Genomic DNA, 55294 nt, shown 5'->3' on the forward strand with positions numbered 1-55294 from the left:
GACGACCTGGGCCACGCACACCACCCGGATCACGTCTCCCACGGGGATTACGCGAAAGGGCGCCACGCATGAGGACCGCAGCCCCTCTCCCCATGACGGCGTGTGCCGCGCCGCGCATCCTCGACCCCGCGCGCACCGTGTCCGCCGCGCGCCGCGTGAAGGGGTGCCGCTCATGACTGTCGTACACCTCCTGCTTACGACCGCCTGCGCCGCGTCGCGCAACTTCCCCTCCCCGCGCGCCACTTGCGTCGAGGGCTACGTGAAGGGGCGCCACGCATGACCCCAGTAGGCCCTGTCTCTACGACCGCCTGTGTCGAGCCGCGCCCTCCCGGCGCCGCGCGCACCGTGCCCCTCGCGGGCCGCACGAAGGGCCGCCCCCAATGACAGCCCCGCGCCTCCTCCGCACGACCGCCCGCGTCGCGCTCCCCGCACTCCCGATCCTCGCTGCCGCGTACGCCGCCCCCGTCCTCTCCACCTACGGCCCGCTACGCAACCGCGTCATGCCCCGCCTCTCCGGCCGCGGCCGGCCGGACCACGTGGCGCTCACCTTCGACGACGGGCCGGACCCGCTGTCAACTCCGTTGTTCCTACGGCTGCTTGACGACCGTCGAGTCCACGCCACGTTCTTCCTCCTCGGCAACCAAGCCGTACGCGCCCCCGCGCTGGTCCGCGAGATCGCCGCCGCCGGACACGAGATCGGCGTTCACGGCTGGCTGCACCGGCCGCTGCTGCTGCGCGGTCCGCGCGCCACCCACGAGGACCTGGCCCGCGCCCGCGACACCGTCGGCGACCTCACCGGGTTCGCGCCACGGCTCTTTCGCCCGCCCTACGGCGTGATGTCGACCGCCGCCCACCTCGCGGCCCGCCGCCTGGACCTCACACCGGTGCTGTGGACGGCCTGGGGCGAGGACTGGAGGGCGCGCGCCACACCCGAGTCGGTCCACCGGACGGTCACGGAGGACCTGCGCGGCGGCGGCACCGTCCTGCTGCACGACTCCGACTGCACCTCGGCACCCGGCAGTTGGCGCGTCACCCTCGGTGCCGTGCCCCGCATCCTCGACACCTGTGCGCTGCGGGGCCTGTCCGTGGGGCCGTTGCGGGAGCATGCCGTGGATCCGCTCTGAACCGTCGCATGTTCCTCAACGGGGCGCTCCGCATCGACACCGGCCGCGTGTCCGGAGTGGCCTCCCGCGTCTCCGACGTCACCGTTCCGCCCGGTCCTCGACGGCTGGGTCAAGCCGTGGACGCACGAACAGGCCCTGGCGGGCGGCCACTTGAACGACGTGCCCGTTCTGGCCGGCGGCAACAAGGACGAGAACGGCGCCTCCCCGAGCCCGACCGTGAAGCTCGCGGACTACGAGAGCACCGCGGAGAAGGAGTACGGCACTCTCGCCGACGAGTTCCTGAAGCCCTACCCCGCCGCCACCGACACGGAGGCCGGCCAGGCCCGCAACGCCTCCGCTCGCGAAGGCTCGCGCGTCTCCGCGAACCTGTGGGCGGCCCAGTGGGCTAAGAGGGCGAAGAGCCCGGTCTTCACGTACTACTGGGAGCACGTCCCGCCGACCGCTACCGGTGCCAACTCCCGTATGGCGTACCACGGTTCGGAGATCAAGTACGTCTTCGACAACCTCTACGCTGCCGGCCTGCCCTGGACCGACGCGGACCGCGCGGTCGCCGACACCCTGTCCGACTGCGTGGTGAACTTCGTGACCCACGGCGACCCGAACGGTCCCGGCCTCACCCGCTGGCCCGCGGCGAACCACCGCTTCGCGACCACGATGGAACTCGGCGACCGGTTCGGCCCGCTCGCCCTCGCGGACGCGGCCAAGGTGGACTTCTTCGAGCGGTCCTTCGCGAGCCAGGAGCCCTGGTGAGGCTTCGCTGAGGTGGGCGCGGAGGCGGGAACCGGGCGGGGAGCGGGGGTGGCGGAGCGGCGGAACACCCGGCAAGTACTCTCTCCGCAGTACGCGCGCCAAACGAATGCGGTAACTTACTTGAGTTACGCAACAATATGGTAAAGTGGGTCCCATGTCCACACCACCTGTCCCCGAAGCCCCCGCCTCCCCGGAGGTGACCGAGATCGAGCGAGCCCTCACTCGGATCACCTACCTGAGCACGCGCGCCCGCCAGCACGACCGGCTGATGGCCCTCGCCGGTGTGCCACTGGACCGCGCGGCGGTGGCGTTGCTGCGGCAGGTCGCCGACTCCGACCCGCTGCGCCCGGGGGAGCTGGCCCACCGGCTCGGGGTCGAGGCCTCGCATGTGACGCGGACGGTGCAGCAGCTCCAGAAGTCCGGCTACGTCACCCGCGTGCCCGACCCCGACGACCGCCGCGCCCAGCGGATCGAGCTGACCGAGGCCGGCCGGAAGGCCGTGAGCAGTGTCCGGGACGCAGGTGCGCGCGGCATGCAAATGGCACTCTCGGAGTGGTCGACGGACGAACTGCAGCAACTGGCAACGCTGTTCCACCGCATGGTCGACGACTTCCTGAAGTACTCGATCGACGAGGACGGCGAGACCGAGATCGCGGCACCGGCCGGCACGGTCTGAGTTCGGGACTCGGATCGCGCCGACGTCACCCGAGGTCGGCGACGATCTGCGGAAGGTCGGCCGTGGTGCGGATGCCGGGAGCCGCCGCACAGACGAACGGCACGGCGTTCACCGCACGGTTCGCGGTGTAGGACGGGGACATCGCGGCCATCCGGTCGAGCGGCACCGGGAACCGCAGGTCGACGTCGAGCGGTGCGTCCCCCTCGACCGAGACATGCCAGCCGGTCGCGCGGAGATCCCAGTCGGGGTCGAGGTCGGTGGTGCAGTACCAGTTGGCACGGAACCGCAGCAGGGGCTGGCCCTTCCGCAGACCGGACACGGTGATGCGCTGCGCGGCCACCGTACCTACGGGCAGCGTGCCCGCGGCAATTCGGGTGCTGCGCCGGGCAGTTGCGACCTCGCCGATCGCCTCCACCGAGTCGAGCGGTACCGAGAGCGCCTCCGCGAGCAGTCGCAAGGACGGGCCGAAACTGTCGCGCAGTCCGGCCAGACGCTGTTCGCCGAACTCGGCAGGGGGCCGGCCGAAGCCCATCACCTCGAACAGCAGCCCGGGGGAGTCCCGTTGGGAGAGGTCCGCGAACTCGTCGATCGCCAGCGCGTCGAGCCGCCGCTGGATCGAGGTGAGCGCGAGCGGCAGCGCCTCCGTGATGAATCCGGGACTGCTGCCCGTGCTGTGCACCGAGGTCCCGCCCCGCTCGCACGCGTCCTCGATCCGCTTCCGCGTGACCGGGTCCAGGCTGGGTGGGTGATGGAACTCGCCGCGCGTCGACACGACGTTCACGCCCGACGAGAGCAGTGCGCACACGTCGTCGAAGTCGCAGGTGCGCGGGGTGTAGAGGACGCAGTCGGCGCCGAGCGCCAGGATCTCGTCGATGTCGTGCGTCGCGAGGATCCCCGTGGCGCCGAGCCCGTCCCCGATCAACTCACCCGCGTCCAGGCCTGCCTTGGCCGGAGTGTGGACATACACCCCGGCCAAGGTCAGGTTCGCGTGCTCCAGTACGGCACGCATCGTGCGGGCGCCGATGTTCCCGGTGGCCCACTGCACGACCCGGTAGCGCTGTACTCCATGCCGTAGCGGCTCGGTCATCGCCCACCCCTTGTTCCGGTGGGCGAGAACCGTACTCTCCACTATCGAGAGCGTCAATTACGCCGTCGGCTACCCGTCGGCTACCCGTCAGTCGTCCGTCAGCCGTCCGTCAGTTGTGCACCGGGACGCCCGAGAGGCCGCCGAGACAGAACTGCCAGACCTCCTCGGCCGTGACCGGGGCCGCATGGCTGCCGGCCGGAACTCCGTTGCCCTGCGCGACGAACATGACCGTCTGCATCAGGATCGAGGCCTGACGGCGGGGCTTCCCGGCGGGGATGACACCGGCGTCCTCGGCCTGCTCGACCAACTCCGTGAACACCTGGTGCAGGGGGAGGTGAGCGGTCGCCACCTGCGCGGGATGCTTCACGAGGAGTTGCAGTGCGAAGTCGCTGAACAGGGGGCGCTCCACACCGGGGTTGGACAGCGACTGCTCGAACAGCATCGTCACCCCGAGTCGCAGAGCCTGGAGCGGATCCGACAAAGAGCCTGCCGATTCGCGGATCTCCGCCGCCGACTTGGACAACGCGTCCTCGAACAGGGCGAGCAACAGCTCGTGTTTGCCGTCGAAGTGCTGGTAGAAGCTGCGCAGTGACTGTTTGGAGCGGTCCACGACCTCCTGGACGGTGAAGTCCGTCGTCCGCTTCTCCGCGATGAGTTCCTGCGCCGCGTCCAGGAAGCGCTGCACACGCTGTTCGGCGCGGAGCTTGGCGGCACGGGTGGAACGCTCAACGGCGCGCTGGCGCCAGGCTGGTTGTTCTTCGGGGACAGCTGTCACATGAAGAACGATACTCCACTTCAGCGGTAACACCCCGGCTTCCCCTACCGAAGGGCGCACTGCAAGTTTCGAGACTCTTACTTGCGTGAGATGAGAATGATATTCTCACCACCATCCGTCCGGGTTGGCAGGAGGTTCGTCTGACATGGCATGGGACTTTTCCACCGAGCCGGAGTTCGAGGAGAAACTGGAGTGGATCCGGCGATTCCGCTCCGAGCGCGTGGAGCCGCTGGACCTGCTCCATCCGGACCGGGCGTATCACCCGCTCGACGACGAACTCGGCCCCATAGTCCGGGCGTTGAAGCAACAGGTCCGTGACGAGGGCCTGTGGGCACCGCACCTTGGCCCCGAACTCGGCGGGCGCGGCTTCGGCCAGGTCAAGCTCGCGCTCATCAACGAGATCCTGGGCCAGTCGAGTTGGGCCCCGGTCATCTTCGGCACGGCCGCACCCGACACGGGCAACGCCGAGATCATCGCCCGCTACGGCACCGACGAGCAGAAGGAGCGCTACCTCAAGCCACTGCTGGAGGGCGAGTGCTTCTCCTGCTTCTCCATGACCGAGCCGCAGGCCGGCGCCGACCCGACGATGTTCACCACCCGCGCCGAACGCGACGGCGACGACTGGGTCATCACCGGCCGCAAGTTCTTCTCCTCCAACGCACGCACCTCGAAGTTCGTCATCGTGATGGCCGTGACGAACCCCGACGTCAGCCCCTACAAGGGCATGTCGATGTTCCTCGTGCCCAGCGACACCCCCGGCGTCCGCATCGAGCGCCACCTCGGCATCATGGGCGAGGCCACCGACGAGGGCATGCACGCACTCATCGCCTACGACGGCGTCCGCGTCCCCGCCGACGCCCTGCTCGGCGGCGAGGGCCAGGCCTTCGCGATCGCCCAGACCCGGCTCGGCGGTGGCCGCGTCCACCACGCGATGCGGGTCGTCGGCCAGAGCCAGAAGGCGCTCGACATGATGGCCGAGCGGGCCCTGTCCCGCGAGACCCAGGGCGAACGGCTCGCGGACAAGCAACTCGTCCGCGCCGACCTCGCCGACTCCTACGCCCAACTCGCCCAGTTCCGGCTGTTCGTGCTCTATACGGCTTGGCAGATCGACAAGTACCAGGACTACAAACGGGTCCGCAAGGACATCGCCGCGATCAAGTTCCTCACCCCGAAGGTGCTGCACGACGTCGTGTACCGCTCGATGCATCTGCACGGCGCGCTCGGTGTGTCGAACGAAATGCCGTTCGCGGACATGTGGAACGGCGCTGCGGTCATGGCGGTCGTCGACGGCCCCACCGAGGTTCACAAGATCACGGTCGCCCGTGACGTCCTGCGCGGCTACGAAGCGGCCCCCGGCCTGTGGCCCACCCAGCACCTGCCCACCCGCCGCGAATGGGCCCGGAAGCAGTTGGAGGACCTGCTGTGACGCTCGCGAACACGGAACCGCTCGCCCGCTGGCTCGACGACCAGGGCATCGCCCCCGGTGAACCCGTCGAGACGTCGTACATCTCCGGTGGCACCTCCAACGACATCTACGGCATCCGGCGCGGTGAGGTGAGCATGGTGCTGCGCAAACCGCCGGAGAAGGTTCCGCCGGGGCGCAACGAGACCATGCTCCGTGAATACCGCGTTCTCAACGCGCTCAACGGCACGGACGTCCCGCACCCCGAGGCGATCGCCGTGTGTGACGACACGAGCGTGCTCGGCTCCTGCTTCTACCTCATGGCGCACGTCGACGGCTGGTCGCCGATGAACTCCGACGGCTGGCCCGAGCCGTTTCTCAGCGACCTGTCCACGCGCCCCGGACTCGCCCACCAACTCGTCGAGGGCATCGCCAAGTTGGGCAACGTCGACTGGCGGGCCCAGGGCCTTGAAGGCTTCGGCCGCCCCGACGGCTTCCACGACCGGCAGGTCGACCGCTGGCTCGCTCACCTCGCCAAGTTCGAGTTCCGCGAGATACCTGGCCTGGAGAACGCCGCTGCCTGGCTGCGGGAACACCGTCCCGCCCACTGGGAACCCGGCATCATCCACGGCGACTACCAGTTCGCCAACGTCATGTTCCAGCACGGCGCGCCCGCCAAGCTCGCGGCCCTGGTCGACTTCGAAATGGCCACGGTCGGCGACCCGTTGCTCGACCTCGGCTGGGTCATCATGGGCTGGCCGGACGCCGACGAGGACCGGACCCAGAAGGGGTACGTCGACTACACCGGCATGCCCGACCGCGCCGATCTGCTGGAGCACTACGCCAAGGTCAGCGGCCGGGACGTCAGCGAGATCGACTACTACGTGATCCTCGCCCGGTTCAAGATGGCCGTCGTCCTCGAAGGCGGCTACGCCCGTCACGTCAGGGGCGAGGGCGGCAACCCGAAGATGGCCCACTACGGCGACGTCGTCCTGCAGATGGCCACCCAGGCGGCCGACCTCGCCGCGACGACCCGGCTATGAGAGCCGCCCGCTGCAACGCCGTCGGTGGCCCGGTGGTCGTCGAGGACGTGCCCGAACCGCCTTTTCCAGGGCCGGAGTTCACCCAGAACGAGAGCGGCATCCCGGTCGACGTGCACTACGCCGCCGTCAACTTCGCCGACGTCCTCGTCATCGACGGCGCCTATCAGGTGAAGGCGGAACCTCCCTTCACCCCCGGCAGCGAGTTCGCCGGCGTGGTCGCCGCGTCAGCGAACGGATTCGAGAAGGGCGAGCGGGTCTTCGGGTCGATGTTCGTCGGCGCCTTCGCCGAACGCGTCACCGCCCGTCCCGCCGGCCTGAGCCGTATCCCCGAGGGAATCCCCACCGAGCGCGCGGCGGCCTTCGGGGTCAGCCACGCCACCGCCTTCGACGCCCTCCGCCTGGTCGCCGACGTACAGCCGGGGGAGCGGGTCGCCGTTCTCGGCGCGGCCGGCGGGGTCGGCCTCGCGACCGTCGAACTCGCCGCGCTGCTCGGCGCGGAGGTCGTCGCCGTCGCCTCGACGGAGGAGAAACGGGCGGTGTGCGCCGAGCAGGGGGCACGGCTGACCCTGCCGTACGACGATCTGAAGCGGGCGCTGCGGGACGCGGGCGGCGCCGATGTCGTGATCGACCCGGTCGGCGGGCCGTACGCGGAAGAGGCGTTGCGGGCCATGCGCTGGGGCGGGCGGTTCGTGAGCGTGGGATTCGCGAGCGGGGAGATCCCGCGCATCCCGCTCAACCTCCCGATGCTCAAAGGTGTCAGCCTGCACGGCTTCGACCTCGGCGGCTGGGCACGGCACCGGCGGGACGACCTGGTCGCCGCCCGCACCGAACTCCACGGACTGTTCGCCGCCGGGAAGATCCGGCCCCGCGTCCACGCCGTGTATCCGCTCGCCGACGTCGCCGAGGCCCTCGCTCTGGGGCGCCGAGCCATCGGCAAGGTCCTTCTGGAGGTCGCGCATGGAGTTTGAGTTCGACGACGAACAGCGGCTGCTCCAGCGAGTGGTCCGCGAGACGGTCACCAAGTCACGGTCTCTGCCCGAGAAGCAACTGTGGGACACCTACCTGGAGTTGGGCTGGCTGGAGGCCCCACCGGTGGAACTGGCCATCGTCCTGGAGGAGTTGGGGTACGTCGCCGATCCGACGCCCTTCCTCGCCACGGCCACCTGGTTCGCGCCGCTGGCAGGGCGGCTGCCCAACGGCTCGGGCACCGGTGTCTTCGACGGGGAGGGGAAGTTCGTCCTCGACGCCGACCGCGCGGACGAGATCGCGATTCTCACCGCCGAGGGCGTGGTCGTACGGGACGGAAAGGAGCTGGCGGCCGAGCGGCTGTCCGTGTTCGACCCGACCCTGCACATCGCCAGGGTGGACGCGCCGGACCTGGCCTCCGGAGTGCCGGACCTGGCCCTGATGGGCCTGGCGGTCAGCACGGTCGGCAGCTGTCGGCGCATCCTCGACCTGGTCGTCGCCCATGTGAAACAACGGCACCAGTTCGGCGTGCCCATCGGCTCGTTCCAGGCCGTCAAGCACAAGGCCGCCGACATGTACGTCGCCATCGAACGCGCCAAGGTGCTCGCCTACTTCTCCGCGCTCACCATCGCCGAGGACGACCCGCGCCGGGGCCGGGCCGCCGCGATGGCCAAGGCCGCCGCCGGTGACTGCCAACGGGTGTGCTTCCAGAACGGGTTCCAGCTGTTCGGAGCCATGGGCTACACGTGGGAGAACGAGCTGCAGATCCATCTCAAGCGGGCCAAGGCCGGGGACCTGCTCCTCGGTACGGCGTCCGAGCACAGGAAGGCGCTGCTGGTATGAGGCTGGCCCCCGACCCCGAGGTCGAGAAGTTCCGCGCCGATTTCAACGACTTCCTCGACGCCCACCTGCCCCCGCCCGAAGAGGCCACGGTCCGCTCCAAGTCCAGTGCGGACATACCGGATTGGGCCCGGCGCTGGCAGCGCAAGCTCTTCGACGCGGGCTGGCTGCTGCCCGCCCAGCCGTCCGAGTACGGCGGCCGGAACGCCACGCTGCCCCAAGTGGTCGCCCACCTGGAGGAGTTGTCCCGGCGGCGGATCTACCACAGCTTCAACCCGCAGGGCCTCAACATCATCGCGGCCTCGCTGCTGACCTTCGGTACCGAGGAACAGAAACGCGACTGGGCCGTGCCCCTGCTGCGCGCCGAGATCACCGCGTCGCTCGGGATGAGTGAGCCCGGTGCCGGCTCCGACCTGGCCGGGCTGCGCACCCGCGCGGCTCTGGAGGGCGACCACTTCGTGGTCAACGGGCAGAAGGTGTGGACCTCGGGCGCGCACGACGCCGACGTCCTGCTCACCTTCGTCCGCACCGACCCCGAGGCCCCCAAGCACAAGGGCATCAGCGTCCTGCTCATCCCCACCGACTCCGAGGGCCTGGTCCGGCGGCCGTTCGGCTCGATCGCCGCGCCGGACGACTTCGACTTCAACGAGGTGTTCTTCACCGACGTCCACGTCCCCAAGGAGAACCTCGTCGGCCCCCTCAACGAGGGCTGGCGCGTGGCCAACGGCTCGCTCGGCCACGAACGGACCCTGCTGTGGGTGCACTACGCCGAGCGGATGGACGCCCTGATCAATGACGCGGCCTGCGACGAGGAGTGGTACGCGACCCTCCAAATGGACGTCCAGGCACTGCGGTTGCTCGGCTACCGGCTGCTCGGGCCCGACCGGAACCCGGTCGAGATCTCGGTGCTCAAGCTGCTCGGTTCCGAGGCCGCGCAGAGCGCCGAGCTGAACGCTCTCGAACAGCACGGGACCGAGTCGCTGCTGCATCCGGTGCAGACGGGGCCGTACACCCATATGAACTTGGAGACGTTCAACGCCAGTTGGTTCGAGCGGTACGCGCGCAGCTTCGGCGGCACCATCGCCGGCGGCACCTCCGAGATCCAGCGCAACATCATCGCGGAGCGCATCCTCGGCCTGCCCCGCTAGAGCCGTCAGCCCAGAGAGCCGACACCCCAGAGCCGACAGAGGACAAGACGCATGGACGAGATCCTGTACGAGGTCGACGGCCGGGTGGGGATCATCACCCTCAACCGGCCCGAGGTCGCCAACGCCCAGAACAGTGAGCTCCTCGACGCCCTGGACGCGGCCTGGAGCCGGGCCGCGGCCGACGAGGACGTGAAGGTCGTTCTCCTGAAGGCCAACGGCAAGCACTTCTCGTCGGGCCACGACCTGAAGGACCGCTGGCCGGCGCCGAAGGAGATCACCCTGGAGTGGATCTACAGCGCCGAGACCCGCCGATACCTGGAGTACACCCTGCGCTGGCGCAACGTGCCCAAGCCGACGATCGCCGCAGTGCAGGGCAAGTGCATCGCGGGCGGACTGATGCTCTGCTGGCCCTGTGACCTGATCGTGGCCGCCGAGAACGCCGAGTTCTCCGACCCCGTCGTGCACATGGGCATCGGGGGAGTCGAATACCACGGTCACACCTGGGAGTTGGGCCCGCGCAAGGCGAAGGAGATCCTCTTCACCGGACGAGCCGTCACCGCCGAGGAAGCGGAGAAGGTCGGCATGGTGAACAAGGTCGTCCCGCTCGACCAACTGGGCAGCGAGGCCTTGGAGTTGGCCCACCAAATCGCCCGGATGCCGTCCTTCGGCCTGCGCCAGGCGAAGCGGGCCGTCAACCAGAGCCTCGACGTCCAGGGCTTCTACGCCGCCATCCAGTCCGTGTTCGACATCCACGAGACGGGACACGGGAACGCGCTGAGCGTGAGCGGATATCCCATTCTCACGCAGCTCGACGCCATGAAGGAACGCATCAAGGGCCAGTAGGCCGGGCCGCCCGGGTCGATGGGCCGGACCGCGACCGTCACCGCCCCTTGTGCGCGGTCGCGCCCCGGCTCATGGCCAGCACCGCGTCACGGCGGCTCAACGCCCCGAACGGTGAACCGCCGGTCGGGGTGGGGCTGCCGCAGATCCAGGTCGGACCGTCGGAGAGATGGTCGAGCGCCTCGGCGGCCACATCGTCCGGATCGGCCAAGTCGCCACCGTAGGACCCCCCTTGGACGCCCTCGGTCCGGCGCAGGGACGGGGTGTCGGTCCTGCCGAGGACCAGCCCCAGGACGTCCACCCCGCTGCCCTGCCACTCCGCCCACAGGCTCTCCGCGAGGATGAGGTCGAACGCCTTCGACGCGCCGTAGGCGGCGAGCGTGGCGCCACCCGCCCACGCGGCGCCCGAGGTCACCAGGACCACGGCTCCCCGCTTGCGCGCCACCATCGGGCCACCGAAACGGTAGGCCGCTTCGAGTACGGCGGTGCAGTTGCGCCGCACCAGCCCGAGATGGATGTCGAGGTCCTTGTCGAGGAACGGCACGCTGCGGTCGTCGCTGCCCGCGTTGTACACGAACAGACCGACCTCCAGACCGGCGGTCGCCGCCTCCAACTCCGCCAGGGCACTCGGGGAGCTGAGGTCGAGCGCGACGGTGCGGACCGCGACGCCGTACCGGGCGCGGATCTCGTCGGCGAACGCCTCCAGCACGGGCAGGCGCCGGGCCACGAGTACGACGTTCATCCCCTGGGCCGCCAGCCGGTGGGCGAACGCGGCACCCACCCCGTCCGACCCGCCGGCGATGACACTCCACGGCCCGTACTTGGTAGTGAGGGTTTCGGTCACTTCGTACTCCTCAATCAAGATCAGTCAGATCGTCCGGGCGAACGGAGAACCTTCTTCTTGACCGCGTCCGACGACAGCACCGTGCCGATGATCCCGAGGTCGGCACCGGTGCTGCGCGCGACCTCGCGCACCACGGCGACGTCCTTGCTCATCAGGTCCGCGAGCCGCACCGCGACCGAGTCGACCGACCCGCCACTGGCGACGACACCGAGCGCCCGACTGGCACCGCTGCCGTGTTGCAGGGCCGCGAGAATCACCTTCTCGTCGATGCCCAGCGACCCCGCCACCCGCACCGCGTCGACCGCGAGACCGACCTGGGCCACGAACAGGGCGTTGTTGACGAGCTTGACCCGCTGACCGTTCCCGGCCGGTCCCACGTACATGACCGGCGAGGCGTACGTCTCCAACAGCGGTCGCATCGGCTCCAGTTGCGCCTCGTCCCCGCCTACCCACAGGGTGAGTCGGCCCGCGGCGATGTCGTGCGGGCCGCCCGAGAGAGCGGCGTCCAGCACCCGGACACCGCGCTCCGCGCCCGCTTCGGCGAGCAGACGGGCGGTCCCGGGGGTGGAGGTGGTGTGCTGGACGAGCGTCGCCCCCGCCGCCATGGCCGCGACAACACCGTGAGGGCCCAGGCACACCGATCGCACCTGCTCGTCCGTCAGTACGACGACGAACACCGCGTCCGCGTCGCGCACGGTCTCCTCGACCGTCTCGGCCCGACTCGGCCCGTCTGCCTCTGTGTCGGTGCGCGTCTCCGGGTGGCGCGAGTGGACGGTGACGTCATGCCCCGCGGCCACGAGGCGCTCGACGATCGGCTGCCCCATACGGCCCGACCCGATGATCCCGATCTTCAACTCTCCTCCAGAAGGAGCGAGTTGGAGGACGGCGCCAGCATCGCGCGCGGCCCCTCGGTGCCGTCGAGGTTGGCGTTGACCCGCTCGGCGATCCGCCAGCCCTCCGAAGTGCGAACCCAGCGCCAGGTGTTCGCGGAGACCTGGTACACCCAGAACCGGCCGGCGTCCACGTCCCAGCGCAGGTGCAGCGCATGGCTGCGCCCCGTGGCGTGGTCGCCGTCGACGACCACGTGCGGCGCGGTCAGGATGTGTCCGCAGCCGGTGTGGATCACGGTCTGGTGGCCGGGGCCGTGGACCATGCCGACGATGCCGTCCCGGCCCTCCATCCGCAGATGGGGGATCGCGTCGAAGACGCCGTCCTCGGTCCAGAGCGCCGCCGCGGCGTCTCCCGAGCCGCTGTCGACAGCCGGTCCGTACTGCGCGACGAGCTGCGTGATCTCGACCTGGTCCTCCAAGACGCGCACCTTCGCCGCCAACGCTGCGACGCTGGCGCGTAGTTGGGCAAGTTCGTCGGTCTCGCTCATGAGTGTTCAGCTCCCTGGTACGACGATGATGCGGGCCGGCCCGTCGGCGTCCCGTGCGGCGTCGAGCGCGGCCGGCACCCCGTCGAGCCCGACGGTGTGGCCGAGCATCGGCCCGACATCGAGGCTGCCGGAGCAGACCGCCCGGAACGCCTCGTCCCAGTGGTCCATCGACGGGCCGCCCCCGAACTGGATGTTGATGCCCTTCCGCTTCGCGGTCAGGGTGTGCAGATGGTCGCCCTCCGGCGGACCGCCGACGGAGAAGATCCGCGTACCGCGCTCGCAGCCCTTGATGATCGAGTCGAGAACGCCGGGGACGCCGACGCACTCGAACACGACACAACTCGACCGGCTCCCGGCCGCGTTGCGCCACGCCTCGTACGGCGAGACCACGGCCGGGTCGACGACCACGTCGGCCCCCATGGCCAGCGCGGTCGCGCGGCGCGACGCCACGAGATCGGCCGCGACGATCGGGCCGACGCCGAGGTTCTTGAGCCGGCCGATCACCGAGAGGGCGATGGCGCCGCAGCCGATGACCAACGGCGCCTCGCTCGCGGTGAGTCGGGCGCGGGAGGCGGTCGACCAGCCGACCGAGATCGCGTCGGCGACACACACGATCTCGCTGGGCAGGTCCGACACCACGACCCGGGTGATGGCCTCGGTCAGCAGGAACAACTCCCCGAATCCGCCGGGGGAATCGGGGTTCTGGCCGATGATCCTGCGGCCGGCCGGAGTGGCCAGCACGGGCAGCGAACTCACCCGCGTCCCGACCGGGATCCGGCGCTCGGTACCGGGGCCGTGGTCCACGACCTCGGCGCAGTACTCGTGACCCATCACGATGTCGACGTCCTGGTCGTACGTCGACATCCCGCTGTCGTCGTCGGCGCCCGCCTCCGGATGGTCCATGAAGTGCAGGTCCGACGCGCAGATCCCGCACGCCAGCGAGCGGACGAGGAGTTGACCCGGTCCGGGCACTGGATCGTCGACGGTCCGCGCCTCGACGCTCCCGCCCCGCAGCACAGCAGCACGCATCAGACTCTCCTCCGCACTCCGAAGCCCGTCCCCTTCGGACTGTAGCCACACAAAGGTAATTACAGAAGACCGTCTCCTATAATTAAGAGAACGTGGAACACCGCCCGATCACTACAATCACGGCATGGCAGAACCGCGCCGCGCCCCTGGCCGTCCACGGGACACGAGCATCAGCGAACGAGCCCTCGCGGCGACGCGCGAACTCCTCGTCCGGCGCGGCTTCGACGCGACGACGATCCAGGCGGTGGCGGAGCACTCCGGCGTGCACGCCTCCGCCATCTACCGCCGCTGGCCGTCCCGGATCGAGCTGATCGAGGAGGCCACGTTCCCCGGACTCAGCCCATTGAGCGTCCAACCGACAGGGGACCTCCGCCGTGATCTACGCCGGTTCGTCCGCGCCTACTTGGCGGCCTTCGGCGCGCCCGCGGCCCGTGCCGCCGCGGCCGGTCTCTTCGCGCACTCCCAGACGTCGAACACGCCCCGGCCGCCGGAGATGCTGCTGCGCGTGTCGGCGCGGCCGCAGTTCCAGGACATCCTGCGCGCCGCGCCGACCGGGTCCGTCGACCCGGCCGTGGACCCGGACGACGTCTTCGACATGCTCCTCGGCGCCGTCCTGACCCGCACCCTCTTGTCCACGGTCGCGGCCCGCAACCGCCCCGTCGAGCGCACGGTCGACATGATCCTGCGGATGCTACGACCCCTCGACGGGCCGGTGTGATCAACTCCCGCCGCTGGCCTGGGCGTTGATGTCAGCGGCGTTCGTCGCGGAACACCTTCCCGCCCTTCATCACGAACCGGACGTCCGCCATCACGGAGACGTCCTCCAGCGGATCGCCCGGCACCGCGATCAGATCGGCGAGCAGCCCTTCCGCGATACGGCCCCGGTCGTCGGCGTCGATCAGCTCCGCCGCGTTGACGGTCGCCGCCCGGAGCGCCTCCAGGGGAGTCATCCCCCGGTCGACCAGGGCGATCAGCTCCTGGGCGCCCCGGCCGTGCGGGATCGCAGGCGCGTCCGTACCCAGCGCCATCCGGACACCCGCCTTGCCGGCCCTGGCCACCACCGTCTTCGCCCGGGGGAAGATCTCGGCGGCCTTCTCCTTCAGCTCGGGCGCGGCGTGGGACATGTCCATCCCGTCGATGAGAGCGGTGGTCGGCACCAGGAAAGTGCCCCTCTCCGCCATCAGCGCGATGGTGTCGTCGTCGAGCAGGAAGCCGTGCTCGATGCAGTCGATGCCCGCCTCCACCGCGGACCGGACGGCGTCGGCCCCATGGGTGTGGGCCGCCACCTTGAGTCCGCGGCGATGGGCCTCGTCGACGATGGCGCGCAGTTCCTCGTCGGAGTAGTGCTGCGCGCCGGGGGTGCCGGTGTGGGACATGACGCCCCCGGACGCGCAGACCTTGATGAGCCGTGCCCCGTGCTTGATCTGGTAGCGGACGGCCTTGCGCACCTCGTCGACACCGTTGGCAATGCCCTCTTCCAGGGAGAGGGGCATAATTCCAGGGGCGTACGCGGCGAACATCGTGGGGTCGAGATGGCCGCCGGTGGGTGTGATGGCGTGTCCGGCGGGCACGATGCGCGGGCCGTCGATCCAGCCGGCGTCGATGGCCTTGGCCAGCGCGACGTCCAGCAGATAGCCGCCCGTCTTCACGAACAGGCCGAGGTTGCGGACCGTGGTGAACCCCGCGCGCAGGGTCCGCCGGGCGTTGCCCACCGCGCGGAGCATCCGCAGCGGGGGATCGTCCTGGACGGGGGAGAACGCGAGCGTCTCTCCCCGGCCACCCATCAGGAGGTTGACCTCCATGTCCATGAGACCGGGCAGGAGAGTCACGTCGCCGAGGTCGAGAATCTCGTTCTCACCGGCGCCCTCGCCGATGCCGACGCCGGTGTGCGTGATGCGATCGCCCTCGACCGTGATCAGGCCCGGTGACTCGAACTCGCCCGTCTCCACGTGCAGTACACGCGCCGCTCTGAGCGTGAGCACGACCGGTCAGACCTTCGGCTCGACGACGAGGTCCATATAGGCCGCCCCGCTGTCCGGCACCCGGGCCTGCTTCCAGACCTCGACCGGGAACGACACGTTGACCAGGGAGAACATCAGGAGCAGCAAGTTGCGCTCCTGCTCCGGGAGTTCGGAGAGCGGGAACTTGTCGAGGTGGTCGGAGGCCTGTTCCAGCAGCGGGAACGCGGCGTCGTAGAAGGCCTGCATCTCTTCCATGGAACTGGCCAGGCGCTTGCCGTAGCGGTCGCGCTCGGTCTCCAGGACCCACGCGTTGAACGGCTCTAGTGCCGCGAAGTCACTGGGCAGCATCGGTGTGCTCCTTGACGTAGTCGGCGACCGTCTTGTGCAGATGGCGGAGCAGCAACTCCTGGTCGCAGAGCGGGAATTCGGTGACGACCCGGCTCTTGAGCATCGTCTGGGTGGCCTCCAGCGTGTTGCCGTCCTGGAGCGCGTACTCCTTGAACGTCACCGCCGCCAGCTCCTGCTTCAGCCGCTCGCGCGCCGTCTTGGCGGGCACGAAGTACAGGTTGGCCTCGAAGAGGTGCTTGTCCACCGCCGTCGGCCAGTAGTGGTAGGTGAGATACCAGCCGGGCTTCCAGATCAGCAGGGTCATGTTCGGGAAGAACTCGAAGGAGTCGTTGCCCCACGCACGGTGCCGGCCCGGGTTGAGGCCCGTCGGCAGATTGTCCAGGCCCTCGATGTCGGGCGCCTCCCACGGACCGAACAGGCCGCTGCGCAGGACGCGTTCGATCGGCTTGACGATGGTCAGGTCCTTGGGCGGCGACATGCCTCCCCAGGACGAGATCATCGAGTGCGGGGGGTGGATCTCGTAGTGCAGCGCCTCGTACCCGACGTTGAAGAGCTTGTCGGCCTCGTCCTTGACGGCCTGCTTCATGTGCAGGACGGGTGCGTGGTAGAACTCCGCGAACGCGTCGATGAACAGCTTCCAGTTGCTGCCGATCTCGGCCCTGTAGGTGAAGACCTCGGTCATCTCGTGGAAGGGGTAGCCCTCCAGGCCCTTCGCGAACTCGCCCAGGTACTCCTTGAGCGGCTGTGCGTCGGGGTCGAGGTTGACGAAGACGAACCCCTCCCAGACCTCGCAGCGGACCAGTTTGAGGCCGTAGTCCGCCTTGTCCAGGTCGAAGAACTCCTTCTCCTGCTGGACGAAGGTCAGATCGCCGTCGAGGCTGTAGCGCCAGGCGTGGTACTTGCAGGTGAACTGGCGGCAGGTGCCCTTGACCTCCTCGCCCGGGAAGTCGTTCCACACGAGCTTGTTGCCGCGGTGGCGGCAGACGTTGTGGAAGGCGCGGATCTCCTTGTCCTTGCCCCGCACGATCACCAGTGAGGTGTCGGCGACCGCCAGCTCCTTCGTGAAGTAGCTGCCGACCTTGGGCACTTGCTCGACCCGGCCGACGTTCAGCCAGGTCCTCTTGAAGATCGCTTCCCTCTCGGCCTCGTAGTACGCGGGGTCGATGGAGTCCTCGTAGTTCACCGGGCTGGTGCCCAGCTCGGGGTAGTTCTCGGTCCAGCTCCCGGCCTCGGGCTTGGTGAAGTGCGGCATGGGATCACCCCTCTCGCTTGTGAGAATACCATTCTCTTTTTGGGAAACTGAAGTTCTCTTCCGAGATCACGGGGTCGAGTTCCACGCCGAAGGTGTTGAGGGCCATCGTGAGCATCGTGTAGGCGCCGATCGTGAACACCAGGTCCATCAGCTGGTGTTCGTCCAGGTCGGCGGCGAGGGCGGTGTACGTCGCGTCCGACAGGCCCGAGTCGGTGTCCAGTTCGTCCACCGCCCGGTTGAGCAACGTGTCGGCGCCCGTGCGGACTTCGTCGATCTCGGCCTCGGTCACCCCGGCCTTCCGGGCGATCAGGACATGACTCGCCCACTCGTACCTGCTGCCCCGCCGCCAGGCCACGCGCAGGACGGCCAGCTCGCGGACGCGCACCGGCAGGGTCGTGGTGTTGAGGTGCATGTTGAACGTCAGGAACGCCCGGGCCAGCGCCGGATGACGCTGGAAGATCCCCAGGACGTTGGCCTGCGGCAGCTTCCGGGGATGGCTGATGACCGAGAACAGCTCGTGGTCCCAGTCGTCGTACGGCACCGGGGGGATGCGAACGGTGTTCTCGGCGGCGGCGTCGTGGTGCGAGCCGCGCTCGCCGTGTCCGCTGTGCTCGGTGGCTGTCTCGCCGGGTCCGTGGTGTTCGCTCCGCCCGCTCACGTGTTCCGCCCGCCGTTGACGCCCAGGATCTGGCCGGTGATGTAGCCGGCCTCCTCGGAGGCGAGGAAGGCGCAGGCCGCGGCGATGTCCTCCGGGCGCCCGACCCGCCGTACCGGAGTGCGCTGGATGTGTTCCTCGACCGTCCCGCCGAGGAGTTGGCGCTCCTCCGAGCGGCGCAGCATCGGCGTGTCGATGAAGCCGGGCGGCACCGCGTTGACGGTGATGCCCTGCGGGCCCAGCTCCAGGGCCAGCGCCTTGGTCAGCCCGTTGACCGCCGATTTCGCGGCCACGTAGTGCGTCATGAAGGGCTGGCCGGACTGTGCGCTGGACGAGGAGATGTTGACGATCCGGCCCCAGCCGGCCTCCACCATGTCCGGCAGAACCGCCTGGACGCAGTGGAAGACGCCGTGGAGGTTGACGTCGATGACCCGCTGCCAGGCCTCGAAGGTGAGGTTGGCGAAGCGCTTGTAGCCCTCCGTCCCGGCCGCGTTGACCAGGACCGTGACCGGGCCGAGCTGCTCCCGGATCTCGGCCAGTGCCTCGTCCACCTGGGCCCGGTCGGAGACGTCGGCCTTCCGGGAGAAGCCCCTGTCGGACGGGTTGAGGTCGAGGGTGGCGACCTGGAGACCGTCGGCCTCCAGGCGCTGTGCGATGGCTTGTCCGATGCCGGAGCCGCCGCCTGTGACGAGCGCTGTCCTCATACCGGAACCCCCTTCGTCTCGATCATGAAAATCTCCCTTCCGGATCTGAGAAGCGTATTCTCGTGTCCGGTGCTTCCGGAAGTCCCGCGCAGGCGGGGGCTGTTCGCCGAGCTCCGCGGGTCTGTCAGCAAGTCGTCAGGATGACATTCTCGCTGCCGGATGGTTGATTCGCGTATAAGGAGAATGTAGTTTCCGCTTCATTGGAGCAAGCCGTCCATCCATGCGAGGAGAACAGGATGCGGTTCCAGGACAAGGTGGCGATCGTCACCGGAGCGGGACAGGGAATCGGCGAGGACTACGCCCGGGCGCTGGCCGCCGAGGGAGCACGGGTCGTGGTCGCCGACATCAACGAGGAGCAGGGACAGCGGGTCGCCAAGGAACTGGACTCCGCGCTCTTCGTCAAGGTCGACGTCGGAGACCCCGCCTCGGCCGACGCGCTGGCCGCGGCCACCGTCGCCGAGTTCGGCCGCATCGACTACCTGATCAACAACGCCGCGATCTACCACAGCATGCGGCGCGAGGGACTGACCACCGTCGACCTCGACTACCTCAACCGCTTCATCCAGGTGAACCTGATGGGCGCCCTCTACGTCACGCGGGCCGTCGTCCCGCACCTGACCGAGGGCGCCGCGATCGTCAACCAGTCCTCCGCCGCCGCCTACATGGCGAGCGGCTACTACGGCCTGGCCAAGATCGGCATCAACCACCTCACCGCCTCGCTCGCCGCCGAACTCGGCGGCCGGGGCATCCGCGTCAACGGCATCGCCCCCGGCCCCACCGACACCGAGGCCACGGCCACCGTCGTACCGGTCGAGTTCCAGGAGCGGATGACCCAGGCCTTGGCCATCAAACGGATGGGCACCCCCGGCGACTTGACCCCCACCGTGCTGTTCCTGCTCTCCGACGACGCGGGCTGGCTCACCGGCCAGACCATCAGCGTGGACGGCGGACAGGTGGTGCGGCTGTGACCCGCCTGCTCATCGACGGCCAACTTGTCGACGGGGAGCGGACGTTCCCCTCCCTCAATCCCGCGACCGGCGAGGTCTACGGCCACGCCCCCGACGCCACCACCGCCCAGGCCGAGACAGCCGTGGCGGCGGCCCGCACCGCCTTCGACACCACGGCCTGGTCCACCGACGTACAGCTGCGCATCCGCTGTCTCGACCAGCTGCACCGGGCGCTCACCGACCACGTCGAGGAGCTGCGCGAGCTGACCATCGCCGAGGTCGGCGCACCCCGCATGCTCACCTACGGCCCCCAACTCGACGACCCCGTCAAGCTGGTGCGCTACTACGCGGACCTGCTGCGCAAGTACCCGCTGACCGAGGAACTCGGCGAGTCCGAGAGCCGCGGCCAGCGTCACCGGCGCTGGGTGGAGAAGGAGGCCGCCGGGGTCGTCGCGGCGATCATCGCCTACAACTACCCGAACCAACTCGCCCTGGCCAAGCTCGCCCCCGCACTCGCGGCCGGCTGCACGGTCGTCCTCAAGGGCGCCCCCGACACCCCGCTGACCACCCTGTTCCTCGGCCAACTCATCGCCGAGCACACGGACATACCGCCCGGCGTGGTAAACGTCCTCACGTCCTCCGGTGCCGACGTCGGCGAGACGCTCACCACGCATCCCGACGTCGACATGATCACGTTCACCGGTTCCACCGCGACCGGCCGCCGCATCATGGAGGCCGCGAGCCGCACGGTGAAGAAGGTCTTCCTGGAACTCGGCGGCAAGTCCGCCATGATCGTCCTGGACGACGCCGACTTCGCCACCGCCGCCATGTTCGCGGCCGGCACCATCTGCTCCCACTCCGGGCAGGGTTGCGCGCTCACCTCACGACTGCTCGTGCCCCGGGAGCACCACGACGAGATCGTCGCCATGGTGGCGGCAGGCCTCGGCCGCATCCCGCTCGGCGACCCGGCCGACCCCAAGACCTTCGCGGGTCCGCTCATCAGCGAGCGCCAGCGCGAGAAGGTCGACGGCATGGTCGAGAGGGCCGTAGCCGCCGGTGCGAACCTCGTTGTCGGAGGCGAGAAGATCGATCCCGGCTTCTTCTACAGGCCGACTCTCCTCAGCAACGTCGACCCGGACAGCGAGATCGCCCAGGACGAGGTCTTCGGCCCGGTGCTCGTGGTGATTGCGTACGACGACGATGACGACGCCGTCCGCATCGCGAACAACTCCATCTTCGGCCTCTCCGGCGGCATCCAGAGCGCCGACGACGAGCGGGCCATCGCGCTCGCCCGCCGGATCCGCACCGGCACCTTCAGCATCAACGGCGGCAACTACTTCGCCGCCGACGTGCCGTTCGGCGGCTACAAGCAGTCGGGCATCGGCCGCGAGAGCGGAGTGGCCGGTCTGGAGGAGTTCCTGGAGTACAAGGCGTTCGCGGTCGTGGTCCGGTCATGATGCCGCTCGAAGGCATCCGCGTCCTCGAAGTCGCCATGTACGGCTTCGTGCCCTCGGCGGGAGCCGTCCTCTCCGACTGGGGAGCGGACGTCATCAAAGTCGAGCACGCCGTTACCGGCGATCCGCAACGCGGTCTCCGCCAGACCGGCACGATGCGCGTCGAGGGCGACCCCAACCCCAACGTCGAGCACGCCAACCGCGGCAAGCGCAGCCTCGGCCTCGACATCTCCCGCCCCGAGGGAAAGGACGTTCTCTACGACCTCGCCCGGCGCTCGGACGTGTTCCTGACCAGTTTCCTTCCCGGTCACCGGGAGCGGTTCGGCATCGACGTCGACGACATCCGTAGCGTCAATCCCCGCATCATCTACGCCCGGGGCAGCGCCTTCGGCCCACGCGGAGCGGAAGCGAGGAAGGGCGGCTACGACATGACGGCGTTCTGGGCCCGCGCCGGCACCGCCGCGAGCATCACCCCCGAGGGCACCGACGGCATCATCAACCCGCCCGCACCGGCCTACGGCGACACCATCTCCGGCACCAACCTCGCCGGCGGCATCGCCGCCGCGCTCCTGAAACGCGAACGCACCGGCGAACCGTCGGTCGTGGACGTCTCGTTGCTCGGCAGCGGACTGTGGGCGATGGGCCACGCCACCGCGCTCTCCCTGCACCTCGGCAAACCCTGGATCCCGCCGCGCGTCGGCACCCACGGCTCCGTCACCAACCCCCTGTCCGGGCTGTACGAGACCTCCGACGGCCACCATCTGGCGTTCGTCATGATGCAGCCCGGCAAGTTCTGGGCCGATGTGTGCCGGCACATCGACCGGCCCGAACTCGCCGACGACCCCCGCTTCGACACGGCCGAGAACATCGCGGCCAACACGGCGGAGGCCGTCAAGATCCTGCGCGAGGTCATCGCCACCCGCACCCTCGCGGAGTGGAGCGGGCGATTCACCACCCTGGCCGGGCCGTGGGCCCCGGTGCAGGACTCCCTGCAAGTGGGCGACGACCCGCAGATCAGAGCGAACGAGTACCTCCTGCGAGCAGGAGAGCTCGAACTGGTCGCCAGCCCCGTGCAGTTCGACGTGCAGGCCCCACAACTCGGGCCCGCACCCGAGTTCGCCGCCCAGACCGAGGAGATCCTCCTCGAACTGGGCCTGGACTGGGACCGCATCATCGCGCTCAAGGCGGCGGGCGCCGTCACCTGATCACCCGACAGCGAGACTCACATTCTCAACGAGGAGAACCGATGAGACGCTTGCTCATCCCCGCGCTCGTCCTGGCCCTCGCGGCCGCGGCCGGATGCTCCGGCCGCACCAAGTCCGCGGACACCAGCAGTCCTTCCACCACCGGAGCCGCCGACACCGCCACCGCGGACTTCGGCACGCTGAAGTCCGTGTGCGGGAAGGGGACGGCCAAGTCCGTCACCAGCCAGGGCGTCACCAGCTCCGACATCAAGGTCGGCGTCTTCAGCGACGTCGGGTTCACCAAGAACCCGGAGTTCGAGAACGCGGCCAAGGTCTTCACCTCCTGGTGCAACGCCGCCGGCGGCATCAACGGACGCAAGATCACACCCGTGACGCACGACTCAGCGCTCATGCAGGTCAACCAGCAGATGATCTCGGCCTGCCGCACCGACTTCTTCGAGGTCGGCGGCGGCGCCGCCCTCGACGGCCTCGGCGTCAAGACCCGGCTGAAGTGCCTGCTCCCCGAGTTCCCGGCACAGGTCACCTCCGAGATCGGCGCCGACCTCCAGGTGATGACCCAGGGCGCCTCGTACGGGTACTCGCCCTACGCGGGCTACTACTCCTGGCTGTTGAAGGAGGCGTACCCGTCGTCGGCGAGCGGCGTCGGCATCATCTCCGGTGACGTGCCCATCACCAAGGTCCTCTCCGCGCAGGACAAGGAAGTCCTCATCGCGATGGGCGGCAAGGTCACCTACTCCGACCTCTACCCCGCGCAGGGCGTGTCCGACTGGACGCCGTACGCCCAGTCCATCAAGACGAAGAAGGTCAAGGGACTCGTCTTCCTGGGGGACTTCACCCAGTTGGCGAAGCTGGAGCAGGCGCTCACCAACATCGACTACAAGCTCGACTGGGTCGACGCCAACAACAACGCCTACGGCCCCGCGTTCCTCAAGCTGGCCGACACCGCGTTGAGCGCGCAGACCAACTTCGCAGCCATCGACGGGACTTACCCGCTGGAGAAGGCGGACGACAACCCGGCGACGAAGGAAATGGTCGCCCTGTTCAAGAAGTACGCGCCCGACGCGCAGATCACCCTGCCCGCCGTGCACGCCTTCTCCACCTGGCTGCTGTTCGCCCGCGCGGCCCGCGACTGCGCGGAGCTGACCCGCAGTTGTGTCCTGGCCAATGCCAAGAAGCAGACCGAGTGGACCGGGGGAGGGCTCCAGGCGCCGGTGAACCTGTCCGCGCCTGACGAGCCCGTGAAGTGCTTCAACGTCGAGAAGGCCACCACCAGCGGCTGGGTCCCCGCCGACTTCAAGCCGACCGACGGCGCCTACCGCTGCGACGCGCCCGTCTACAAGTACAAGGGCAACTACGGCAAGCCGCCGACGCTGGCCGACGTCGGCAAGTCGCTCGCCGACCTCAAGTAGCCACGCCAGAAACCCCGTTCACCACGGCGTTCACCACGGCAGGAAGGAAGGACCGTGAAGGTACGAGTCGACCCGGAGCGCTGTCAGGGCCACACGCTCTGCGCGATGCGCGCTCCGGACACCTTCGAGCTCAGCGAGATCGACGGGCACTCCTCGGTCGTCGAGGAAGAGGTCCCGGCCGACCAGGAGGCGGCCGTCCGCGAGGCGGTCCTGTCCTGTCCGGAGCGGGCGATCTCCCTCATCTCCTGACCCCACCTCATCCACCGAGCAGGAGAGGACTCCGCATGACCACGGAAGACGTGGCCGTCGACGACGACGCCGGCCGCAAGCACCCTCAGGTGCACTTCGACCGGCACACACCCGACTACCGCGACCGGTTCGAGGACATCACCCACGAGCTGCACGGACAGTGCCCGATCGCCTGGACGGAGACCCACGGCGGCCACTGGGTCGCCAGCGGCAACCGTGAGGTCTTCGAACTCGCGCGGTCCGCGGAGTTCCTCTCCAACGACCATGACGTCAAAGGGGAGCGGCGCGGATACAACGGCATCTCCATCCCCGCGCCGCCCCCCGAGCGGAAAGGCCGGGGCGGGTTCCTGGAGATGGACCCGCCGGACCAGCGGTACTACCGGCAGACCCTCAACCCGTATCTGTCGCCGGCGGCGATCCAGCGCTGGATCCCGTTCGTCGACGAGGTCGTCCGCGCCGGCATCGACGAGAAGATCGAGTCCGGGCACATCGACTTCGTCGACGACCTCGCCAACATCGTCCCCGCCGTGCTCACCCTGGCGATGATGGGCATCCCGCTGGAGCACTGGACCATCTACAACGAACCGGCCCACGCCTCCGTCTACACCCCGCCCAACTCACCCGACATGCAAAGGGTGTTGGACCTGAGCCGCAAGATGGGCATGGACCTCATGGCCCAGCTCGCGGAGATCCGTCGAAACCCCCGCCCGGGCCTGGTGGACGCGCTGGTCCGCGCCGACATCAACGGCCGCAACCCCGACGACAGCGAACTCCTCGGCGTGTGCGCCCTGTTGATCGGCGGCGGCTTCGACACCACGACTGCGCTCACCGCCCATTCCCTCGAATGGCTATCCCAACACTCCGACGAACGAGCCCGGTTGAGCCGCGACCGCAAGACTCTGCTGGACTCCGCGACCGAGGAGTTCCTGCGCTTCTACACCCCCGCTCCCGGTGACGGCCGCACCATCACCGCCGACTGCGAGATCGCCGGCACCGAGTTCAAGGAGGGCGAACGCCTCTGGCTGTCCTGGGCGATGGCCAACCGCGACCCGTCGGTCTTCCCCGACCCGGACCGCATCGACATGGAACGAAAGGGCAACCGGCACAGCAGCTTCGGCCTCGGCATCCACCGCTGCATCGGCTCCAACGTGGCCCGCACGGTGTTCAAACGGATGGTGACAGCCGTACTCGACCGGATGCCCGACTACGAGTGCGACCCCGAAGGCGCCGTCCACTATGAGACCATCGGCGTCATCCAGGGCATGCGCCACCTCCCCGCGACCTTCACCCCCGGCCCGCGGCTCGGCGCCGGACTCGACGAGACCCTCGTCGAACTCCAGAAGGTCTGCGAAGAACAGCGCCTCGCCGAACCGGTCACCGTCCGCAAGTCCACGGCCCGGATCGACACATGACGGACCATCTGCGCCCCGGGCCGGTGATCACGGAGGAGAACGCGTTCTTCTGGACCTCCGGCGCCGACGGCCGGCTGCGGGTGGCGGAGTGCGGGTCCTGCGCGGCCCTCATCCACCCACCGCAGCCGGTCTGCCGGTATTGCAACGGCCATGACATGGGCGTCCGGGCCGTGTCCGGCCACGCGACGCTGATCGGCTTCACCGTCAACCACCGCTTCGCCCTGCCCGGCCTGCCCGCGCCCTACGTTGTGGCCCAGGTCGCCCTGGAGGAGGACCCCCGGGTCCGACTCACCACCAACACCGTCCAATGCGCCCCGGACGAGCTGCGGTTGGGCATGCGAATGGAGGTGGTCTTCGAACAGGTCGAGGACGCCTGGCTGCCCCTCTTCCGTCCCGCCCGCGACCACCCGGCCACCGACCCCCTGCCGCTCGCCGAGGTCGACACCCGTCAACTAGCCCGCCGCGTACGGCCGATGGTGACCACGGAGAAGTTCGAGGACAAGGTCGCGATCACCGGCATCGGCATGTCCGAGATCGGCCGCCGACTTCTGGTCCCCCCGGTGTCACTGACCGTCCAGGCCTGCGAACGCGCCATCGCCGACGCCGGCCTCACCGTCGACGACATCGACGGCCTGGCCACCTACCCGGGCGCCGGTGCCGCATACGGCGGCTTCGGCGAAGGAGGCGTGACCGCCCTGGAGTCGGCCCTCGGCCTGGAACCGACCTGGTACAACGGCGGCAGCGAGACCTTCGGCCCCTGCGGCTCACTCATCTCCGCGATGCTCGCCGTCGCCGGCGGCCTGGCCCGCCATGTGTTGTGCTTCCGCACGGTGTGGGAGGCGTCCTACGGCGACCTCGTGCGCCGGGGCCGGATCGCCCAGGACCCGCCGCGCGCAGTGGACGGCTGGATGAAACCGTTCGGAGCCGTCTCGGCCGCCCACACCCTCGCCCAGAACGCCCAACGCCACTTCCACCGCTACGGGACCACCCGCGAGACCCTCGGCTGGATCGCCCTCAACCAGCGGGCCAACGCGGCACTCAACCCCACGGCTGTCTACCGCGATCCGATGACGATGGACGACTACCTCAACGCCCGCCCGATCACCACCCCGTTCGGCCTCTACGACTGTGACGTTCCCTGTGACGGGGCGGTCGCGGTGATCGTGTCGGCGGTGGACGCGGCCCGGGACCTCGCCCAACCGCCTGTCTTCGTCGAGGCAGTCGGCACCCAGATCCTGGAACGGCTCGAATGGGACCAGAGCACGCTCACCCACGAACCCCAAGTCCTCGGCCAATCAGCCCACTTGTGGTCACGCACCACGCTGCGCCCCGAAGACGTCGACGTGGCCGAGCTGTACGACGGCTTCACCTTCAACTGCCTCTCCTGGCTGGAGGGGTTGGGGTTCTGCGGTATCGGGGAGTCCAAGGACTTCCTGGACGGAGGCAAGAACATCGCACGGGATGGCGTACTGCCCCTGAACACCCACGGCGGACAGCTCTCCCACGGCCGCACCCACGGCATGGGACTGGTCCACGAGGCGATCACCCAATTGCGCGGCGCGGCCGGGGCACGCCAGATTCCCGGCGCACGGGTCGCGGTGGCGAGCAGTGGCGGACTCACCCCGAGCGGCGTCATCCTCTTCCGGGCGGACGGATGAACTCCCGTACCACGGAAGTCGTTTCACGCGTCGTCGATGTCGACGGCATCCCCATGTCCGGGCTGCTGTGCGAGGTCCGCAACCCGCGCGCGGTCGTCGTCGCCCTGCACGGGGGAGCGGTGACGGCGGGCTACTTCGACTACCCGGACCAGCCCCGGCTGTCCCTCCTGCGCACCGCGGCGGCACTGGACTTCACCGTCGTCGCCATCGACCGCCCGGGATACGGCAGTTCGGCTCCGCACAGCGAGACCATGGCGTCCCCCGCGCGGCGCGTCGACCTCGCCTACGCCGCGGTGGACCGGCTGCTCGCCACGCGTCCACGCGGAGCGGGACTGTTCCTCTGGGCGCACTCGATCGGCTGCGCCCTGGGTGTGCACATGGCCGGCGACGAACGCCGGAACGACCTTCTCGGCCTGGAGATCGCCGGTACCGGACGCCACCACGCTCTCGGCGCCGTCGAGATCCTCGACTTCCGGCGGCGAGACCCGGCCGTGCCGCGACGATCCGGACCCGGGCTGCGCGACCTGCTGTGGGAACCGTCGCGCCTGTACCCGGACGAGGTCATCGGGGCGCCCCGCATCCAGTCGCCGGGTCCGCCGTACGAGTCCATCGTGGCCCGCCGCTGGCCACGGGAGTTCGCCGAAGTCGCCGCCCGCGTACGGATTCCCGTCCACTACACGCTCGGCGACCACGAACGCGTGTGGAGCTCCGGGCCCGAGTCCATGGCCGACATCGCGAGCCTGTTCACCGACTCCCCGCGGGTCGTCACCGACGAACAGGCCGACAGCGGCCACAACTTGAGCATCGGGCACACCGCGACCGGATACCACCTGAAGATCCTCTCGTTCGTCGAGGAGTGCGTTCTCGCATCCGAGAACGGCGGATACGACAACGACGGGATCGACCGTCTGCCGAGGAGGGCCGGATGAGTGACGCCGACGTCGCGGTACTGCTGCTCGTACGCGTAGTCGTAGGGCTGATCATGATCATGCACGGGCTGAACCACTGGCGGGGCGGCGGCCGCATCGAGGGCACCGCCCGCTGGTTCACCGGACTCGGCCTGAGACAGGGCGTGTTGCAGGCCTGGGCGAGCGTGCTCACCGAGGTCGGCGCGGGCGTTCTCCTCGTCCTGGGCCTGCTCACCCCGCTGGCCTGCGCCGCCGTGATCTCCGTGATGCTGGTCGCGGGGCTGCTCGCCCACCGGCCCAACGGCTTCTTCGTCTTCAAGGACGGCTACGAGTACGTCCTCACGCTCGCCGTCGTCGCCCTGGCCCTCGCGGTACTGGGCCCCGGCCGCTGGTCCCTCGACCACGCGGTCGGCATCGACCTCACCGGCTGGACCGGCGGCGGCATCGCGCTGGGCGCGGCCGGGGCGGCGACCGGGGGACTGCTGGGCACGTTCTGGCGACCGGAGCCGAAGGGTGACGCCGAGTCTGAGGTGGGCGCGGAGGCGGGAGCCGAGCCTGAGGCTGACGCCGAGCCGCAGAGCGTGGCCGAGCCGGGCCCCGACGCGATGCCGTCCCCGCCGAAGCCCGAGAACACCCCCGAGTCCGTCGAGCAGGAGGCCCGCTGATGCGTGTCGGATTCATCGGGCTGGGCAACCAGGGCGCTCCCATGGCGCGCCGGATCGTCGAGGCGGGTTTCGCCACGACGCTCTGGGCGCGCCGCCCGGCCACGCTCGCCGCGTTCGCGGACACGGCGGCGCAGCGGGCCACGTCGCCCGTCGAACTGGCCGCCGCCAGCGACCTGGTGTGCGTCTGTGTCGTGGACGACGCCGATGTCGAGCAGGTCGTCACGGGTGAGCAGGGAGTGCTGAGAGGTCTGCGCCGGGGCGGGGTGATCGCCGTGCACAGCACCGTTCACCCCGACACCTGCCGGCGGCTCGCCGAACGCGCCCAGGTGCACGGTGTCTCCGTGGTCGACGCCCCCGTCAGCGGAGGCGGACAGGCGGCGGCCGAGGGCCGGCTGCTGGTGATGGCGGGCGGCGAGTCCGGCACGGTCGCCTACTGCCGGAAGGTGTTCGAGACGTTCGGCGATCCGGTCGTCCACATGGGGTCGCTCGGCTCGGGACAGATCGCCAAACTCCTCAACAACCTTTTGTTCACCGCCAACTTGGCGACCGCGGCCGACACACTCGCTCTGGCGCCGGGGTTCGGCATCGACCGTGGCGCCCTCGCCGAAGTCGTCCTGCACGGCAGTGGATCGAGTTTCGCGCTCGACCGGGTGCGGGCCGCGGGCGGCACGCTCGACCGTCTCGCCGAACGTGCCGGACCGCTGCTCCGTAAGGACGTGAGGCTGCTGGCCGACCTCGCCGACACGGCGGGCGCCCCGACGGGCACCGTCCTGACGGCAGCCGACGCGGCCCTCGACCGCATGGGCCAGGGGCGCCTGACGACATCCCCAACTCCCGTTCCAGGAAAGTGAAAACGAGCTTCTCGCCAACGGAGAATATTGATAACGTCGCTCGTCGTCAGACTGGTGACGGAAGGGAACCGTACGCACCGTGAAGGACTTCGAGGCGATCGACTTCTTCCAGGACGACGAAGTCGTCGCGGACCCCTACCCCTACTTGGCGGCCCTGCGCGGGAAGTGCCCGGTGCAACGCGAGAGCCACCACGACGTGACGATGGTGACCGGGTACGACGAGGCGATCCAGGTCCTCAACGACCCCGACACGTTCTCGTCCTGTCTCTCGGTGACCGGCCCCTTCCCCGGCTTCCCGGTTCCGCTCGTCGGCGACGACGTGAGCGCGCTGATCGAGCAGTACCGCGACCAGCTCCCGATGAGCGACCAGTTGCCGACGCTCGACGCCCCCACGCACACGGACCACCGCGGACTGCTGATGCGGCTGATCACCCCGCGCCGCCTCAAGGAGAACGAGGCGTCCATGTGGCACCTCGCCGACGCCCAGCTGGACGCGTATCTCGCCGCCGGCGAGGGCGACTTCATCAGCGGGTTCGCCGGTCCCTTCACCCTGCGGGTCATCGCCGATCTGCTCGGCGTGCCCGACGAGGACCGCAACACGTTCGTGGAGGGCCTGGAGCACCAGCCGCGAGGCGGCATCGGGAGCACGGACGGCGAGGTGGCGCACTCGCCGCTGGAGTACCTGTACGGGCAGTTCTCGGCCTACGTCGAGGAGCGCCGCCGCGAGCCCCGCGAGGACGTGATCACGGGTCTCGCCACCGCGAAGTTCCCCGACGGCTCGACCCCCGACGTCGCCGACGTGGCGCGCGTCGCCACCAACCTCTTCGCGGCCGGCCAGGAGACCACCGTCCGACTGCTGAGCAACGCGCTCAAGATGATCGCCGAAGACCCCGATCTGCAGCACCTGTTGCGCACCGAGCGCGACCGCATCCCGAACTTCGTCGAGGAGGTGCTGCGCACGGAGAGCCCCATCAAGGGCGACTTCCGGCTGTCCCGCGTTCCCTCCACGGTCGGCGGCGTCGACATCCCGGCCGGCACCACCGTCATGGTCCTCAACGGCGCCGCGAACCGCGACCCGCGCCACTTCGAGGACCCGGAGGTCTTCGACCCGGCCCGCGCCAACGCCCGCCACCACCTCGCGTTCGGTCGCGGCCCCCACACCTGCCCCGGCGCCCCGCTGGCCCGCGCCGAGGGCCGGGTGGGCATCGAGCGCATGCTCGACCGCACGACGGACATCAGGATCTCGGAGAGCGCGCACGGCCCTGCCGACGCGCGGAACTTCCGTTACCTGCCGACGTACATCCTGCGCGGACTCACCCATCTCAACCTGGAGTTCACGCTCGCCGAGGAGCCTGAGAAGGCCGAGGGGTCCGAGGGGTCCAAGGGGGCCGCCCGATGAAAGCCGTCGTCGACACGGACCGTTGCCGGGGTCACGGGATCTGCTGGTCGATCTGCCCCGAGGTGTTCGACCTGACCGACGACGGTTACGCCGAGGTGCTGACCCCCGATGTCCCCGCCGAGTACGAGGACCAGGTCCGCACGGCCATCGCCAGCTGCCCCGAACGCGCGATCACAGTGAGCCAGTGAGCTGAGGAGAACCGGATGCCCAAGGGGTACGTCATCCTGACCGAGTCCATCAACGACCCGGCCGGGATGGACGTCTACAGTCGGGCGGCCGGTCCGTCGATGGCCGAGGGCGGCGCGTCCGTCCTGGCGGTCGACGGCCGGCCGCAGCTCCTCGAAGGCGAGTGGCACGGCGACCGGACCGTCGTTCTCGAATTCGAGAGTGCCGAAGCCGCACGTGCGTGGTACGAGTCGGAGGCGTACGAGCGGGCGAGGCCCCTGCGGCAGGCCGCGGCCGACACGAACGTCGTGATCATCGCGGGCTTCGAGCAGCCGTCCCGAGGCGCGTGACAAGGCACTGTCCGGCGTGTTGTCACCGGGCCCCGGCTGCTGCCGGCGGCCCGTTCCGCGTACGCCCACCCTCTCGACACCCTTCCGGGCGCGCCGACCGGTCCCGGCGCCGTCGTACGGTCAACGGGTCCGTGATGGCCGGAAGGGTCGCCCGATCGCGACGGCAACCGTAATGTCACCTGGGTGTTGCCGGGGTGGAAGGGGTGCTCAATGACGACGGCCCGACACGAGGAGATTCTTGTCGCCGCGCTGGGGGTGTTCACCGAGCGGGGCTACAAGAAGGCATCCATCGACGCCGTGGCCGAGCGGGCCGGCCTGACCCGGCAGGGTGTCCTGCACTACTTCCCCAGCAAGAAGCGGCTTCTCCTCGCCCTCGTCCAGCTCCGCGAGGACCTCGCCCGCGAACACCTGGCCGCCCTCCACGCGGACGCCGGCGAGGACCTGCCCGGTCTGCTCGCCGAGGTCATCACCTACGATCACAAGAATCCCGGTCTCGCCCAGATACACAGCGTTCTCGTGGCCGAGGGCGTCACCGGCAGCGACGAGGCACAGCGGTTCTGCCACGACTACTATCGGGCGATCCAGGACCACACCGTCGAGCACCTCACCGCGCTCTACGGCGACCGCGTACCCAGCGGCCTGACCCCCCGGGCCGCCGCCACCGCCGTGGTGGCGATGCTCGAAGGGGTCCAGCAGCAGTGGATGCTCGACGAGGAGCGGACCGACTACCCGGAGATCATCCGCGATGTCATGGGCGTGCTGCTCGGGCCCACGCCTGTATGAAATCGGCCATCGCCGTGACGCTCTCCGGATGCAGACTCACCGCGTCCGGCCGTACCCGGAGATCCACCGTGACCCCGGAGTGGGCCGCGCGGGCGGCGAACGACAGGGAGTCGTCCAGCAGCGGATCGGTACCGGCGACCAGGAGCTGGATCGGCGGCAGCCCGTGCAGATTGGCGTGCAGCGGGCTCAGCAGCGGGTTGGTCCGGTCGGCGCCGCCCGCGAACCGGGCCGCGTGCAACCGGAGTTCGTCGATGTCGAAGCCCGGGTCGGCAGCCGCGTTGAACAGCAGACTCGGCGCGTCCAACGTCAGATCGAGCAGCGCCGAGATCAGCACCGCACAGTCCGGCTCCGGCGCCCCCATGTCCCGCAGCCGCACCAGCAGCGAGGCTGCGAGCCCGGCACCCAACCGCTCACCGGCCAACGCGACCGGACCACGCGCCTGACACGAGCTGTACACGGCGTGCACGTCGTCCAACGCCCCCGGGAACGACGACCGATAGCGCGGGCACACCACAACTGCCCCTGTCCGCAGGGCGAGTCGCTCGGCCAGGTCCACCGCCGACTCCGGCGAACCCGACAACTGCCGGTCCCCGTGCAGATACAGGACGACGAGATCGCTCGCGTCCGGCGGCCGTACGATCGGCCCCACCGGGCTCGACTCGACCCGCACCCGCCCGTCACCGGCCGCCGCACGGTCCGTGTCCGCCCGTACGTCGGTCAGGTCGGTGCCGTTCAGGTCGGCGCTCGCTCCGGTCGCCCCAACTCGTGTGTCACCCACGGGACATCACCTTCTCCGCTGCCTGCCAGTGCTCGTCGGACACCCAGAGGCGGGCGAACGCGCGGGCCGCCTCCTCCTCCGGAACGGCTCCGCTCATCACACGTTTGATCTCCCGCGCCGGATTGGTCGCGAGGGATCTGGCCAGCGTGCGCCAGCCCTCGGCGAACTCGGCGCGGGGCAGCACCAGTTCGAGCAGCCCGACGCGCTGGGCCTCGGCCGCGTCGAGAACCGTCCCGGCACCGGCCAGCATCAACGCCCTCCCCCTGCCGACCAGTTGGGCCAGACGCTCGGCGCCGCCCCACGCGGGCATGATGGCCAGGGCGACCTGGTTGAAGCCGATCCTGATGTCGTCGGCGGCGACCCGGATGTCGGCGGCCACCGCGACCTCGGCGCCGCCGCCGAACGCGTGGCCGTTCAAAGCGGCGATCACCGGTCCGGGGAAGGCCGCGATGCGATCGCAGATCCCCCTCATCCGCAGGGCCATGGCCATCGCGTCCTCCTCGGTCCGGATCGCACTCAGCTGTTTCAGGTCCCCGCCGGAGACGAACGCCCGGTCGCCGGCACCCGTGATGACCAGGGCCTTGGCGCCCGCGGCCGCGTCGAGAGCCTTGTCCAGTTCGTCCATCGTGGTCGGGGCGATGGCGTTGCGGGCGTGCGGTCGGTCGATGGTGACGACCGCCAGGCCCTCGTCGAGTTCGAGATCTACGTCCATGGCCTCAGTCCTCGTATTCGACGGTGACGTGCGGTGTGGTCGGCTCGCCCTGGCAGGTCAGGACCCAGCCCTCGGCGATCTCGTCGTCGTCGAGCGCGTTGTTGACGCGCATCTTGGCCTCGCCCTCGGTGACGTGGGCGATGCAGGTGGCGCAGTTGCCGGCCTCGCAGGAGAACGGCGGGGCCAGACCAGCCCTTCGGGCGCTCTCCAGGAACGTCTCGCCGGAGCGCTGCGCGAGCGTGTGCCGTTTGCCGGAGAGCACGAGCGTGAGGGTGCTGTCGTGTTCGGGCAGCTCCTCCGGTTCCTGCTCGGGGTTCTCCCGGAGCGGGCGATCGGCGGCGGTCTGCGCGAACCGCTCGACGAAGATCCGCTCGGGGGCGACTCCGTGGGCGAGAAGCGCGTTCTCCACCAGGTCCATGAAGGGCGCGGGCCCGCAGAGGTAGAAATCCGCCTCCGTGGTGTCGCCCGCGAACTCCCGTACCTGGTCCGCGGTGGCGAACCCCTGTCTGTCGTCGAGGTGGTGCCGGACCTCGAACCGGTCCGGGTACCGCTCGGTCAACTCGCCCAGCGCGGCGGAGAAGATGACGGAACCGGCGTCCCGGTCGGCGGCCAGGACCCGCACCGGGCGCCCGCTGCCGGCCAGCGCCGACTTCGCGAGCGACAGGATCGGCGTGATCCCGCTGCCCCCGCAGAACGCCACCACCGGAGCGGCCAACTCCCGTACCCCGCCTGCCCCGTCGCCCTCCCGCAGGCAGAACACCCCAGCTGGCAGCGTGGTTTCGACGACATCGCCGGGCGCGAGATGGTCGTGCATCCAGTTGGACACCAGACCCCCCGGAACCCGCTTCACCGTCGTCATCAGCTCGGCGTCCGTCTCCGGCGAACTGGACATGGAGTAACTGCGCAGCGTGCCACACGCCTTGATCGTCACGAACTGGCCCGCCCGGTACGGGAAGGGCGCGTCGAGTACGTACGTCCGTGTGTCGGGCGTCTCCTGGATGATCCGTGTGATCCGCACCGGGTGGAACCCGTGGTCTCGTCCCATGTGTGGAATTTACCTTCTCGCTCTGAGAGAGTGCAATTCTCAATGACGAGAGGAAGTTCCTGTCGTGCGAACGATCCCCGCTGAACTCGTCAACCGCTATGAGGCGGAGGGCTGGTGGACCAGTGAGACGATCGGTGACCTGCTGACGCGGGGACTGACGGCCGCCCCGGGGGCCGGGTTCCGCGTGCACTCGGCGGTACGCCCCTGGGAAGGGACCTTCGCCGAGGTCGAGTCGACCGCCCGTCGACTGGCCGCCGGACTGCGCGACCGGGGCATCGGCCCCGGTGACGTCGTGGCCCTCCAACTGCCCAACTGGATGGAGGCGGCGGCGGTCTTCTGGGCGTCGGCGTTCCTCGGCGCGGTCGTGGTGCCGATCGTCCACTTCTACGGACGCAAGGAGGTCGGCTACATCCTGGACACGGTCCGGCCCAAGGTCTTCGTCACCGCCGAACGGTTCGGGCATCTGCGCCACGACCCCGAGCTGAGCGCGAAGATCCCCGTGGTCGGCGTCGTGGGGCGGGACTTCGACGAGCTGCTCGCCGACGAACCGCTCGTCGGCGTCGTACCGACGGACCCGTCCCGACCCGCGTTGATCGCCTTCACCTCGGGAACGACCCGCGACCCCAAGGGAGTTGTGCACAGCCACCGCACCCTGGGCTTCGAGACCCGCCAGCTGGCCGGCCGTTACCCGCCCGACCGGGGCGACCAGCTCACCTCCGCGCCCGTCGGCCACTTCATCGGCATGGTGAACGCCTTCCTGATCCCCGTCCTCGACGGCAGCCCGGTGAACCTCGCCGACACCTGGGACCCGGGCCTCGCCCTGGAGTTGATGGCCCGCGACGGACTCACCGTGGGAGGCGGCGCCGCCTACTACATGACGAGCCTCCTCGACCACCCCGACTTCACGCCCAACCACCTGGCCCGCATGAAGTACGCGGGGCTCGGCGGCGCGGCCGTACCGAACGCGGTGACCAGACGCCTCGCGGACCTCGGCATCACAGTCTTCCGCGCCTACGGCAGCACCGAGCACCCCTCGATCACCGCCTCGGCCCACACCGCGCCCGAGGACAAACGGCTCTACACCGACGGGGACGCGCTGGCCGGAGTGGAGATCCGCCTCGCGGAGGACGGCGAGATCCTCAGCCGCGGCCCGGACCTGTGCCTCGGCTACACCGACGAGGCCCTCACTGAGCTGGCCTTCGACGCGGACGGCTGGTACCGCACCGGCGACATCGGTGAGTTCGACGAGGACGGCTACCTGACCATCACCGACCGCAAGGCGGACATCATCATCCGCGGTGGCGAGAACATCGGCGCCCTGGAGGTGGAGGAGGTTCTCCTCGCCCTGCCGGCCGTCGCCGAGGCCGCGGTCGTGGCCGCCCCGGACGCACGCCTCGGCGAGCACGCGGCAGCCGTCGTGCGACTGCGGCCCGGCCATCCCGAACCCACCCTCGACGACCTGCGCGCCCACTTCGCCGCGGCGGGCCTGGCCCGTCAGAAGTGGCCGGAGGAACTGCACTTCGTCGAGGACTTCCCGCGAACCGCCAGCGGCAAGGTCCAGAAGTTCGTTCTTCGCAAGAACATTGCCGCCCATCAAGAGTGAGAATATGATTCTCGCAATCTGCGAAGGAGGATCTCATGCCATCGCGTGTGCCGCCGTATCCACTGTTCGACGCGGACAACCACCTGTACGAGACGGAGGATGCGCTCACCCGGTACCTGCCCAAGCAGTACGCGAGCGCCATCCAGTACGTGCAGGTGAAGGGCCGTACGAAGATCGCCATCCGCGGTCAGATCAGCGATTACATCCCCAACCCCACCTTCGAGGTCGTGGCCCGGCCCGGCGCGTGGGAGGACTACTTCCGCGAGGGGAACCCGGAGGGCAAGTCACACCGGGAGCTGTTCGGCGAGCCGATGCGGTCGATCCCCGCGTTCCGCGAGCCCGGGCCCCGCTTGGCGCTCATGGACGACCTGGGCATCCAGCAGACGCTGATGTTCCCGACCCTCGCCAGCCTGGTCGAGGAACGCATGCGGGACGACCCGGAGCTGATCCACGTCGTCGTCCACGCCCTCAACCAATGGCTGCACGAGACCTGGCAGTTCAACTACAAGAACCGCATTTTCACCACCCCGGTGATCAGCCTGCCGATCCTGGACAAGGCGATCGCCGAGCTGGAGTGGTGCCTTGAGCGCGGCGCGAGGGCGATTCTCATCCGGCCCGCCCCGGTCCCCGGCTACGGCGGCTCGCGGTCCTTCGCGCTGCCGGAGTTCGACCCCTTCTGGAAGCGGGTCGAGGAGGCGGGCGTCTTGGTGGCCATGCACTCCTCCGACAGCGGCTACTCGCGCTACTCCAGCGACTGGGAGGGCAAGAGCCAGGAGATGACGCCGTTCCAGGCGCAGGTCTTCCGGATGATGTCCGAGTGGCGGCCGGTCACCGACGCGGTCGCGTCCTGGGTCTGCCACGGAGCCCTGTTCCGCTTCCCGGAACTGAAGGTCTCGGTCATCGAGAACGGCTCTTCCTGGCTGCTGCCGCTGCTCGACCAACTGGGCAGCACCTACAAGAAGCAGCCGAAGGGCTTCCTGGGCGACCCGGTCGAAGAGGTCAGGAAGCGGATCCACATCAGCCCGTTCTGGGAGGAGGACATGGCCGCGCTCTCCGAGGTCGTCGGAGTCGAGCGGGTCCTGTTCGGGTCCGACTACCCGCACCCCGAGGGGCTCGCCGACCCGGTCTCCTACATCGACGCGCTCCAGGGCATGAAGGAGGCCGACCAGGCCAAGATCATGGGCGGCAACCTCGCCCGGTTGATCGGCGTATGACCTGGGAGAGCATCCCGCAGATGGTGCTGAGCGCGGCCGACCGCTTCGGTGATGCCGAAGCTGTGGTGGACGGCCCGCTCCGCCTCACGTTCACCGAGCTGGTCGAGCGGGTGCGTGTGGCTGCGGGTGCGTTCGCGTCGGCCGGGGTGGAACAGGGCGACCGGGTCGCGATCTGGGCGCCCAACTCCGCAGAGTGGATCGTCGCCGCCTTCGGTCTGATGGCCGCGGGCGGTGTGGTGGTGCCGGTGAACACCCGGTTCAAGGCGGACGAGGCGCACGACATCATCGTGCGCAGCGGTGCGAAGGCCGTTCTCGTCCAGGAGGGCTTCCTCGGCCTGGACTTCAAGGCGCCGCCCGGTGTGCCGGTGATCGACCTCAAGTCCGGCTTCCTGGCGAGCGGTTCACCCTTCGAGCGGAAGGTGACCGGCGACCAGGTCAGCGACATCGTGTTCACCTCGGGCACCACCGGCCGGCCCAAGGGCGTCCTGATGACCCACGCCCAGACGCTCCGGCTGTACGCGGAGTGGTGCGACCTGGCAGGGGTCAGGGAGGGCGACCGCTATCTGATCGTCAACCCGTTCTTCCACATCTTCGGCTTCAAGGCGGGCATGGTCGCGTCGCTCATCCGCGGCATGACCATCCTCCCCGTGCCCGTCTTCGACGTGGACACCGTCCTCGACCTGGTCGAGCGCGAGAAGGTGACGGTCCTGCCCGGCCCGCCCACGCTCTACCACTCGCTGCTCACCGACCGCGGCTCAAGAGACCTGTCCTCACTGCGAGTTGCGGTGACCGGGGCCGCCGACATCCCGGTCGAACTGATCCGCCGCGTGCTGACCGAACTGCCCTTCACCTCGATCATGACGGGCTACGGTCTGACCGAGGCGGGCACCGCCACCGCCACCCGGCCCGGCGACTCCTTCGAGGACATCGCCACCACCGTCGGTACCCCCTGCGACGGCGTCGAGGTCCAAGTCGCCGACGACGGCGAGGTGTTGGTCCGCGGCTACAGCGTGATGCGCGGCTACTTCAACGACCCCGACGCGACCGCCGAGGCCATCGACGAGGACGGCTGGCTCCACACCGGGGACCTCGGCACGCTCGACGAGCGCGGCTATCTGAGGATCGTCGGCCGCAAGAAGGACATGTTCATCGTCGGCGGCTTCAACGCCTACCCGGCCGAGATCGAGGGCTTCCTGATGGAACACCCGGCGGTCGCCCAGGCCGCCGTGATCGGCGTCCCCGACGAACGGATGGGACAGGTCGGCAAGGCCTTCGTCGTCCTCCGACAGCCGCTGACCGCCGACGAGTTGATCGAGTGGAGCCGGCTCCGCATGGCCGGGTTCAAGGTGCCCCGGACCGTGGAGTTCCTCATGGAACTGCCGCTGAACGCCACCGGAAAAGTGATGAAGGACCTCCTGCGATGACGCCTCCCACACCGCCCCAGGGCGACGACCTCGTCCGGACCGCGTCCGGCCTGCCCCTCAAACCGGTCTACGGCCCCGACGACGTCGGTACCGCACCGCCCGCGCCGGGCAACTTCCCTTTCACGCGCGGCAATTACGCCACCGGCTACCGGGGCCGGCTGTGGACGCTGCGCCAGTACTCCGGCTTCGGCACCGCCGAATCCTCCAACCTCCGCTACCACTACCTCCTCAAGCAGGGCGGCACCGGACTCTCCGTGGCGCTCGACCTGCCCACACAGTGCGGCTACGACTCCGACGACCCCGAAGTGACCGAGGAGGTCGGCCGCGTGGGCGTCGCCGTCGACACACTCGCCGACGCCGAGGTCCTCTTCGAGGGCATCCCCCTCGACAGGATCAGCACCAGCTTCACCATCAACGGCACGGCCGCGATCCTGCTCGCCTTCTACGTCGCCGCCGCCGAACGGGCGGGCGTGCCCCGGGCGAAACTCACCGGGACGATCCAGAACGACATCCTCAAGGAGTACGCGTCCAGGGGCACTTGGATCTGGCCGGCCGAACCCTCCCTGCGACTCATCGCCGACACCATCGAGTTCTGCGCGGCCGAAGTACCGCGCTTCAACGCGATCTCGGTCGCCGGCTCGCACTTCCGCGACGCGGGCGCCAACGCCGTACAGGAGATGGCGTTCACGCTCGCGGACGGGGTCACCTACTGCGACACGGTGCTCGCCCGCGGCCGTATGACGATCGATCAGTTCGCCCCGCAGGTCTCCTTCTTCTTCTACACGCACGGCGACTTCTTCGAGGAGGTCGCCAAGTACCGTGCCGGGCGCAGGCGTTGGGCGACCATCGTGCGCGAGCGGTACGGGGCGGACAGCGACAAGGCCGCCATGTTCCGCTTCGGCTGCGTCGCCGGAGGCGCCTCCCTGTACGCGCCGCAGGCACAGAACAACACCGTCCGCGTCGCCTACGAGGCGCTCGCCTCGGTCCTCGGCGGCGTCCAGTCGATGTTCACGGCCGCCTGGGACGAACCGTTCGCCCTGCCCAGCGAGGAGTCGGCGACACTCGCCCTGCGCACCCAGCAGATCCTCGCCCACGAGACCGGCGTCACCCGGGTCGCGGACCCGCTCGGCGGCTCGTACTTCGTCGAGGCGCTCACCGATGCCACCGAGGCCCGCATCGTCGAGATCATGGACGACCTGGAGCGCTACGGCGGCATGGTCCGGGCCATCGAGGACGGCTATCTGCAGACCCTCATCGCCGACGAGGCCTACCAGTTGCACCGTGAGGTCGAGGCGGGCGCCCGGCCGGTCGTCGGCGTCAACCGCTTCGTCGCGGACGAACCACCGCCCGACCTCGCCACGTACGAACTCGACGCGGAGGGCCGCGACCGGCAGCTGAAACGGCTCGCCGACGTGAAGGCGACCCGCGACGCATCCGTCGTACGGCAACGCCTCGCCGAACTGACCCGCGCCGCGGAAGGTACCGAGAACCTCATGCCCATCCTGATCGACTGCGCCAACGCCTACTGCACGGTCGGCGAGATGGTCGCCGCGCTCAAGGCGGTCTGGGGCGAGTTCCAGCAGCCGGTGGTGTTCTGATGAAAGCCCGCGTACTGGTCGCGAAACCCGGACTCGACGGACACGACCGAGGGGCGAAGATCGTCGCGCGGACCCTGCGCGACGCGGGCTTCGAGGTCATCTTCACCGGGATCCGGCAGCGCGTCGCCGACATCGTGGCCGTCGCCGTCCAGGAGGACGTCGCCGTGGTCGGCCTCAGCATCCTCTCCGGCGCGCACCTCGCGCTGACCACCCGGGTGATCGAGGGGCTGCGCGCCACGGGGTCCGAGGACATCGCCGTCGTGGTGGGCGGCACCATCCCGCCGGCCGACGTGCCGAAGCTGCTCACCGCGGGAGCCGCCGCGGTCTTCCCGACGGGCACGCCGCTCGACGCCCTCGTGGCCAAGATGCGCGCTCTGACATCCGTCACCTCGCCATGACCCGGCGGCGACCCGAAAACCTGGAGGCAGCGTGCGTATCGGAGTGATGATCGGGCCCGAACGCGGGGACTCGGTCCGCAAGGTCACACGGATGATCGACGACGTGACCTGGGCCGAGAAGGCGGGCTTCGACACCGTGTGGGTGCCGCAGATCCCGACCGACTTCGACGCGCTCACCGCGATCGCGTTGATGGGCGCGCGCACCGAGCGGATCGAACTCGGCACCGCCGTCGTGCCGTTGCAGGCCCAGCACCCCGTCGCCCTTGCCCGGCAGGCGATTTCGGCCCAGGCCGCGGCGGGCGGACGGCTCGCGCTGGGCCTCGGACCGTCGCACCACTGGATCATCCGGGACATGCTGGGACTGCCGTACGAGAAACCGGCCGCCTTCACCCGCGACTACCTGGACGTCCTGGACGCCGCGTTCGGCGGAACGGACATGGTCGATGTCGAGAACGACACTTTCACCGTCCACAACCCCCTCACCCTCGCACCCGTCTCCCCGCTGCCGGTCCTGATCGCGGCCCTCGGCCCGGTCATGCTGCGCCTCGCCGGAGAACGGGCCGACGGGACCGTGCTGTGGATGGCCGACGAACGCGCCGTCGCCGAACACGTCGTCCCCCGCATCACCAAGGCCGCCGAGAGCGCCGGACGCCCGGCACCGCGGATCGTCGCGGGCATCCCGGTCTGCCTGTGCAGCCCCGACCGCGTCGACGAGGCCCGCGAACGCGCCAACCGCATCCTCGGCGAGGCCGAGATCTCGCCCAACTACCAACGCGTTCTCGAATACGGCGACGCCCGCGACGCCGGCGACCTGTGCGCGGCGGGCGACGAGAACGCCATTGCCGCCCGCTTCAAGCGGTTCGCGGACGCCGGGGTCACCGATCTCTCCGTACGGCTGCTGCCCATCGGCGACAACCGCGACGAACTGCTCGCCTCCAAGTACCGCACCCGCGACATGCTCGCCGCCCTGGCCGCGGACCTGCGATGACCGCCGGACCGCTCGACGGCATCCGCATCCTGGAGGTCGGCCACATGCTGGCCGGCCCCTACGCCACGATGATGCTCGCCGACCTCGGCGCCGAGGTCACCAAGATCGAACCGCCGGGCGGTGACATCTCCCGCCAGGTGAGCGACGCCTACTTCGCCAGCCTCAACCGCGGCAAACGCAGCATCCGCCTCGACCTCACGACGGACGATGGCCAGGCCCGGCTCGGTGAACTCCTCGCCGGCGCCCACGCGTTGCTCGTCAACCTCAAACCGTCGGCCATCCACCGACTGGGCCTGACCTACGACGTGCTGCGCAAGTGGAACGACCGCATCGTGTGCGTCGCGCTCACCGGATACGGCCTGGAGGCGGGCGACGAGCCCGCCTTCGACTACGTGGTCCAGGCGGCCACCGGGGTCGCCGCCCTCACCGGCCACCCGGACGATCCGCCGACGCTGCCCGGTTACTCCTCGGCCGACAACTCCTCCGGTCTGACAGCCGCGTTGGGGCTTCTCGCCCAGATCGTCTCCGGGCGCGGCGGCCAAGTGGAGGTGTCACTACGGGATGTGATGCTCTCTCAGCTCAACTACCGCGCCTCCGCCTATCTCAACGAGGGCGTCGAACCACGCCGGCTGCCGCTCGGCGCGCACTCCTACTATGTACCGGCCCAGCTCTTTCCCACCGCCGAGGGCCACTTGGCGCTCTTCATCACCCACGACGGCTTCTGGAAGTCCTTCGCCACCGAGGCCGGCGTCCAGGGATTCCCCACCATGGCCGAACGCGCGGAGCGGCGGGAAGAGGTGCTCGCCGCCGTGACCGACGCCCTGGCCGGGGACACCGCCGCGGCCTGGGAGGCACGGCTGCGCCCGCTCGGGGTGCCGGCCGCCGCCGTACGCACGCTGCCGCAGGCACTGGCGGCGACACCGGAGGCCGTGGTGAGGGCCGGGGACTTCCGGCTGGTGCGCAGTTCCGTGCGGGTCGAGGGGTACGAGCCGGAGTACGGACCACCGCCCCGCCTGGGTGAGCATGACCTTTCCGGGGCGGTGGGGGAGTCGTGAGGGCCGAGGACCAGTTCCATCTCGGGTTTGTCGTCGAGGACTTCGAGGGGACGCTGGCCGAGTTCTCGGCCGCGTTCGGGTACGAGTGGTGCGCCGAGATCGGCGGGGCGGTGCCGCTGACGCTGCCGACCGGAAACGCCGTTCTCGACATCAGCTGCGCCTACTCCCGGACGGTGCCCCGGCTGGAGATCGTCCGCCGCGTCCCGGGAACGCTGTGGGAACCGGTGGCCGGCGGCGGTGTGCACCACGTCGGCTACTGGTCCGACGACGTCGCCGCGGACGCGGCCGAACTCATCGGGCAGGGCTTCGTGAGCGAGGCGAGCCGGTCCGGTCCCGGCGGCGCGCCCTTCGCCTTTCTGCGCGGGCCGAGCGGGCTGCTCGTGGAACTCGTGGACCGGGTGGCGCGACCGGGACTGGAGAAGCTCTGGGGTCACGGAGGAGACGACGCATGACGACCGTAGGCATCGCGACGGGAGCCGGGCGCGGCATGGGACTGGCCTGCGCGCGGCGGCTCACCGAACTGGTGGACACGCTGCTGCTGGTGGACCGTGACGAGCCGGCCGTGACCGCCGCGGCGAAGGAACTGGCCGCCGCGCACGAGGAGATCGAGGTCGAACCCTTCGTCCTCGACATCACCGACCGGGCCGGACTGTCCCGACTCACCGCCCGTGTCGCCGAGTTGGGCTCCCTGAGGGCTGTCTCGCACGCCGCCGGGATCTCACCCACCATGGCCGACTGGCGGCGCATCTTCGAGGTCGACCTCGTCGGCACCGCACGCCTGGCCGAGGCACTCCGCCCCCTCACCACCGAGGGGACCGCAATGGTGTGCTTCGCCTCGATGGCCCCGCTCCTCGGCAACCTGGAGGCCGATCCCGCCGTAGCCGCGATCCTCGACGATCCGCTCCGGGACGAATTCCTCGACCGGCTGCGCGAGGCCCTCGGGCCCGCTGTGGAGAACACCGGTCTCGCGTACGCGTGGGCCAAGCACGGGGTACACCGGTTCGTACGGCGGGAGGCGGTGCGGCTCGGGCCCTACGGCGCCCGGGTGTGTTCCGTCTCGCCGGGCGTCATCGACACCCCTCAGGGGCAGCAGGAGGCCGCGGCCCAGCCCGCCATGGCCGCTCTGGTGGAGCAGACGCCGCTCGGGCGGGTGGGCCGGGCCGAGGACGTCGCGGCCGCGGTGGCGTTCCTGCTGTCGGACGAGGCCGCTTTCGTTTCCGGAATCGACGTTCTCGTCGACGGTGGGGTCTGTGCGGCGGTGCGAGAACGCGCCGGGCGGTGACCGGTCAGCGGCCGGTCAGCGGCCGGTCGGAGGACGTCGGAGGAGGCGCGCTGCCGAGGGAGCGCGCCGTTCCCTCAGCGCCGACGGCCGCTGCTGCGCCGGGCGGACCAGCCCGACCCCACGCCGGCCGAGTGCGCGGCGAGGAAGGCGAGCCCGAGCAGCATGAGGCTCGTCGAGCTGAAGACGATCTGCGTCGACGTCTCCGTGACACGGATGATGAAGGCGATGAAGAAGAGCGCGGCCGCCACGAATGCAAGCATCTGATAACCCCTACGGATAGACGGCGAGCCACCGGTGATCCCGGTGGCTGCGCCGTTGTCTCCCGAGTGCCCCCGAAGATGCCGAACATTCATACGCATCCCGCGTCGCCCGCAGGCCAACTGCCTTTCAGGCAAGGGATTCCGAGCGCTGCACGGTCCCCGTGAGCCCGGTCGCGTCCTGGCCCGCGAGGAGCACGGCGGCCCGCGCCATCGCCTCCGGCGGCTCCACCATCTCCGGCGGGATCTCCCGGCCCCCGCCACCCGCCTGCCACCCCTCCGTGAGCACCACCCTTGACGGAGCAAGGCAGTTGACCGCGATGTTGTCCTTCTTCAGGTCGGCGGCGAGGCCCAGGTAGAGACGCTCGACCGCCGCCTTGGACACCCAGTACGCGTTCGCACCCCGGTCCGTCATGCCGACCCCGCCGGTCGTCACGGCCACCAACGAGCCACCGCCACGCGCCCGTACGTGCGGAATCACCGCCCGGGTCACCAGGAACACCCCGGTCAGATTGACGTCCAGCGACAACTGCCAGCGCTTGAGCGGCGTCGACTCGACCGGGCCCAGCCACAGCACCCCGGCATTGGCGATGAGAATGTCGATCCCGCCGAACTCCGCGACCGTGGCGGCGACAGCCGCGTCGACCGACGCCTCGTCGCTCACGTCACAGGGCACCGGCAGCGCACGTCCGCCCGCCGCGTTGATCCGGTCCGCGACCGAGTGGATCGTCCCGGGCAGTCGGCCCTCCCGCTCGGAACGCGCGGCCACGGCGACCGAGGCGCCTGCCTCCGAGAGCGCCACCGCGACCGTACGGCCGATGCCGCGGCTGGCGCCCGCGACGAACGCGACCTTGCCCTTCAACTGCCCGCTCACGCCCGTCACGTGACTCATTCCGGTTACTTCGGCGGGAATCGGAGGGCGCCGTCGAGACGGACGACCTCGCCGTTGAGATAGTCGTTCTCGACGATGTGCTGCACGAGACCGGCGTACTCGACCGGCAGTCCCATGCGCTTCGGGTACGGGATCTGCGGCCCCCAGTAGGCCTCCAACTGGTCGCCCGCCTTGCCGTAGGCCGGCGTGTTGAAGGTGCCCGGCGCGATCGTGACGACCCGGATGCCGAGCGGGGAGAGGTCGCGGGCGGCGACCAGGGTCATGCTGACGACCCCGCCCTTCGCTGCGGCGTAAGGGAGTTGGCCGATCTGGCCCTCGTACGCGGCGATCGAGGCCGTGCTGACGATGACGCCCCGGCCGCCCTCGGTGGGCTCCTGGCGGGCGATCGCGGCAGCGGCCAGCCGCATCACGTTGAACACGCCGGTGAGATACACGTCGATCGTCGTGCGGAAGCCCGGGAGGTCGAGGGGTGAGCCGTCCTTGCCGACGAGTCGGCCACCGCTCGCCGGACCGCCGTGCGCGTCCACCGAGATGCGGAGCGGTCCCGCCGACTCCGCCTCGGCCAGGGCCGCTTGGACGTCGTCCTCGGAGGTGGCGTCGGTACGCACGTAGCGCACACCCAACTCCTGCTCCAGGGCCTTGCCCTTCTCGTCGGCCAGATCGGCTACGACGACCTTCGCTCCCGCCGCGTGCAGCCGACGGACGGTGGCCTCGCCCAGGCCGCCCGCCCCGCCGACGACCACCGCGGAGCTCCCACTGATCTGCATCAAGGATTTCCTCTCTTGCGAACAGCGCTCTAGTAAGACGAGAATAGCATTCTCATGAATATATCCATGATTCTGGAGATGGTGGCCTCGGGCGGCGACCGACCGGTGGTCACGGCGAACGGCCGCTCCCTGACCGCCTCGAACCTGCTCCTCCGCGCCCGCGCCGCCGCGCACCGCTTCCGGGGCCGTCCGGCCGTGCTCTATCTGAGCCCCAGTCACCTCGCCTACCCGGTGGCCCTGTTCGGCGCCGCCCTGGCGGGCATCCCGTTCATCCCCCTCAACTACCGCCTCGGCGAACACCAGTTGGCCCGCCTCCTGGCCCGCCACCCCGGGGCCCTCGTACTGCGCCCCGCCGACCTCGACAGCCTGCTGAAAGCCGATGGCGGCGCCGAAGAGGGCGCCGACGCACCGGAGTTGGCCCAGGACCAGGACGCCGTAGCCGTGGTGCTCTACACGAGCGGCACGACCGCCGAGCCCAAGGCGGCACTGCTGCGCCACCGGCACCTGCTGGCCTACGTCCTCAACACCCAGGAGTTCGCCTCCGCCGAGGAAGACGACGCGGCACTCGTGGCCGTACCGCCGTACCACGTGGCCGGGTTGATGAACCTGCTCACGAACCTCTACTCGGGCCGCCGCCTGGTCTACCTGTCCGCTTTCGACGCGGGCGAGTGGCTGGAGACCGCGCGCCGCGAACACGTCACCCACGCACTCGTCGTCCCCACCATGCTGGCCCGCATCGTCGCGGAGGTCCCGGCCGACGACGCCGGCACACCCACGCTCCGGAGCCTCGCCTACGGCGGCGCGAGGACCCCGCGGCCCGTGGTGGAACGGGCGTTGGGGGTGTTCCCGGGCACGGGGTTCGTCAACGCGTACGGCCTGACGGAGACGGCCTCCTCGGTCGCGGTCCTCGGGCCCGACGACCACCGCGAGGCGCTGGCGGCCTCCGACCCGGCAGTGCGGGACCGACTCGGTTCCGTGGGACGGGCCCTGCCCGGAGTCGAGATCGAGATCCGTGACGACGACGGGAAACCGGCCCGTGCCGGGGAGACCGGGCTGGTGTTCGTGCGCGGGGAGCAGATCTCCGGCGAGTACGGCGGACGCAGCGCCCTTGACGCGGAGGGTTGGTTCCCGACCCGGGACCGGGGCCGAGTGGACGCCGACGGCTATCTGTTCATCGAGGGACGCGCCGACGACACCATCATTCGCGGCGGTGAGAACATCGCTCCCGCCGAGATAGAGGACGTTCTCGTCGCCCACCCCGGGATCGTCGAGGCGGCGGTGATCGGCGTGCCCGACCCCGAGTGGGGACAGCGGATCGTGGCCGTCGTGGTCGGCGAGGGCGACCCGGCGGAGGTCCGCCAATGGGTCAAGGACCGGCTGCGCTCCGCCAAGACCCCCGACGCGATCGTGTTCCGCGCCGAACTCCCCAAGACCGAGACCGGAAAGCTGCTGCGCCGCACCCTGCTGGCCGAGTTGGAGACCACCCATGCCTGAAGCAGTCCTCGTGTCCGCCCTGCGCACCCCCGTCGGCACCGCCGTCAAGGGCACCCTGCGCGACACCACCGCGTTCGACCTGGCCCACCACATCGTCGCCGCCGCGGCCGCCACGGACGACCTCGACCCGGACGCGATCGACGACGTGATCCTCGGCGAGGGTCTGTACGGCGGCGGGGTCGTGGCCCGGCACGCGGCACTGACCGTCGGCCTCACCTCCGTACCGGGCCTCGCCCACAACCGCCACTGCGCCGCCGGACTCGCCGCCGTGCAGAGCGCGGCGGCGAGCATCCGCGCGGGCATGGACGAACTCGTCATCGCCGGCGGCGTCAACTCGGCTTCCACCTCCCCGAAACAGCGTTTCCGCGTCGAGGGGGAGTGGGTCGAACCATGGAGCCCGCCCACGCACCCCGACCGGCCTGACGCCCCCAACCTGGACATGTCGATCACGGTCGGCTGGAACACCGCCGTGCGGGCGGGCCTCAGCCGCGCCGACATGGACGCATGGGCCATGCGCTCCCACCGGAACGCCATTCGCGCCATCGACGAAGGCCGTTTCGACGCCGAGTTGGTGCCCATCGACACACCGCACGGACTGTTCTCCGTCGACGAACACCCCCGCCGCACCACCAGCCTGGAGAAGCTCGCCTCCCTCAAGCCGCTCCACCCGGAGATAGACGGTTTCTCCATCACGGCCGGCAACGCGGGCGGCGCCAACGACGGTGCCGCCGCCCTGGTGGTGGCCAGCGACCGGCTGGGCCTGCCCGCCCTCGCCGTCGTCCGCTCGTGGGCCTCGGTCGGCGCCGACCCCGCCGAGACGGGCCTCACCCCGGTGAAGGTGATTCCCAAAGCCCTTGCCCGCGCCGGACTTTCGACCTCCGACGTCGATCTCTTCGAGATCAACGAGGCCTTCGCCGCCGTGCCCGTCGCCGCGGTGAAACTGCTCGGCCTCGACCCCGACCGTGTCAACGTCAACGGCAGCGGCTGCTCCCTCGGCCACCCGGTCGCCGCGACCGGCGCCCGGATGCTGGTCACGCTCGTGCACGAACTGCGCCGTCGCGGCGGCGGCATCGGTGTCGCCGCGATGTGCGCGGGCGGCGGCATGGGCTCGGCCACGGTCATCGAGGTACTCGCGCCGTAGTCCGTCACCTGTCGGTTGGTTGGTTGCGGTGGTGGAGAGCGTCGACGACATGAAGGGAACAGTGTGGAGGGCTTGAAGGAGAAGGTCGTTCTCGTCGCCGGTGCGGCCACCGGGCTGGGGGCCGCCTCCGCCCGGCGGCTCGCGGACGAGGGCGCCCGGGTCGTCGTCGGCGACCTCGACCTGGACGGAGCCCGGCGGACCGCCGCGGCCATCGGTGACGCCGGTGGCCAGGCGGTCGCTGTGGGCTTCGACATCGCCGACGAGACCTCGGTCGCCGAACTCGTACGGACCACCGTGCGGACGTACGGCGGGCTGGACGCCGTGCACATCAACGCGGGCGACATGGGCGCGGTCTCCCAGGACACCGACGTCGTCGACATGGACCTCGCGGTGTGGGACCGGACGTTCGCCGTCAATCTGCGGGGCCACATGCTCGTCACGCGGTACGCCGTTCCCGAGCTCCTGGCCCGGGGCGGCGGCGCGATCGTCTACACCTCGTCCATCGCGGCCTTCACCGGCGAGGCCGCGCGCCCCGCCTACTCGGCGACCAAGGCGGGCATCAACGCCCTCGCCCGCCACGTCGCCTCCCGCTGGGGCCGGGAGGGCATCCGCGCCAACGCCGTCGCACCGGGCCTGATCCTGACGCAGGCCATCCAGGAAGGCGCCGAGCCCGACCTGTTGGAGGCGCTGCTCGCCCGCACCCGCAGCACCCGGCACGGCCGTGCCGACGACGTCGCCGGCATGGTGGCCCACCTCATGTCCGACGAGGGAGCCTGGATCAACGGCCAGGTCATCAACGTCGACGGCGGCACGGTGATGCGCTGAACGCTGTGTGGGGGACGGGCCGTCACGCGATCGCACGGAAGCGCAGCAGCGCTTCCTGCGCGAACGAGGCGACCAGCGACCCCTGCGCGGTGAGCACATCGCCCCGGCAGTAGCAGCGGCCGTGGGCGAGAAGCGGGCTCTGGTGGCGCAACAGAAGCCAGTCGTCCGTGGTGAAAGGGCGGTGGAACCACACCGTGTGCGCGGTGACGGCTGAGGAGAACGCCGTTCCCGAATCGTGCTGGGTGACCCCTTCGAGCGGCCGAAGCGCCGTACCGATCAGACTCAGATCGCTCGCGTACGCCGTCAACGCCGGGGCCAGCTCCGGGGCGACGGTCGGTGTGCGCATCCAGAGGTCGTACTCGGGCGGCTCCGACTTCGGCGAGTCCACGTCGACGGAGGCCCGGGTGTCCCAGGGAAGCAGGGAGAGATCAACGTCGTGCTCGGCTCCCGGCACCGGGGGCATCGGGAACGCCATCTGCTGGTCGGGACCGTCCTCGTGGGAGTGCAGCGATACGGCGGCCACGGCCGCGACGCCCTGCGTCTGCCGCGCCACCACCGTCAACGTGGCGAAGGAGCCGCCCTCATGATGACGCGTCACCTCGTACCGCACCGGTTCCTGCGGCCGCCCCGCGCGCGCGAACTGCACGTGGAGGCTCTTGACTGCCTTCTCCGGGCAGGCCAGTTGGGCGGCCCGGACGCTCTGGGCGAGTAACTGCCCGCCGAAGACGCGGTGGTAGCCGAGTCGCTGGTTGGCACCCTCGAACACCTCACGGGGTTGGGCGTCGAGGTCCAGGCAGGAGAGCAGGTCGCTCCAGAGATCGGTCACTGATGCACTCCTCGGTCGATCACAGGTGGACGAGCCGTGGCGCGGACCCGCCGGCCCGCAGCAGTGACCCCGCCTCGCGCGTCAACTCCCTTGCGCTGCCGAGCAGTCCGTCCAGCACCATGGCCCGGCGGACGTGCCGGTGCAGATCGTGTTCAGCGGTGAAACCGATCCCACCGAGAACCTGCTGGCAGTGCCGGGCCGCCGTCAGCGCGGACTTCCCGGCCGCCGCCTTGGCCAGCAGCGCGCCTAAGTCGTCGTCGGCGGCCACCAGGGTCGCCTCGGCGCCGTCCAGTGCCACGAGGGTCTCGGCGAGCCGGTGCCGTACGGCTTGGAAAGAGGCGAGCGGGCGGCCGAACTGCACGCGGTCCACGGCGTGTTGGCGGGCCAGCGCGAGCATGGCGCGCCCGGTCCCGAGCAGCCACCAGCCGAGCGCGACCCGGCCGGCGGCGAGGGGGACGGAAGCTCCAGCGGGCACGGTGTGCAGGGGGAGTTCGGCGTCCAGGGCCATCCCGGCGGCAGCGTCCTCGCGCTCCCAGACGACCCACGAACCACCCGTGTACGGCAGCGGCAGCGTGCCGCCGACCGGACGCTCCGCCGCTCGGAGCAGCACGTCGTTGAGGAGCGGCGCGTGTGAGCCCGTCTCACCCAGCAGGCGGAAGGTGAGCGGGACGGCGATGTCCGGTAGCTCCACGAGGAGGTCGGCCCAGCCGAGGTCGGTCAGGGCGGTGTCCAACGCCTGTCCCGAGGCTGCCGTCATCGTCTTGCGGAGTGTCTCGGCGAGCAGATGCTCTTCGGCGGCGTCCACGGCTACTCCCTCCCGAGGTCGAGCAGTCGGCGCGCGATGATGTTCCGCTGGATCTCGGCCGTACCGCCGTAGATCGTCGCCGCCTTCGCGTACAGGTACTCCGAGCGCCATGGCGTGTCCGTCAACTCCAGTACGCCGGGCAGCAGATCGCGCACGGTCTCGAAGAGCTGTTGCTCGGCCGTGGCCAGCAGGACCTTGTCGACCGACGTCTCCGCACCCAGGCGTTCACCGGCGGCCAGGCGGCGCTGGGTGGCGTGGGAGCGGCAGCGGACGGTGTGCAACGCCAGGTAGGCGGCACCGAGTTCGGCGTCGTCGGGGACGTCCGTCTCGGCCAGCAGGCGGTCAAGTCGCGTGTAGAGATGGGCGATCCGGTGCCAGAAGCAGGTGGAGCGCTCGTGCGGGAGCAGGTCCATCGCCAGGCGCCAGCCGTCGCCGGGACGGCCGAGCATCCGGTCGGCGGGCACCATCACATCGTCGAAGAACACCTCGGCGAACTCGTCCACGCCGTGCATCGTGCGCAGCGGCCGGACCGTGATGCCGGGGGTGTCCATGTCGACGAAGAACGCGGTGATCCCGTCGTGTCCCGGCGCGGTGCGGGTCAACAGGACGCAGCGGGCGGCGAATTGGGCCAGGCTCGTCCACACCTTCTGACCGCTGATCTCCCAGTGGTCGCCGCGCGGAACCGCCCGCGTGGTGAGGGAGGCGAGGTCGCTGCCGGAACCTGGTTCGGAGAAGCCCTGGCACCACTGCTCACGCCCGCTCAGCAGCCGCGGGACCATCTCGGCGGCCAGCGCGGGAGGGGCGTAGGAGATCATCGTCGGGACGAGGACCTCGATCATCGAGTAGATCCCCGGCTCGGCCAACTCCCTTGTGGCGACCTCCTCGCCGAGCACCGCCCTCAGCACCGCGGGCCCGCCGAGCCCCCTCACCTCGGCGGGCCAGCCGTACCGCATCCAGTCCGCGTCGTACAACGCCCGGCGGACCCGGGCCAGTTGAGCGACCTGGGCGTCCAGGGAGTGGTCGGGGCCGGGGGACAGGTCGTGCTCGTCCAGCCAGGCACGCAGGCCGGAGCGGAAGTCGGCGGCGTTCACGTTCCCGGGCGCCGAGGCGACGTTCATGTACCCGGGCGCTGATAGGCGTGCGGGCGTCCCGAGTCGTGCGCTCCGCTGCGGCGGATGAACGTCATCGCCCGCGTGCGCAGCCGCCAGCCGTCGTCCGTGCGGACGTAGGTGTCGTTGTAGTAGCCGATCCGCAGGTCGTGCGTGGCGTGGTCGACGAAGCAGAGCGGCTGGGTGCCGGTCGCCGTGTCGCCGGACAGGTCGACGGCCGGCGTCCCCGTGAGGAACAGCCCCTTGGGCGCGGCGGCCACGAGCGCCGGGAACTCGTCGAGGCCGTAGGAGTCCCCGAAGGCGCTGTACGTGCCGTCGGACGTGAAGACCCCCAGCACCCCTTCCAGGTCACCGCGGGTGATGCACACCGCGTAGCGGGCGAGGAGCTGCTGGATCTCCATCAGGTCGTCGGTCGGACCAGAGGGAGGAGCCGGAACGGGCAAGGAGGACAAGGACTTTCCACCCTTCGCCATGAGTGAGAATGGCATTCTCTCAGATGAGTGGCAGATTTCCATGGTCGGTGAGGTGACGTCAACAGTCTCTGTCTGAATGGTTGATTCTCCGTAGATGAGAAGCTAGTTTCCAGCGATGGAGAGGGGAGATCCGACGCGATGGACCAGTTCCTCACCTTCGGGATCGTCGGCCTGAGCACGGCCGCGATCTATGCCGTCATCGGCAGTGGGCTCGTGCTCACCTACACCACCACCGGCGTGTTCAACTTCGCGCACGGCGCGGCCGGCATGCTGTCCGCGTTCATGTACTGGCAGCTGACCGTCGGCTGGGGCTGGCCCGTTCCGGTCGCCCTGGTCGTGGTGCTGCTCGTGCTCGCCCCGGGCTTCGGGCTGCTCGTGGAGCGGTTCGTCCTGCGACCGGTCCAAGCGCTCGGCGAAGCCGAACGGCTGGTGATGACGGTCGCGCTGCTCAGCGGTCTCATCGCGGCAGCGCGCTGGATCTGGGACCCGAACGTGGCGCGGCCCCTGCCGATGTTCTTCGCCGCCCGCAGGCCCATCCACCTCGGCCCGGCCGTCATCACGTGGCACCAGGCCATCACCATGGCGGTGGCCGTCGCCGTCGCGGTCGGCCTGCGCATCCTGCTCTACCGCACCCGCGCCGGAGCCGAGATGCGCGCGGCCGTCGACGACCGGGCACTCGTCGGTCTCACCGGCGCCGACCCGGTCCGGGCGGGCCGGGTCTCCTGGATCCTCGGCACCCAACTCGCCGCGATCGGCGGCATTCTGATTGCCCCGACCGTCACCCTCGACGCCGCCCAGCTCTCCCTGCTGATCGTCAGCGCCTACACCGCGGCCGTCTTCGGCAGGCTGCGCAGCCTGCCGCTCACCTTCCTCGGCGCCGTCGTCGTCGGCTGCATGGAGAGCTACCTGACCGGCTATCTCCCGCAGAACGAGTACCTCCCCGGACTACGGCTCGCCGCCCCCGCCCTGCTGCTCCTCCTGGCCCTGCTGGTCTTCCCGCACCGACGCCTGCGCGGTCGCGAACGGCGGCTGGCCCGCGTCCCGGTGCCGAGCGCGCGCGGCACCCTCGTGTTCGCGGCGGTCGTCGTCGCCTTCGGCGCGGTACTGGCCTCTCTCCTCGGAGAAGCCGACCTGATCACCTACGGAGCGATCTTCTCGCTCGGCGTGGTGGCGCTCTCGTACGTCCCGCTCGCCGGGTACGCCGGACAGGTCTCCCTCTGCCAGCTGAGCATGGCCGGCATCGGCGCGGTCGTCTGGGCACACCTCGGCGCGCACGGCGAACTGTGGGCGCTCGGCGCCACGATCCTCATCTCGGCGGTGGCCGGAGCACTGGTCGCACTGCCCGCGCTGCGGCTCTCCGGCGTGTATCTCGCCCTGGGCACCGCCGCGTTCGCCGTGATCCTCGACCGGTGGATCTTCACCCTGCCGGCCTTCCACCTCCTCGGCCTGCGGATCGCCCTGTTCGACCAGGGCTCGGTCGACGCCACCGGACCCGACCTGTTCGGCCTCCGGCTCGACAGCGGACGGGAGTTGATGGTGTTCGCCGCCGTCTGTCTCGCGCTCGCCTCGATCGGCGTGGCGGCCCTGCGCCGCAGCCGCTTCGGCCGACGCCTCATCGCCCTGCGCGACAGCGAGGCCGCGTACGCCACCCTCGGCGGCAACCTGCTGGTCGCGAAAGTCGCCGTGTTCGCCCTCGCCTCCGGCATCGCCGGACTCGGCGGGGCGCTGTACGGAATGCAACAACGCACCGTCACCGCCGACCAGTTCAGCCTCATCGCAGGACTGCCGATCTTCCTCGTCGCCGTAGTCGGCGGACTCGGCGCGGTCGGTAACGGGCTCTTCGCCGGCACCGCCTTCGTCGGACCGACGAACGCCCTGATCGCCGTCGTCCCCGGCACCGCGAACCTGGTCGCCCTGCTCCCCGGCCTCGCCGGCGTCGGACTCGGCCACAACCCCGACGGCATCGTCCCCCGCCTCCGCCGCCAGTGGGAGCCCCTCGGCCGCGACCGCATCGCCCTGCCCACCCTGCTCTGCGCCCTCGCCCTGGCCTGGGCCCTGCGCTTCACCGACGTCATCAACGACTGGACGTACTACGGCGGTTCACTCGTCCTCGCCGTCGCCCTCCGCGCCTGGGCGAGCGCCCGCCAGACCGCTCCGGCCGAACCGGAGATCCCCGTCGAGTGGTGGGGCCTACGGCGTGACTGGCGCCCCGAGGACAAGGAGGTGCTGGCCCGTGGCGTCGCTGCAGGTTAGTGGAGTGACCGTCTCCTTCGGCGGGAACCGCGCTCTCGACGGGGTCGCCCTGACCGCCGAGGCGGGCCGGGTCACCGG

The 55294-nt window shown here is 69.9% G+C and carries 59 protein-coding genes and 1 pseudogene (2 of these 60 only partly in view); 39 read left to right on the top strand and 21 right to left on the bottom strand.

The features are described from left to right. The 4 genes and pseudogenes from OG226_RS46590 to OG226_RS46605 form a co-directional block, all read left to right on the top strand. On the top strand, positions 1-72 hold the 3' end of the coding sequence (locus OG226_RS46590; RefSeq protein ID WP_329352581.1) for a glycosyltransferase. 1383 nt of this gene lie to the left of the window's left edge; the window shows 72 of its 1455 coding nt (coding positions 1384-1455); the start codon falls outside the window, past its left edge; it ends in the stop codon at positions 70-72. A 308-nt stretch (positions 73-380) separates the two neighbouring features. After that, positions 381-1124, top strand: coding sequence for a polysaccharide deacetylase family protein (locus OG226_RS46595; protein ID WP_329352582.1), 744 nt, complete (start codon positions 381-383; stop codon positions 1122-1124). 81 nt (positions 1125-1205) lie between these two features. Continuing rightward, a pseudogene (locus OG226_RS46600) lies at positions 1206-1874 on the top strand (carboxylesterase family protein); the annotation flags it as partial. A 154-nt stretch (positions 1875-2028) separates the two neighbouring features. Beyond that, on the top strand, positions 2029-2550 hold the full coding sequence (locus tag OG226_RS46605) for a MarR family winged helix-turn-helix transcriptional regulator (protein WP_328685567.1): 522 nt from the start codon (positions 2029-2031) through the stop codon (positions 2548-2550). Positions 2551-2575: 25 nt separating this feature from the next. Here the strand turns inward: OG226_RS46605 and OG226_RS46610 are convergent, their stop codons facing one another. After that, complete coding sequence (locus OG226_RS46610) at positions 2576-3679, bottom strand: NAD(P)H-dependent amine dehydrogenase family protein (RefSeq protein WP_329352583.1); 1104 nt, start codon at positions 3677-3679, stop codon at positions 2576-2578. Between the two features lie 67 nt (positions 3680-3746). Continuing rightward, positions 3747-4412, bottom strand: a complete 666-nt coding sequence (locus OG226_RS46615) for a TetR/AcrR family transcriptional regulator (RefSeq protein ID WP_329352584.1) — start codon at positions 4410-4412, stop codon at positions 3747-3749. Between the two features lie 145 nt (positions 4413-4557). Here OG226_RS46615 and OG226_RS46620 point away from each other — a divergent pair, with 145 nt between their 5' ends. Genes OG226_RS46620 through OG226_RS46645 form a run of 6 tightly spaced genes read left to right on the top strand, consistent with a single transcriptional unit; the run spans position 4558 to position 10654 of the window. Next, positions 4558-5838 carry an acyl-CoA dehydrogenase family protein gene (locus tag OG226_RS46620; RefSeq protein WP_328685570.1) on the top strand — a complete coding sequence of 427 codons (1281 nt, stop codon included), beginning with the start codon at positions 4558-4560 and terminating at the stop codon, positions 5836-5838. Continuing rightward, positions 5835-6857 (top strand): phosphotransferase family protein, encoded by a 1023-nt coding sequence (locus OG226_RS46625; RefSeq protein ID WP_328685571.1) that lies wholly within the window; start codon positions 5835-5837, stop codon positions 6855-6857. The genes OG226_RS46620 and OG226_RS46625 overlap by 4 nt, the downstream gene beginning before the upstream one ends. Next, positions 6854-7825: an NADPH:quinone oxidoreductase family protein gene (locus OG226_RS46630; protein ID WP_329352585.1), complete on the top strand. Its 972-nt coding sequence runs from the start codon at positions 6854-6856 to the stop codon at positions 7823-7825. The genes OG226_RS46625 and OG226_RS46630 overlap by 4 nt, the downstream gene beginning before the upstream one ends. Next, a complete protein-coding gene (locus OG226_RS46635; protein WP_329352586.1) occupies positions 7815-8666 on the top strand; it encodes an acyl-CoA dehydrogenase in 852 nt (283 codons plus the stop codon). The genes OG226_RS46630 and OG226_RS46635 overlap by 11 nt, the downstream gene beginning before the upstream one ends. Then, a complete protein-coding gene (locus tag OG226_RS46640) occupies positions 8663-9811 on the top strand; it encodes an acyl-CoA dehydrogenase family protein (RefSeq protein WP_329352587.1) in 1149 nt (382 codons plus the stop codon). Before OG226_RS46635 ends, OG226_RS46640 begins: the two co-directional genes overlap by 4 nt. A gap of 51 nt (positions 9812-9862) precedes the next feature. Next, the gene (locus tag OG226_RS46645) at positions 9863-10654 is read left to right on the top strand and encodes an enoyl-CoA hydratase (protein ID WP_328685575.1); all 792 of its coding nucleotides are present in this window, start codon (positions 9863-9865) and stop codon (positions 10652-10654) included. Positions 10655-10691: 37 nt separating this feature from the next. Here OG226_RS46645 and OG226_RS46650 read toward each other — a convergent pair whose 3' ends face one another. The 4 genes from OG226_RS46650 to OG226_RS46665 are packed head-to-tail and all read right to left on the bottom strand — an operon-like array spanning position 10692 to position 13902. Continuing rightward, entirely contained in the window at positions 10692-11495 is an 804-nt protein-coding gene (locus tag OG226_RS46650; protein WP_329352588.1) for an SDR family NAD(P)-dependent oxidoreductase, read from the bottom strand. A gap of 20 nt (positions 11496-11515) precedes the next feature. Further along, positions 11516-12349 (bottom strand): NAD(P)-dependent oxidoreductase, encoded by an 834-nt coding sequence (locus OG226_RS46655; protein WP_329352589.1) that lies wholly within the window; start codon positions 12347-12349, stop codon positions 11516-11518. Then, positions 12346-12873 carry a nuclear transport factor 2 family protein gene (locus OG226_RS46660; protein WP_329352590.1) on the bottom strand — a complete coding sequence of 176 codons (528 nt, stop codon included), beginning with the start codon at positions 12871-12873 and terminating at the stop codon, positions 12346-12348. The genes OG226_RS46655 and OG226_RS46660 overlap by 4 nt, the downstream gene beginning before the upstream one ends. A gap of 6 nt (positions 12874-12879) precedes the next feature. Beyond that, positions 12880-13902 carry a zinc-binding dehydrogenase gene (locus OG226_RS46665; protein WP_329352591.1) on the bottom strand — a complete coding sequence of 341 codons (1023 nt, stop codon included), beginning with the start codon at positions 13900-13902 and terminating at the stop codon, positions 12880-12882. A 124-nt stretch (positions 13903-14026) separates the two neighbouring features. On the opposite strand from OG226_RS46665, the gene OG226_RS46670 reads away from it, so the two are divergent. Further along, a complete protein-coding gene (locus OG226_RS46670) occupies positions 14027-14620 on the top strand; it encodes a TetR/AcrR family transcriptional regulator (protein ID WP_329352592.1) in 594 nt (197 codons plus the stop codon). Between the two features lie 31 nt (positions 14621-14651). On the opposite strand, the gene OG226_RS46675 is transcribed toward OG226_RS46670, so the two are convergent. The 5 genes from OG226_RS46675 to OG226_RS46695 are packed head-to-tail and all read right to left on the bottom strand — an operon-like array spanning position 14652 to position 18822. Beyond that, the gene (locus tag OG226_RS46675) at positions 14652-15884 is read right to left on the bottom strand and encodes a metal-dependent hydrolase family protein (RefSeq protein WP_329352593.1); all 1233 of its coding nucleotides are present in this window, start codon (positions 15882-15884) and stop codon (positions 14652-14654) included. 6 nt (positions 15885-15890) lie between these two features. After that, positions 15891-16211: a hypothetical protein gene (locus OG226_RS46680; RefSeq protein WP_328685582.1), complete on the bottom strand. Its 321-nt coding sequence runs from the start codon at positions 16209-16211 to the stop codon at positions 15891-15893. Next, positions 16198-17463, bottom strand: coding sequence for an aromatic ring-hydroxylating oxygenase subunit alpha (locus OG226_RS46685; RefSeq protein WP_328685583.1), 1266 nt, complete (start codon positions 17461-17463; stop codon positions 16198-16200). The genes OG226_RS46680 and OG226_RS46685 overlap by 14 nt, the downstream gene beginning before the upstream one ends. A 4-nt stretch (positions 17464-17467) precedes the next feature. Continuing rightward, positions 17468-18121, bottom strand: coding sequence for a carboxymuconolactone decarboxylase family protein (locus tag OG226_RS46690; RefSeq protein WP_329352594.1), 654 nt, complete (start codon positions 18119-18121; stop codon positions 17468-17470). After that, on the bottom strand, positions 18118-18822 hold the full coding sequence (locus tag OG226_RS46695; RefSeq protein WP_329352595.1) for an SDR family NAD(P)-dependent oxidoreductase: 705 nt from the start codon (positions 18820-18822) through the stop codon (positions 18118-18120). Before OG226_RS46695 ends, OG226_RS46690 begins: the two co-directional genes overlap by 4 nt. A 236-nt stretch (positions 18823-19058) precedes the next feature. Here OG226_RS46695 and OG226_RS46700 point away from each other — a divergent pair, with 236 nt between their 5' ends. From OG226_RS46700 to OG226_RS46765, 14 genes are all read left to right on the top strand, one after another. Continuing rightward, positions 19059-19790, top strand: a complete 732-nt coding sequence (locus tag OG226_RS46700; RefSeq protein ID WP_262062210.1) for an SDR family oxidoreductase — start codon at positions 19059-19061, stop codon at positions 19788-19790. Continuing rightward, positions 19787-21226, top strand: a complete 1440-nt coding sequence (locus OG226_RS46705; protein WP_329352596.1) for an aldehyde dehydrogenase family protein — start codon at positions 19787-19789, stop codon at positions 21224-21226. Before OG226_RS46700 ends, OG226_RS46705 begins: the two co-directional genes overlap by 4 nt. After that, positions 21223-22428, top strand: coding sequence for a CaiB/BaiF CoA transferase family protein (locus tag OG226_RS46710; protein ID WP_329352597.1), 1206 nt, complete (start codon positions 21223-21225; stop codon positions 22426-22428). The genes OG226_RS46705 and OG226_RS46710 overlap by 4 nt, the downstream gene beginning before the upstream one ends. Before the next feature lie 41 nt (positions 22429-22469). Beyond that, a complete protein-coding gene (locus OG226_RS46715; RefSeq protein WP_328685588.1) occupies positions 22470-23837 on the top strand; it encodes an ABC transporter substrate-binding protein in 1368 nt (455 codons plus the stop codon). Positions 23838-23891: 54 nt separating this feature from the next. Beyond that, positions 23892-24086 (top strand): ferredoxin, encoded by a 195-nt coding sequence (locus OG226_RS46720; RefSeq protein ID WP_327406534.1) that lies wholly within the window; start codon positions 23892-23894, stop codon positions 24084-24086. A gap of 35 nt (positions 24087-24121) precedes the next feature. Continuing rightward, complete coding sequence (locus tag OG226_RS46725; protein WP_329352598.1) at positions 24122-25498, top strand: cytochrome P450; 1377 nt, start codon at positions 24122-24124, stop codon at positions 25496-25498. Then, entirely contained in the window at positions 25495-27156 is a 1662-nt protein-coding gene (locus tag OG226_RS46730; protein WP_329352599.1) for a thiolase C-terminal domain-containing protein, read from the top strand. Before OG226_RS46725 ends, OG226_RS46730 begins: the two co-directional genes overlap by 4 nt. Next, positions 27153-28085: an alpha/beta hydrolase gene (locus tag OG226_RS46735; RefSeq protein ID WP_329352600.1), complete on the top strand. Its 933-nt coding sequence runs from the start codon at positions 27153-27155 to the stop codon at positions 28083-28085. Before OG226_RS46730 ends, OG226_RS46735 begins: the two co-directional genes overlap by 4 nt. Next, a complete protein-coding gene (locus OG226_RS46740; protein ID WP_329352601.1) occupies positions 28082-28729 on the top strand; it encodes a DoxX family membrane protein in 648 nt (215 codons plus the stop codon). The genes OG226_RS46735 and OG226_RS46740 overlap by 4 nt, the downstream gene beginning before the upstream one ends. Then, positions 28729-29580 carry an NAD(P)-dependent oxidoreductase gene (locus OG226_RS46745; RefSeq protein ID WP_329352602.1) on the top strand — a complete coding sequence of 284 codons (852 nt, stop codon included), beginning with the start codon at positions 28729-28731 and terminating at the stop codon, positions 29578-29580. The genes OG226_RS46740 and OG226_RS46745 overlap by 1 nt, the downstream gene beginning before the upstream one ends. Before the next feature lie 79 nt (positions 29581-29659). Then, on the top strand, positions 29660-30979 hold the full coding sequence (locus OG226_RS46750; RefSeq protein ID WP_328685594.1) for a cytochrome P450: 1320 nt from the start codon (positions 29660-29662) through the stop codon (positions 30977-30979). Then, entirely contained in the window at positions 30976-31167 is a 192-nt protein-coding gene (locus OG226_RS46755) for a ferredoxin (protein WP_329352603.1), read from the top strand. The genes OG226_RS46750 and OG226_RS46755 overlap by 4 nt, the downstream gene beginning before the upstream one ends. Positions 31168-31182: 15 nt before the next feature. Continuing rightward, entirely contained in the window at positions 31183-31494 is a 312-nt protein-coding gene (locus tag OG226_RS46760) for a DUF1330 domain-containing protein (RefSeq protein WP_329352605.1), read from the top strand. Positions 31495-31704: 210 nt separating this feature from the next. After that, the gene (locus OG226_RS46765; protein WP_328685597.1) at positions 31705-32277 is read left to right on the top strand and encodes a TetR/AcrR family transcriptional regulator; all 573 of its coding nucleotides are present in this window, start codon (positions 31705-31707) and stop codon (positions 32275-32277) included. On the opposite strand, the gene OG226_RS46770 is transcribed toward OG226_RS46765, so the two are convergent. Genes OG226_RS46770 through OG226_RS46780 form a run of 3 tightly spaced genes read right to left on the bottom strand, consistent with a single transcriptional unit; the run spans position 32243 to position 34812 of the window. Beyond that, a complete protein-coding gene (locus OG226_RS46770; protein WP_329352606.1) occupies positions 32243-33055 on the bottom strand; it encodes an alpha/beta hydrolase fold domain-containing protein in 813 nt (270 codons plus the stop codon). The genes OG226_RS46765 and OG226_RS46770 overlap by 35 nt on opposite strands. Then, positions 33048-33767 (bottom strand): enoyl-CoA hydratase/isomerase family protein, encoded by a 720-nt coding sequence (locus OG226_RS46775; protein WP_329352607.1) that lies wholly within the window; start codon positions 33765-33767, stop codon positions 33048-33050. Before OG226_RS46775 ends, OG226_RS46770 begins: the two co-directional genes overlap by 8 nt. A gap of 4 nt (positions 33768-33771) precedes the next feature. Then, positions 33772-34812 (bottom strand): ferredoxin--NADP reductase, encoded by a 1041-nt coding sequence (locus OG226_RS46780; protein ID WP_329352609.1) that lies wholly within the window; start codon positions 34810-34812, stop codon positions 33772-33774. 64 nt (positions 34813-34876) lie between these two features. On the opposite strand from OG226_RS46780, the gene OG226_RS46785 reads away from it, so the two are divergent. The 9 genes from OG226_RS46785 to OG226_RS46825 are packed head-to-tail and all read left to right on the top strand — an operon-like array spanning position 34877 to position 44374. Next, positions 34877-36415: an AMP-binding protein gene (locus OG226_RS46785; RefSeq protein ID WP_329352611.1), complete on the top strand. Its 1539-nt coding sequence runs from the start codon at positions 34877-34879 to the stop codon at positions 36413-36415. A 35-nt stretch (positions 36416-36450) separates the two neighbouring features. Then, a complete protein-coding gene (locus OG226_RS46790) occupies positions 36451-37629 on the top strand; it encodes an amidohydrolase family protein (RefSeq protein ID WP_033282959.1) in 1179 nt (392 codons plus the stop codon). Next, positions 37626-39053 (top strand): FadD3 family acyl-CoA ligase, encoded by a 1428-nt coding sequence (locus OG226_RS46795; protein WP_329352612.1) that lies wholly within the window; start codon positions 37626-37628, stop codon positions 39051-39053. Before OG226_RS46790 ends, OG226_RS46795 begins: the two co-directional genes overlap by 4 nt. Then, positions 39050-40651: a methylmalonyl-CoA mutase family protein gene (locus OG226_RS46800; RefSeq protein ID WP_328685603.1), complete on the top strand. Its 1602-nt coding sequence runs from the start codon at positions 39050-39052 to the stop codon at positions 40649-40651. Before OG226_RS46795 ends, OG226_RS46800 begins: the two co-directional genes overlap by 4 nt. Next, a complete protein-coding gene (locus tag OG226_RS46805) occupies positions 40651-41049 on the top strand; it encodes a cobalamin B12-binding domain-containing protein (RefSeq protein ID WP_328685604.1) in 399 nt (132 codons plus the stop codon). The genes OG226_RS46800 and OG226_RS46805 overlap by 1 nt, the downstream gene beginning before the upstream one ends. A gap of 31 nt (positions 41050-41080) precedes the next feature. Next, a complete protein-coding gene (locus OG226_RS46810) occupies positions 41081-42037 on the top strand; it encodes an LLM class F420-dependent oxidoreductase (protein ID WP_329352614.1) in 957 nt (318 codons plus the stop codon). Beyond that, positions 42034-43092 (top strand): CaiB/BaiF CoA transferase family protein, encoded by a 1059-nt coding sequence (locus OG226_RS46815; protein ID WP_329352616.1) that lies wholly within the window; start codon positions 42034-42036, stop codon positions 43090-43092. Before OG226_RS46810 ends, OG226_RS46815 begins: the two co-directional genes overlap by 4 nt. Next, positions 43089-43544, top strand: a complete 456-nt coding sequence (locus OG226_RS46820; protein ID WP_329352617.1) for a VOC family protein — start codon at positions 43089-43091, stop codon at positions 43542-43544. Before OG226_RS46815 ends, OG226_RS46820 begins: the two co-directional genes overlap by 4 nt. Beyond that, a complete protein-coding gene (locus OG226_RS46825; protein ID WP_329352618.1) occupies positions 43541-44374 on the top strand; it encodes an SDR family oxidoreductase in 834 nt (277 codons plus the stop codon). Before OG226_RS46820 ends, OG226_RS46825 begins: the two co-directional genes overlap by 4 nt. Positions 44375-44448: 74 nt before the next feature. On the opposite strand, the gene OG226_RS46830 is transcribed toward OG226_RS46825, so the two are convergent. The 3 genes from OG226_RS46830 to OG226_RS46840 form a co-directional block, all read right to left on the bottom strand. Then, entirely contained in the window at positions 44449-44634 is a 186-nt protein-coding gene (locus OG226_RS46830) for a hypothetical protein (RefSeq protein ID WP_328685609.1), read from the bottom strand. Between the two features lie 127 nt (positions 44635-44761). After that, the gene (locus tag OG226_RS46835; protein ID WP_329352620.1) at positions 44762-45523 is read right to left on the bottom strand and encodes an SDR family NAD(P)-dependent oxidoreductase; all 762 of its coding nucleotides are present in this window, start codon (positions 45521-45523) and stop codon (positions 44762-44764) included. A gap of 5 nt (positions 45524-45528) precedes the next feature. Then, complete coding sequence (locus OG226_RS46840) at positions 45529-46290, bottom strand: SDR family NAD(P)-dependent oxidoreductase (RefSeq protein ID WP_329352622.1); 762 nt, start codon at positions 46288-46290, stop codon at positions 45529-45531. Positions 46291-46356: 66 nt separating this feature from the next. Between OG226_RS46840 and OG226_RS46845 the strand changes: the two genes are divergently transcribed. The 3 genes from OG226_RS46845 (at position 46357) to OG226_RS46855 (ending at position 49750) form a co-directional block, all read left to right on the top strand. Further along, positions 46357-47784, top strand: coding sequence for a class I adenylate-forming enzyme family protein (locus OG226_RS46845; RefSeq protein WP_329352623.1), 1428 nt, complete (start codon positions 46357-46359; stop codon positions 47782-47784). Beyond that, entirely contained in the window at positions 47777-48925 is a 1149-nt protein-coding gene (locus OG226_RS46850) for a thiolase family protein (protein WP_329352624.1), read from the top strand. The genes OG226_RS46845 and OG226_RS46850 overlap by 8 nt, the downstream gene beginning before the upstream one ends. Positions 48926-48988: 63 nt before the next feature. Continuing rightward, entirely contained in the window at positions 48989-49750 is a 762-nt protein-coding gene (locus OG226_RS46855; protein WP_329352625.1) for an SDR family NAD(P)-dependent oxidoreductase, read from the top strand. A gap of 22 nt (positions 49751-49772) precedes the next feature. On the opposite strand, the gene OG226_RS46860 is transcribed toward OG226_RS46855, so the two are convergent. Genes OG226_RS46860 through OG226_RS46875 form a run of 4 tightly spaced genes read right to left on the bottom strand, consistent with a single transcriptional unit; the run spans position 49773 to position 52891 of the window. Beyond that, entirely contained in the window at positions 49773-50576 is an 804-nt protein-coding gene (locus OG226_RS46860; RefSeq protein WP_329352626.1) for an acyl-CoA thioesterase, read from the bottom strand. 19 nt (positions 50577-50595) lie between these two features. Beyond that, on the bottom strand, positions 50596-51381 hold the full coding sequence (locus OG226_RS46865; protein ID WP_329352627.1) for an acyl-CoA dehydrogenase family protein: 786 nt from the start codon (positions 51379-51381) through the stop codon (positions 50596-50598). 2 nt (positions 51382-51383) lie between these two features. After that, positions 51384-52499: an acyl-CoA dehydrogenase family protein gene (locus tag OG226_RS46870; RefSeq protein ID WP_329352628.1), complete on the bottom strand. Its 1116-nt coding sequence runs from the start codon at positions 52497-52499 to the stop codon at positions 51384-51386. Then, entirely contained in the window at positions 52496-52891 is a 396-nt protein-coding gene (locus OG226_RS46875; RefSeq protein ID WP_329352630.1) for a nuclear transport factor 2 family protein, read from the bottom strand. Before OG226_RS46875 ends, OG226_RS46870 begins: the two co-directional genes overlap by 4 nt. A 210-nt stretch (positions 52892-53101) precedes the next feature. Here OG226_RS46875 and OG226_RS46880 point away from each other — a divergent pair, with 210 nt between their 5' ends. Both OG226_RS46880 and OG226_RS46885 read left to right on the top strand, forming a co-directional pair. Then, complete coding sequence (locus OG226_RS46880; RefSeq protein WP_329352632.1) at positions 53102-55216, top strand: branched-chain amino acid ABC transporter permease; 2115 nt, start codon at positions 53102-53104, stop codon at positions 55214-55216. Next, on the top strand, positions 55197-55294 hold the beginning of the coding sequence (locus tag OG226_RS46885; RefSeq protein ID WP_328685620.1) for an ABC transporter ATP-binding protein. It continues 613 nt past the right edge of the window; 98 of the gene's 711 nt are visible here — the first part of the coding sequence; the start codon lies at positions 55197-55199; its stop codon lies off the right edge, out of view. Before OG226_RS46880 ends, OG226_RS46885 begins: the two co-directional genes overlap by 20 nt.

This window comes from Streptomyces sp. NBC_01261, from assembly GCF_036226385.1.
Classification (GTDB): Bacteria; Actinomycetota; Actinomycetes; order Streptomycetales; family Streptomycetaceae; genus Streptomyces.

Bases quoted from the DNA above. Each gene is read 5' to 3' on its own strand.
- OG226_RS46745 (WP_329352602.1), top strand. From the start codon at position 28,729: ATGCGTGTCGGATTCATCGGGCTGGGCAACCAGGGCGCTCCCATGGCG.
- OG226_RS46870 (WP_329352628.1), bottom strand. From the start codon at position 52,499: ATGAACGTCGCCTCGGCGCCCGGGAACGTGAACGCCGCCGACTTCCGC.
- OG226_RS46630 (WP_329352585.1), top strand. From the start codon at position 6,854: ATGAGAGCCGCCCGCTGCAACGCCGTCGGTGGCCCGGTGGTCGTCGAG.
- OG226_RS46850 (WP_329352624.1), top strand. From the start codon at position 47,777: ATGCCTGAAGCAGTCCTCGTGTCCGCCCTGCGCACCCCCGTCGGCACC.
- OG226_RS46880 (WP_329352632.1), top strand. From the start codon at position 53,102: ATGGACCAGTTCCTCACCTTCGGGATCGTCGGCCTGAGCACGGCCGCG.
- OG226_RS46660 (WP_329352590.1), bottom strand. From the start codon at position 12,873: ATGAGCGAGACCGACGAACTTGCCCAACTACGCGCCAGCGTCGCAGCG.
- OG226_RS46605 (WP_328685567.1), top strand. From the start codon at position 2,029: ATGTCCACACCACCTGTCCCCGAAGCCCCCGCCTCCCCGGAGGTGACC.
- OG226_RS46665 (WP_329352591.1), bottom strand. From the start codon at position 13,902: ATGCGTGCTGCTGTGCTGCGGGGCGGGAGCGTCGAGGCGCGGACCGTC.
- OG226_RS46695 (WP_329352595.1), bottom strand. From the start codon at position 18,822: ATGAGGACAGCGCTCGTCACAGGCGGCGGCTCCGGCATCGGACAAGCC.
- OG226_RS46780 (WP_329352609.1), bottom strand. From the start codon at position 34,812: ATGGGACGAGACCACGGGTTCCACCCGGTGCGGATCACACGGATCATC.
- OG226_RS46635 (WP_329352586.1), top strand. From the start codon at position 7,815: ATGGAGTTTGAGTTCGACGACGAACAGCGGCTGCTCCAGCGAGTGGTC.
- OG226_RS46760 (WP_329352605.1), top strand. From the start codon at position 31,183: ATGCCCAAGGGGTACGTCATCCTGACCGAGTCCATCAACGACCCGGCC.
- OG226_RS46595 (WP_329352582.1), top strand. From the start codon at position 381: ATGACAGCCCCGCGCCTCCTCCGCACGACCGCCCGCGTCGCGCTCCCC.
- OG226_RS46845 (WP_329352623.1), top strand. From the start codon at position 46,357: ATGATTCTGGAGATGGTGGCCTCGGGCGGCGACCGACCGGTGGTCACG.
- OG226_RS46755 (WP_329352603.1), top strand. From the start codon at position 30,976: ATGAAAGCCGTCGTCGACACGGACCGTTGCCGGGGTCACGGGATCTGC.
- OG226_RS46800 (WP_328685603.1), top strand. From the start codon at position 39,050: ATGACGCCTCCCACACCGCCCCAGGGCGACGACCTCGTCCGGACCGCG.
- OG226_RS46805 (WP_328685604.1), top strand. From the start codon at position 40,651: ATGAAAGCCCGCGTACTGGTCGCGAAACCCGGACTCGACGGACACGAC.
- OG226_RS46725 (WP_329352598.1), top strand. From the start codon at position 24,122: ATGACCACGGAAGACGTGGCCGTCGACGACGACGCCGGCCGCAAGCAC.
- OG226_RS46670 (WP_329352592.1), top strand. From the start codon at position 14,027: ATGGCAGAACCGCGCCGCGCCCCTGGCCGTCCACGGGACACGAGCATC.
- OG226_RS46735 (WP_329352600.1), top strand. From the start codon at position 27,153: ATGAACTCCCGTACCACGGAAGTCGTTTCACGCGTCGTCGATGTCGAC.
- OG226_RS46830 (WP_328685609.1), bottom strand. From the start codon at position 44,634: ATGCTTGCATTCGTGGCGGCCGCGCTCTTCTTCATCGCCTTCATCATC.
- OG226_RS46765 (WP_328685597.1), top strand. From the start codon at position 31,705: ATGACGACGGCCCGACACGAGGAGATTCTTGTCGCCGCGCTGGGGGTG.
- OG226_RS46645 (WP_328685575.1), top strand. From the start codon at position 9,863: ATGGACGAGATCCTGTACGAGGTCGACGGCCGGGTGGGGATCATCACC.
- OG226_RS46790 (WP_033282959.1), top strand. From the start codon at position 36,451: ATGCCATCGCGTGTGCCGCCGTATCCACTGTTCGACGCGGACAACCAC.
- OG226_RS46715 (WP_328685588.1), top strand. From the start codon at position 22,470: ATGAGACGCTTGCTCATCCCCGCGCTCGTCCTGGCCCTCGCGGCCGCG.
- OG226_RS46680 (WP_328685582.1), bottom strand. From the start codon at position 16,211: ATGCTGCCCAGTGACTTCGCGGCACTAGAGCCGTTCAACGCGTGGGTC.
- OG226_RS46875 (WP_329352630.1), bottom strand. From the start codon at position 52,891: ATGGAGATCCAGCAGCTCCTCGCCCGCTACGCGGTGTGCATCACCCGC.
- OG226_RS46840 (WP_329352622.1), bottom strand. From the start codon at position 46,290: ATGCAGATCAGTGGGAGCTCCGCGGTGGTCGTCGGCGGGGCGGGCGGC.
- OG226_RS46685 (WP_328685583.1), bottom strand. From the start codon at position 17,463: ATGCCGCACTTCACCAAGCCCGAGGCCGGGAGCTGGACCGAGAACTAC.
- OG226_RS46710 (WP_329352597.1), top strand. From the start codon at position 21,223: ATGATGCCGCTCGAAGGCATCCGCGTCCTCGAAGTCGCCATGTACGGC.
- OG226_RS46620 (WP_328685570.1), top strand. From the start codon at position 4,558: ATGGCATGGGACTTTTCCACCGAGCCGGAGTTCGAGGAGAAACTGGAG.
- OG226_RS46815 (WP_329352616.1), top strand. From the start codon at position 42,034: ATGACCGCCGGACCGCTCGACGGCATCCGCATCCTGGAGGTCGGCCAC.
- OG226_RS46835 (WP_329352620.1), bottom strand. From the start codon at position 45,523: ATGAGTCACGTGACGGGCGTGAGCGGGCAGTTGAAGGGCAAGGTCGCG.
- OG226_RS46795 (WP_329352612.1), top strand. From the start codon at position 37,626: ATGACCTGGGAGAGCATCCCGCAGATGGTGCTGAGCGCGGCCGACCGC.
- OG226_RS46740 (WP_329352601.1), top strand. From the start codon at position 28,082: ATGAGTGACGCCGACGTCGCGGTACTGCTGCTCGTACGCGTAGTCGTA.
- OG226_RS46775 (WP_329352607.1), bottom strand. From the start codon at position 33,767: ATGGACGTAGATCTCGAACTCGACGAGGGCCTGGCGGTCGTCACCATC.
- OG226_RS46825 (WP_329352618.1), top strand. From the start codon at position 43,541: ATGACGACCGTAGGCATCGCGACGGGAGCCGGGCGCGGCATGGGACTG.
- OG226_RS46700 (WP_262062210.1), top strand. From the start codon at position 19,059: ATGCGGTTCCAGGACAAGGTGGCGATCGTCACCGGAGCGGGACAGGGA.
- OG226_RS46640 (WP_329352587.1), top strand. From the start codon at position 8,663: ATGAGGCTGGCCCCCGACCCCGAGGTCGAGAAGTTCCGCGCCGATTTC.
- OG226_RS46730 (WP_329352599.1), top strand. From the start codon at position 25,495: ATGACGGACCATCTGCGCCCCGGGCCGGTGATCACGGAGGAGAACGCG.